We start from the raw sequence: 57,671 nt of genomic DNA, 5'->3' as shown, positions 1-57,671 counted from the left end.
CGTATCCTTATTACTATCAAAAACCTGAAGGATTAAGCGATGCAGCTTACGACGAATACATCATCGATCAGTTCAATCAATTCTTTGTCGCAACCGTTGCACCAGAAACAGTCGCTTGTGTGGTGATGGAGCCAGTCCAAGGGGAGGGCGGATTCATTGTACCATCGAAGCGTTTTGTCCAGCATGTCGCTTCATTCTGTCAGCAGCATGGGATCGTATTCGTGGCAGATGAGATCCAAACAGGATTCGCAAGAACAGGGAAATACTTTGCGATTGAACACTTCGATGTGGTGCCAGACTTAATCACTGTGTCAAAATCACTTGCAGCTGGCCTGCCGCTGAGCGGTGTCGTTGGCAGAAAAGAATTACTTGATGCAGCGGACCCAGGGGAGCTAGGGGGGACGTATGCTGGCAGTCCATTAGGCTGTGTGGCGGCTTTGGCTGTACTTGATATTATTGAAACAGAACAACTGAATGAACGATCTGAACACATTGGACAAGTCATTGAGGACAAAGCGAATGAGTGGAGAAGTAAGTATTCATTCATCGGGGAAGTCCGGCGATTAGGGGCAATGGCGGCCATTGAAATTGTGGAAGATCAAAAAACGCGTACACCAGATAAGAAGACAGCCGCAGCGATTGCAGCCTATGCAAACAAGCACGGACTACTCTTATTAACGGCAGGGATCAATGGGAATATTATTCGCTTTTTAACACCAATTGTCATCACAGATGAGCTGCTGCAAGAAGGACTAGGGATCATCGAAGACGCCTTCACAGCACGCTAAACAACAAAGGGGGATGGTTGTATGCAAAAACAACAAATGGCTAAAACCATGTCGCAGTCAGACGTACTGTTTTTATCCATTGGTGCAATGCTTGGCTGGGGCTGGGTTGTACTTTCGGGAGATTGGATTTTAACAGCTGGATTTTTAGGAAGTGTGATTGCCTTTGTCATAGGGGGCATTCTCGTCATCTTTATTGGACTAACGTATGCAGAGCTTTCCTCTGCGATTCCAGAAACAGGCGGAGGACTCGTCTTTGTCCAGCGGGCATTTGGGATCAAATCAGCGTTTGTCTCCGCATGGGGCGTATTGTTCGGTTATGTGTCCGTGATTACGTTTGAAGCGGTCGCACTTCCGACAGTCATTGACTATGTCATTCCAACACAGCATGTTGGTTTCCTATGGAATATAGGAGGATGGGATGTTTACTTTACATGGGTATTGATTGGATCTGGCGGTGCACTGTTTTTAACAGCTCTGAACTACATTGGCGCAAAGCCTGCTGCCATTTTTCAATCGGTGTTCACAGTGGCCATTATCCTGACAGGTTTTCTTCTATTAGGCGGAGCTACATTTAATGGAGATTTTGCAAACCTTGAGCCGATGTTTCAAGGCGGGGTTGGCGGTCTGATGGCTGTGTTAGTGATGATTCCCTTTTTATTCGTTGGGTTTGATGTCATCCCGCAGGTAGCGGCGGAGATTAACGCACCGAAGAAGATCATCGGGAGAATTTTGATTATTTCCATTGTGAGTGCGGTTGTATTTTATCTGCTCATAGTCTTTGGAGTAGCGGCAGGGTTGTCAAAAGGTCAACTTGAGGCTTCATCACTGGCAACAGCAGATGCCATGGTACAGCTTCTTGGTCATCAGGCGTTTGGGACTGTGCTTGTCATTGGTGGTGTAGCAGGCATTGTGACGAGCTGGAATGCTTTTATCATTGGTGCAAGCCGTATCCTCTACGCAATGGCGGAAAGAGGCATGATTTCCAAATGGTTTGCGTATATTCATCCGAAGTATAAAACACCGACAAATGCCATTTTGTTCTTAGGTGCATTGGCCTTTTTTGCACCATTACTTGGCCGTCCTGCCCTCGTGTGGATTGTTAATGCAGGCGGTGTGGGTATCATCGTTGGGTATTTGATTGTGTCCATTGCCTTTATGAAACTTCGCAAGACAGAACCTGAGCTTGAGCGTCCATACCGCATTAAATATTGGCGGACGACCGGCGTTTTTGCCATTGGACTCAGTCTCCTTTTTCTGTCATTTTATTTTCCAGGGATGCCGGCTTCCTTATCATGGCCAGCTGAATGGATTTTGCTTTTAGGTTGGGCACTCATTGGGTATATACTATATGTAATGAATCCAAGAACGAAGGAGAAGGTAGAGCATGACAAACGAACTCAAAGTGTATAATCCTGCAACCGGAGAAGAAATTGCCTCAGTTGCTCAGCATACAAAAGAACAGATTGAAGATGCGATCACTCGCTCACACAAAGCATTCAAAACATGGGCAAAAACGTCAGCCCATGAACGTGCAAATATCATTCGCAAATGGTTTGATCTCATGATCGAGCATAAAGAAAGGCTTGCAAAAATCATCACAGAAGAAAACGGGAAGCCGTATCAAGAAGCATTAGGGGAAATCGTCTATGCCGCTGGATATATTGAATGGTACGCAGAGGAAGCAAAGCGGATTTACGGCAGAACGATCCCGTCTCATACGACAAACAAACGCCTATTTGTCACAAAACAGCCAGTTGGTCCTGTTGCGGCGATTACACCGTGGAATTTCCCTGCGGCGATGATTACAAGGAAGGCGGCACCAGCGCTTGCAGCGGGCTGTACGTTTATCGTGAAACCTGCTGAAGACACGCCGCTTACGGCCATTGAGCTTGTCAAATTAGGCCATGAAGCCGGAATTCCAGAGGATGCCTTGCAATGGGTGATTGGAGATGGAAAAGAAGTGGGGGAAATCTTCACAGATAGTCCATTGATCCGCAAGATCACGTTTACTGGCTCAACACCAGTTGGAAAACATCTCATCAAAAACAGTGCGAGCACGGTTAAACACGTTTCTATGGAACTTGGCGGTCATGCCCCGCTGATCGTAGATAAGGACGCCAACCTTGAATTGGCTGTGAAACAAGCAGTGGCATCTAAATTCCGTAATGCAGGTCAGACGTGTGTTTGTGCCAATCGCTTAATCGTCCATGAAGAAATTCATGAAGCATTTGCGCAAAGCTTCAGCAAAGAAGTGGAAAAGCTGAAAGTAGGAAATGGGTTTGAGGAAGGCACGTCCATCGGACCGATTATCAATAAACGAGGCTTCGATAAAATTGTCGACCAAATTCAAGATGCCGTGGATAAAGGGGCGAAAGTTCTTGTCGGCGGCGATACACATTTTGACGATGAGAAGTCGTATTATTTTGTTCAGCCGACGGTGCTAACTCATGTCGACCCTTCAATGAACATTATGCATGAAGAGACGTTTGGTCCAGTTGCACCCATTACGACATTTAGCACATTAGATGAAGCCATTGAATTAGCGAACGATACACCTTTTGGACTTGCGGCTTATTTCTTTACAGAGAATTACCGCAATGGTCTCTATATATCTGAGAATCTAGATTACGGGATTATTGGCTGGAATGACGGGGGACCATCCGCTGTGCAGGCACCTTTCGGCGGTATGAAAGAGAGCGGTATTGGCCGTGAAGGCGGCATCGAAGGCATCGAGCCTTATTTAGAAACAAAATATGTGTCAATTGGTTTAGACGAATAACATGTGAAAAAGACTGTCCGAGAAACCTCGGCAGTCTCAGCGTGTAGGCAAACCCTCGCATTCTTTGTCAGTCCTGCGTGCTGGTGCTCACGAATGTCAAATTCGCTCCGCGCCAGTACTCGTCCTTCCTAGACTGCAAAGGTTTTCTATCACGCTGAAAAGGAAGACAAAGGGCTAAAATCAAGTTCATTTTAGCCCTTTGTCAACAATCTGTGACTGTCCGAGAAGACTCGGCAGTCTTTTTTATGTTAAACAGCCGGTGGGAAAAGTTGATCCACCGTTTCTTTTGTTTCTTTGAGAATCTCGTGGATGTCGTCTGCAGATGCTTGTTCCATGCTGCTGAATAAGAGCCGTTCGACTGGCTGAACGCCGATCAGATCGAAGGCGGCTGTATCTGTCGTCATGTGATGGCTGGGGGTGATGATCATATTTGAATCAAGAAAGGTCCTCGGTGCATCATGCGTATTAATAATGACCCCTTTTTTGTCTCGAAGCAGATTTTTCACCACTCCGTTTTCATTGATCTCATACGCAAACCCCTCTGAAAAAACGCGCTCCACATAACCCTTTAGCATCGCCGGCAAGCCTGTCCACCATATTGGAAAGATAAACGTGAGGACATCAGCTTGTTGAATCAGCTTCTGCTCTCTTTGAACCGGTACCGGCACATGTCCGTTTCTCATGGCAACCTTTTCTGCTGTTGTCAGCTCTGGCGGAAAGCCAATGCTATACACATCACGAACCGTCACATCATGACCATTGTTCAAAAGAGTGCTTACAACAAGATCTAATAGGGTTTGATTTAAGCTTTGCTGGGGATGAGCAAATATGATTAGATGGTTCATCTCATAGCCTCCTAGGTGGTCATGTGTCTCATTATGGCATGCACGAGTATCCTATTCAATCCTATATTGGAAATGATAGGTTGGGAAAATAAAAAGCGACCGCTTGAAAAAACGATCGCTCATGTAAGGTTTATTTCTTTCTAAAAGCAAGTCCAAGTGCAATCAATGCCACAACTAAGGCTGCAATGGACAGACCAAGAACAAGTGGTGAAGAAGAAGCAGAGGCTGTTTCAGATGCCTTTTCTTCTTTTGGTTTTTCTTGCCCATGTGAATCCGTTACGGTATTAGACGCAACAATATTTGTGATTGAATGAGGCTTATCAGCGTCCTTGTCGCCAGTCCATTCAACTACTGTTCCATCCTTATAATATTGATACGCATCCCATGCCGCTTCGCCGGCTTTTTCAGGGTTTTTTGCGACAAACACGAATTGCTGGAACTGCCCAGCAAGGACACCATCGCCAGTTGCTTCCCAAGTGACTCTTGTGACTTTTCCGTTTTTCTCTTCAGTTGTTGTTTTCCAGCCAGGCACGGGCTCGTATTGCTGGAATTCTACGCCTTTAGGCATCGTGATGACAACCTTTGTTGTCGGACTGTCGCTTTCAGAAGGTACTTTTAACGTATAGGTTTCCCAAGCATTCGTTGCAGATGTATCAGGTTTGACTGTCACGTGTGCACTTACAGGAATCGCCAGTAAAAATGAAGCGAGAAGCATTGGTAATAAAGCTTTAACGTATTTTTTCATATGATATGAACTCCTTTTAGTTTCTTCTAATGAATGTCGTATCGATGTTGTCAAAAGAACCAGTTAATGCATGAATCTCAATTTTCCAAGTGCCTTTTTCATTTAGTAAGAGGTTTTCAGCCGAGAAGTGTCCATTCTTTAATCGTTTCAGCTGAAATTCGTTTGGTGTTTCATCACCGAACAAGGAGACTTTGTGGATCTTAACTGTCACTGATTGAATGTCTGTGATCGTTTGTCCATCCTTCTTCGTAAATGCCACCTCGAACGTGTTTTTACCTGGAGCATTCGGGGTAATGCTCAAAGACACAAGGTCACGATGCTCCACCTGATTGGCTCCAAAGAATGGCTCTGGTGCAGGCGGCGGAGGGCTTGGGATATTGGTGAATACGGCTGTTAATAGTAAAATAGCGATCCCAATGATCCACTCTGCTCGTAAAGATACGTTTCGTTTCTGCTTCTTTTCCCATCTCAGCATCAAATAATGGACGAGCCCAAGAAGACCCATGATGATAAATAAACCAAGTTTGATTAAGAAGGTGCGTCCATAAGCTGATTGGAAAAGGGCATCAAATGATTGCAGAATAAAAATCGCATTCACAAACCCAGAAAACACAATCAGTCCAACTGAGAGCAGTGCCCACGGATGAAAAGCTGTCAGGGTGCTGCGTATGAGCGGCTGATCTTCATTTGGCAGTTTCTTCATCAAAAGAAGGACAATGGCTGTTAAACCGCCGACCCAAATAGATGCAGAAACGAGATGAATGAAGTCAAGTGACGTTGTCAGTATTTTATTATCTGTAGCGGCTGGATGACCGATTTGTGCTTTCAGCCAAAGGAGCACAGTGAAAATGAGCAGCGGGAACAGCCATACCCGGAAGGAAGTGAAGTTTCCTTTTTTCATCGCCACAATCGTCCAGATCGTCAGTAGAACAAATGACGCCATTAGCATCATCCACAGACTCCCGCCCGAAGTCGACGCAATGGTTTCTTGTAAAAGCGATGGTTGAAATGCTCCTAAAAAGGAAACGTCTGCCGCTGATTTAGTTTGAATCGGCAGCTGGAACAAGAGTGCTCCGCCCATCATGATCAGTGAAACAGTTAAGAGTCGCTTCATTCGCCGAGCTAAAACGTCGGTTATGACCGCTTTAAACCATAGAAGCCCAAATAAAATGGTTCCAAGAAATAAGCTAAATGACGTATACAGAAAGGCTTTGTCAATGGTTGGAGCCATGTCGATGGATTCACTTGATTGTCCTTGATCTAATTGATCAAATCCTCCATCCGCTTTTCCGATACTAAACGGAATCATGCCAGACACAGAGTGCCCATCGGCTGATACCGCATTCCACTGAATGGTGTAAATGCCTTTAGGTAAATTCTTTTTTAAAGCTGCTTCCATGATCTTTTGCTCTTTGATGACCGTATCTCCTCGATCTACACGATCCCCTTTTGCATTGAACACCTTAATGGCATGAAATCCACTTTCGATTCCTTCACTAAAGGTGATCGAGACTGCAGGAGGCTGCTGATCCAGCTCTTCATTTGCTACTGGATTTGAGCTCACCACATATGCATGAGCAAATGCTTCTTTTGGAATGAAAAATGAGAACATGAAGAGAAGCAGCAGAAGCCACTTACGATATTTCAACAATGTGAATAACCGCCTTTCTACCTATGAAAATGTCTCATGTATCAGAAAGAAAGCGGCAGTAAACTGTGAGTCACAGAAAAAACCGCTCTTTCTATTGTACCGCCCACTCTAAAAGGTAAACGAAACAAATAGCAAGATGGTTCACTTTTTCTGTGTCATGTCTTGTCTGCGCAGACGTTTCTTGAATGTTTGATCAATATAAGCCTATTCGATTTAAGTAGAGGAAACAAGAAGTGACCATTTGAAAGTTGTGAAATTCCAATGAATTTTGCGCCAAAACAACAGTAGATTCAACTTTTACCCCGCTATCATCTATGGTATGCCGAGAAGTGTCACATCATTTTTCAATTTTGTCACACACTAAGTGACAAAGTGACATTTAGTTTCAATTGAAGGGAAAGTGAAAGCGTTTTACGATAGGTATAAGGGCTTCACTGACTCTTGTTCTTATATCTTTTGACCTATAAAGCCCGAAATAAAGGGAGAGAAGAAAGGGGTTTTCACAGATGCAGGAAAAAAGCGGATTCCGCGTGAAAGTACAGCGCTTTGGAAGCTATTTAAGCGGCATGATTATGCCGAATATTGGTGCATTTATTGCATGGGGACTGATTACAGCTTTGTTCATTCCAAGTGGTTATCTTCCGAATGAGCAATTAGCTACACTCGTTGGACCGATGATTAACTACTTACTGCCGCTCTTAATTGGTTACACAGGCGGTAAACTCGTCTATGACCATCGAGGCGGAGTGCTCGGTGCTACAGCTACGATTGGGGTCATTGTTGGCTCAGACATTCCAATGTTTTTAGGTGCCATGATCATGGGGCCGCTGGGCGGTTATCTTATTAAGAAAATCGACCAGCTGTTCAAAGACCGAATCAGATCAGGTTTTGAAATGCTTGTGAATAACTTTACGGCAGGTATCCTCGGTGCCATTCTTGTTGCCATTGCATTCTATGCTATCGGCCCAGTGGTACTAGGTCTGAATAAAGCCCTTGCGGCAGGTGTAGATATCATTGTCAATGCTCATTTACTACCGCTGGCAAGTATCTTCATTGAACCTGCAAAAGTATTATTCTTAAACAACGCGATTAACCAAGGTATTTTAGGTCCGTTAGGGGTCGAGCAAGCAGCGAAGACAGGGCAATCTGTTCTGTTCTTGCTTGAAACAAACCCAGGTCCAGGCTTAGGTGTTCTTCTTGCGTACATGTTCTTTGGAAGAGGAAATGCGAAACAGTCTGCACCAGGTGCCATTGTCATTCAGTTCTTAGGAGGAATCCATGAAATTTACTTCCCGTACATCTTAATGAAACCAAAACTCATTTTGGCTGTCATTGCAGGGGGAGCAAGTGGTGTCCTGACGTTCACATTATTAAATGCAGGATTAAAAGCAGTGCCGTCACCAGGAAGTATTATTGCGCTTATGCTGATGTCTCCAAAAGGCGGTCACCTTGCCGTTTTAGCAGGGGTTGTCGTAGCAGCTATCGTATCGTTCCTTGTTGCATCGGTCATTTTGAAAGCGTCTAAAGAAGTTGACGAAGATTTAACAGCAGCAACAGAAAAGATGCAGGACATGAAAGGCAAGAAAAGTGCAGCAGCCGCTGCTCTTACGGCACAAAAAGAAGACGCTCAAGCAAACGAGCAAGCAGCATCTCCAAGTGACGTCAATCCAGATGACGTGAACAAAATCATCTTTGCCTGCGACGCAGGGATGGGTTCAAGTGCAATGGGTGCGTCCATTCTGAAAAACAAAGTGAAAAAGGCAGAGCTTGATATCGATGTGACAAACACATCTATCAGCAACATCCCAGACGATGCGGATGTGGTCTTTACTCATAAAGATTTAACAGACAGAGCCAAGGCAAAGCTGCCAGGCGCTGTGCATATCTCAGTGGATAATTTCTTAAACAGCCCGAAATATGACGAGCTGATTGAGAAATTGAAAAAATAACATGACGAAACGGGTTGAGTCCAATTTTTCCTAATTGAACTCCCCGTTTTGGTTGTTTTCCTGATTTTTATTCTAAAAAAGGTGTGTGATCATGTATGAAACAAGTACTTTCTAAAGACAATATCTTTCTAAACGAACAAGCAGGTTCTAAAGAAGAAGCCATCAAAAAAGCAGGCGAAGTCCTCGTAGCAAACGGCTATGTCACAAGTGATTATGTCGACAAAATGTTTGAAAGAGAAGAGATCTCTTCTACATTTATGGGGAACGGCATTGCAATCCCTCATGGAACAGAGGATGCGAAAGCGGCTGTCCTTCATTCAGGGATTTCGATTATCCAAATTCCAGATGGTGTTAAATATGGTGAAGGAAATGTGGCGAAAGTCGTCTTTGGGATCGCTGGGAAAAACAACGAGCATCTTGATATTCTGTCTCAAATTGCGATTGTCTGTTCAGAAGAAGAAAATGTAGAACGGATCATTCATGCAAAGGATCAGGATGAACTGATCGCCATCTTTAATGAGGTGAACTAACATGAAGGCACTTCATTTTGGAGCAGGGAATATTGGCAGAGGGTTTATCGGATCTTTGTTAAAGGCATCAGGCTTTGAGCTTGTCTTTACCGATGTGAATGAAGCGGTCATCAATGAGCTGAATGAAAGAGGAGAATACACGGTTGAACTCGCAGCACCAGGGCAGAAGCAAGAAATCGTCGGGCCCGTATCAGCGATCAATTCTTCGCAAAATCCAGCAGCATTAACAGAGGCGATTGCCACAGCCAATTTGATTACAACAGCTGTTGGGCCAGCCGTATTGAAGATCATTGCCTCATCGATTGCTGAAGGATTAAAACAAAAAAAGCCGGACCATATCATCAACATCGTGGCATGTGAAAATATGATTGGGGGAAGTGCTCATTTAAAAGAAGCGGTGTTCTCTCATTTAACAGCAGATGAGCAAGCAGCGATATCACAAACCGTGGGCTTTCCAAACGCTGCGGTTGATCGCATTGTTCCGATTCAGCACCATGAGGACATTCTCAAAGTGTCGGTTGAACCATTTTTCGAGTGGGTCATTGATGAGACGGGCTTTATTGGAGATGTTCCGCAAATTGACGGAGCGATCTTTGTCCAAGATTTGACGCCGTATATTGAACGGAAGCTCTTCACCGTCAATACAGGACATGCACTAGCGGCTTATGTCGGGTATCAGCAAGGCGTAAAAACCATTAAAGAAGCTGTTGATACACCAGACATTCGTCAAGTGGTCGAAGGTGCCCTTCATGAAACGGGCAGTTATTTAATTGACGCGTATGGCTTCCGAAAAGAAGAACATGATGCGTACATTCAAAAAATCATCAAACGATTTGAAAATGCGTTTATTTCCGATGAAGTGACTCGTGTCGCACGCTCTCCTCTTAGAAAGCTGGGAGCAGATGACCGTTTAATCGGTCCAGCGAAAAAGATCAAGCAGCCAGTGTACTTAATCAAAGGTATCGCTGCCGCTTTGGCTTACGACTTTGCAGAAGACGAAGAAGCGGTTCGCTTGCAGGCATTAAGGAAAGAAAAAGGCATTGAAGGTGTGCTTCAAGAGGTATGTGGACTCAAACCTGAAGACGATCTCTATCAAGACATCCTCAAAGAAACCGAGCGATAATCAAAAAATCCCTTTCTAACGTGAAAGGGATTTTCAGCGTATAGACAAACCCTCGCATTCGGTGTCAGTCCTGTGTGTCGGTGCTCACGAATCTCTCATTCGCTCCGCTCCGATACTCGTCCTTCCTAGACTGCAAAGGTTTTCTATCACGCTGAAAAGAAGACAAAGGGCTAAAATCAATTTTAGCCCTTTGTCAACAATCTGAGATCCCTTTCTCTAACGTGAAAGGGATTTTTCTATGACTTTTTTAATACTTTCCCCTGCATGACGATATATGTAGTAAGGGGGAATTAGAACATGAAAAAGAAAGCGTTTGCTTCAAGGAGTGTCTTTTTTCAATTGATGTCAGCCATTATCGTTATTACAATTTTAACAGGCGGACTTGTAGGAACAACGGGGTATTTTTTAGCGAAAAATGTCTTAATTGATGCAGGGAAAGCAGATTTAAAACACATCGTAAATGGAGCGATGGCCACTCTTGAACAATTGAACGACCGTGTGGAGAAAAAAGAACTGACGCTTGAACAGGCGCAGGAACAAGCCCGTATATACTTGAGCGGGCCGAAGAATGACAACGGGAAAGGGTATCAATTTCAAAAATCAGATTTCATCTATAAAAATAAAGGCTACCTTGTCGCATATGGAGCCGATTATTCATCACAGGTTCATCCAGTTAACGACATCGGCGTCATCCCAGATAACACGACAAATCGTCAAAAAATGGTCGCTGGCGCCACAGCAAAAGGCGAGGATGCACACTATATCACCTATTTGGATAAAGACGATGCCACGGGGGAAGAAAAGCAAAAACTCGCTTATATGAACCAGTTTACACCGTGGAATTGGAGTATAGGAATCGCCGTATTTCAGGATGAATTTTATAAAGAACTAGAGCAGATGAAGCTCTATATTATTCTCATTACAGCAGGTGTCGCTCTTTTAAGTATGGGTGTCTTTTATTTGGCAGCCCGAGGAAAAGTGAGACTGCTCAAGCAAGTTACGGCTGCTTCAAAAGAAATTGCGGCGGGCAATATTGAACGCACCAGCTTAAAAGAAACCTCGGATGAAATTGGACAGCTGGCAAAAGGCTTTAATCATATGTCAGGAGAGCTTAGAGCACTTGTGAGCGGTTTGCAGGAAACGAGCAGCCAGCTCGTCGAATCTGCGACAGATCTATCCGCCATCTCTGAAGAAACATCCGCTAGCAGTGAAGAAATTGGCCGAGCGATTGGAGATATCTCAACTGGGACCCTTCATCAAGCATCAGACCTTGAGGTAGCCAATCAACAAATGACTCAGTTCAATCAATCCATTGAAAATGTCAAAGAACAAAGCGACCAGATCAAACGAATTTCAGACCAGTCGAACCAATCTTCCCAGCAGGGTCAGCAAATTGTCCAGCAATTAAAACAATCAAATGAACAATCCATTCAGGCATCTCAAGGCATTCGATCAGGGATTGAGCAGTTAAGTACAAAAGTACAAGATATTTCTCAAATCACAGATACCATTGAAAGCATTTCAAATGAAACGAACTTATTGGCCCTGAATGCGAGCATTGAAGCAGCTCGTGCAGGAGAGCATGGCAAAGGATTCTCGGTTGTGGCAAGTGAAGTGCGGAATTTAGCTGAACAGACAAAGCAATCAGCCGTTCAAATACAGCAGATGATTCAAGGCATTAAAGAAGAAACGACGGCTACAGCTGGCATGATGTCCAAAACAATGGATCGTTTTGCCGAGCTTGATGAAGCGGTTCACGCAACAGAACAAGAATTCAATTCCATCTCTACATCGATTTCACAAACCATCGTTGAAACGAATGCGATGGCAAAAGAGCTGAATACCTTACTAGAACAAAACGACCTCATCACAAAAGCGATGCATGGTGCAGCGCATATTTCTCAAGAAAATGCCGCAGCGATTGAAGAAATCACTGCATCTACTGACGAACAAGTCACCGCCATCTCCAATGTGGCGAAGGCAGCAGAAAGGCTCAATGAGCTAAGCATGCGATTGAATCAAGATATTGCACGTTATCGTTTATAAGGTATGGCCAAACGGACGTCGAAAAGTCGATGCCCGTTTTTTTATTTAGACGACTTTCGTCCTTTTTGCCCGTCGCTTTTGATTTGTTTGGTACGTTCGATAGGCTTTCCAAGCATTGGCACATAAAAGCCCTGTGAGTAAGTAAGATAAGCTATTAAATAAATAGAAGTCCACACACGAAACGACAGCACAGAGGATACCAAAGATGATTTGATCACGATTCTTTGCTGGTGAAGTAGGTGGATCAGTCAACATAAAGAATGCAAGGAACAAGACGGCATTTAAGTAGGGCGTCATAAAAGCAGATGAAGCATCCGTTAGGCCGATGAATCCCAATATGAGGTGGATCAGGCCGTATGCTGCTAGAAAGGCGAAAACTTGCGGGAACTTTTGTACGCGGCTTGTCACCAAATAACCGCCGACCACCACTAGGAATAGGGTCCACCAAGGTAGAAGAGACATACCGCCCCACCAGCTTTGATTGGAAGAAAATAAAATGACTGAGAGCCACAAACCAAATGCGGCTGGATTCAAAATTGGTTTCTTTTGATAAGTGATGACATGCTTAGATAAAATGGCTACTGCGGCTGTGAAAGCAGATACAGCAAAAGAAGTGGCTGGACTGAGAACAATGCCAATAATCAGCCCTGTGAGCAGAGCTCCATCAGGGAATGTGTGTTTATTGTTTTTCCAAATCACTCTTGAGATGAAAGAGTCAATAATTAGTGCTGTCCCGATGCTGGTAGCAACTGTAGCGAGACCACTAAGAAAACCAGCGTGCAGACTCCCGGCGGCTAAAAGGACCAAAAGAATGGCGATGACATACCGTTTTGGTGTCCGAATGTAGGTTTTTAGTGAGGGTGATGGTTTCAAAAATGTTTGGTTTGTGATAGGTGCTGGTTGTGATTCCATGAGTGAACCTCCTTCATCTCCGGTGTTACGATCATATCAGCGGTTTGATCTACCATCACGGCAGGTATTTCATGTTCGGCTAAAAAAGAATAACCTCCTTCTCTACCTAATAAAAAAGCAGCTGTAGAGAGACTATCTGCGAGCATACCGAGTGGTGCAATGACGGTACAGCTTAACAAACTTTGTTCAGACTGTTTCGTTTGAGGGTGTATCAAATGGTGCGTATGAGGATCATAACGACTGATCCGTTCATAGCTTCCAGATGTACAAATCGCAAAATTAGTCGTTTGAATGACCGAGATGTTGGTCTGTTTGTGAATGGGATGCCGAATCCCAATTGTCCACTCTTCTTGTTGTTCGTTAAATCCAGATACCAACACATCCCCACCAGCATTTATCATAAAGCCTTCCCATGCTTCAAGCTCTTTTGCGGCAAGATCGCACGCAAATCCCTTTGCAATAGAACCGAAATCCAAAATAAGCGGTTTGTTCAAATAAATCGTCCGATTCGTCTCGTTTAACTGGACGTCACGGTAATGAACGGCTGTGTGTGGAACGTCATCTGATGAAAAAGTCTGTCCTGTCGTGTATAACCGATTGAATCCTTTTTGTTCCATGATTTTTCCGATGGTTGGATCATACTTGCCATTTGTTAACTCGGCTAACTCTAGCGCATAGGCTGTTAAATCGAAAAGCATTTCACTGACTAATACCTCTTGCTTTGAACGATTGGCTAACTTCATGACTTCAGAATCAGAACGGAAACGGCTAAAACGATGCTCGATATCGTAAAAAATGGAAAAGGCACGGTCGATGTCTTCTAAAACAGCCCGTCGATCTTCTTCATAGGCAACCACTTGAATATTGATAACAGTTCCCATAGCCAGCATGGATTTTTGAAAAGTAATGAGTTTTTGTTGTCCTAACCATTTCATCATAGTGTCTCCTCTCTATGCCATTGCCTGCTCTAAAGCCTGAGCAACGGCTGTTTCAAAATCCTGAGTACTTAATGTTGCACCGCTCACCGTATCTACATCAGCACTTTGTCTGATAACCACTTCATTAGGTAATGATGAAATGGAGCTTTGCCCGTATCTCGTGTTATCACTCGTAATCTCGACAGAAGTGATATTTCCTTGTTTGATGGTAACAGATACACTGATAGAGCCAATCTCATTTGATCCAGTACCAGAAAAAGTACCATCCTTGAGTTCAGTTTCTGAAGTGGTATCTTCTGTTTGAGTGGCGGTAGTATCTGATGTGAGAGATGTATTGTTTGAAGAAGCGTCTACTTGTGTATTTGATTGTGCTGTTTGAACGGCTTGAGCGTGATGGGTAGTTGCATAACCAGTGATGTATAAGCTGCTGATGGCTGCGGTGCAAAGACTAATCATTTTCTTATTTATTTTTGCCATGATGTATCCTACCTCCTATTACGATCTACTATATAGAAGAAATTTGAACAAACCATGAACAAGAAAAGAACGATTTTAGATAATGGGCAATAAGAATCAAGATGTTACACGTTATCATTTATTTTTGACTGTGGTTCATTTATCAGGTAGGATGAAATAAATCTAAACCTTGCTCACGCAATCAAAAAGGAGTGTTTCGTCCATGAAAAAGAAAATATTGATGTTCTTACCTTGTGGCTACGGATACTCCACTGCTGTTTTCTTTTAGGATAGACAAAAATTGGTGAAGTCTGTCTACAGGAGGAAAAACACGCAGAAAAATCATAGTGAGTGAGGGATGGAAAAAATCACGAGAAAAAACCCAGAAAGTATGCCGAAACCCGTTGGCAACTACAGTCATATCACAAGGGTGCCAAAGGGTGCGGGGTTATTTGTGACATCAGGTCAAGTAGGGACAGGAGCGGATGGACAGATCCCATCAAGCTTAAACGACCAAGTCACCAATACGTTTGAAAATATAAAGAGAATCCTTGCATCAGAAGGATTGAATGAAGAACACGTCATCAAAGTCAATATTTGGGCAACAGAAGAAATTGATTGGGATCATCTATATCCACAGTGGGATGCAATCTTCAAAACGGCATATCCATCAATGACCGTTGCCTATGTGACTGCATTAGGGTGGCCAGAGCTGAAAATCGAAATAGAGCTATGGTGTGCGGATATTTAATCAAAAAAAGAACAGTGCAAACTGTTCTTTCAGCGTGTAGCCAAACCCTCGCATTCTTTGTCAGTCCTGCGTGCTGGTGCTCACGAATGTCAAATTCGCTCCAGTACTCGTCCTTCCTAGGGCTGCAAAGGTTTTCTATCACGCTGAAAAGAAGACAAAGGGCTAAAATAAAGAATCATTTTAGCCCTTTGTCAACAATCTGAAAGAACAGTGCAAACTGTTCTTTTTTTGATGAGTATTTATGAAACAGCTTTGAATCGCTTTGTAATGAATGCACCGAGAAATGCACAGACTGTGTAGACGATGACCCAAATGAGAAAGGTTTTATTTCCACCAATAGAGGTGAACATCAGAATCACACTCGCTACCAGCACAATCAAGATGGGAAACCAAATGTTCTTTAAAAACAATGTGCCGAAAATACCAATCAGCACAGAGATCACGGGTAAACCAACTACAACGAATAAGACAAAAACAGCCATATTAATTACTCCTTTGAACCAAATCAACTATTTACATAAAAACATATAACAGTGCTGCACCCATATGCGGAAGAGCAAAGATGATGAAAAGAAACGCCGTATCAAGACGAAACATCCGGTGTTCTTTTGTTTCAGAGTGATAGGCCGCTCGTGCCTCTTCCCCGTTGGTCCATGCACCCATAAGAAATCCAGATGCAACGAACGCAATAATAGAGATTCCACCACTGACGAATCCAATCCATTCATGGTGCTGTAATATGAGCGCCGCACTGCAAATCACCAGCATGGAGCAAACACCAGCAAAAACAGCATGTTTCTTTCTCATTACGCTTCACTCCTTCGGACAGCTATTAGGAGACCACATCACATATTTCAATGAAATGTCCATCAGGATCAGACACGTAACTAACCGTTTGTCCCCACGGCTTCTTGGCAGGTTCCTTGATGACAGGTACTCCTTTTTCCTTCAAGGCCGCAATGGTTTCATTCACATCATCCACAACAAAGCCAATCTCAAACGTTTGTGACGAGCTAACTGCCTCTGGAACAGGCAGACCAAGTGCCTCTTTCACATCTTGGCGTGAATTAATCGATAAGGTCACTTCTCCTGTATCAAACTCAACATAGGATTCAACTCTCAATTTAATCGGGAAACCGAGGATATGATGGTAGAACTGAATACTTGCTTCAACATCGTTTACATATAGAATGGTATATTTCATTTTCATATGGAAAGCTCCTCTCTTCATATACGTGTCAAAACCGGAAAGGTTTCCCACTCATTTTAACATATAGGTCATAAGAATTATTAAATTCCAAAAAAACCAATATTTTCACCTCAATCGTCTTGAAAAACAAAATGTGGTGACATATGATAAAAATGTAAAATGAGAAATAATAGGGGGGACTTACATTTTAAAAAAAATCATGGTCGCTGTCTTGTCTTTCGGTCTTTTACTTAGCTTTACACAAGTTGACACTCACACAGCGGATGCAAAAACAGTCAAGTACAAAAACTGCAAAGCACTCAACAAAGTGTATAAAGGCGGCGTAGCAAAAAGCAAAAATACGAAAAACAAAGGTGGAAAAACGAAGTACAAGCCTTATGTATCAAAAGCACTTTACTTAAAAAATAAACACCTTGACCGTGATAAAGACGGCATCGCATGTGAACGTTAAGAAGAAGAAAAAGACCTGTCACAAGGTCTTTTTTCTTTGGGATCAAACTCGTCCCTTTGTGCCATCTTCATCTTTATATTAAAATAAAGATAGATTCAAAAAATGATACAAAGTGGGGTACTCAATTTGTCAACACAAGCTGATAAGAAAGACATCCAATTGATTGCCATTGATATGGATGGCACGCTGTTAAATAGTGAGCACGTCATTCCTGAGGAAAATAAACAAGCCATTAAAGAAGCAGAAGCCAAAGGGGTCCATGTGGTGATTAGTACAGGACGTACGCTGATGACATGCCGAGAGCTGGTCGAGCCGCTGAAACTCTCTTCCTATCTTGTCACAGCGAACGGAAGTGAAATTTGGGATTCAAACTTCCAGTTGATTGAACGGGAACTGCTGCATCCCGATCACGTTCAGATGATGTGGGATCTAAAAAACAGATACGAGACCGATTACTGGGCATCTACTGTGGATAAGGTGTGGAGAGGGGAATTCCCTGAACGCATTCATGACCACGAATGGTTGAAATTTGGTTTTGATATTCATGACGATGCTGTTCGTGAGGAAGTCCTCCATACATTGAAAACAAATGGACAGCTAGAAATCACGAATTCCAGTCCAACCAATATCGAAGTCAATGCAGCAGGCATTAACAAAGCGGCAGCTCTTGCAAAAGTCGCAGAACGCATTGGCTGTACAATGGACAACGTCATGTCACTTGGCGACAGTCTGAATGATATGGCGATGATTCAAGAAGCCGGATTAGGCATTGCAATGGGCAATGCACAAGAAGTTGTGAAAGAAGCGGCTGATTGGATTACGGCTCCTAATACAGAACACGGGGTAGCAAAAGCCATCCAGCATTGGGTGCTGTCTAAATAAACGAGTAGAAAAACAGATTGTTGACAAAGGGCTAAAATGAACTTGATTTTAGTCCTTTGTCTTCTTTTGCGTGATAGAAAACCTTTGAAGTCTAGGAAGAACAGCTACTTTTGAGGAGCGAATTTGACATTTGTGAGTACCAGCGCGCAGGATTGACAAAGAAAGCGAGGGTTTGTCTACACGCTGAAAGTGAGAGGACATGACCTCTCACTTTTTTGTTTTCTCCTAGTTCTAATGTTGTTATATGAGCTTGAAATACACTGGTATAAAGGGGTTTTTAGGGTATTTATTTTAAACCTCTCCAAAAACCTCCCCTAGTTTATAAATTGAGTGCATCTTCAAAGGCGTCTGCATGAAAATTAAACCATCCTGAAAAGATGGTTTAACCTCTAACTTTTAAATTTTTCAATAGTAGCTGACACAAAGCTCTTTACAGATGATATCTTCATTTGTTTCTCTTTTTGATGAATTTTTTCATCGAGTATTAATTCGATTGCAAGTTGTACTTTTGGAAATAGATCAAGACATTCTTGTTCTGTTAACTCATGTATACCTTTGCTTAAAATTGCATATAGCTTTCTATTTTCAACAAGTATGCTTGGTAAATAATCTTTAAGTAGCTTAATTTTTTGATCTATTTTTGATCCTTCAAAAACGCTATTGTCCCAGTCAGTATTTTGTTCTAATGCGATTTGTCTGGTTTCTTCAATTAAGTTTTCAAAGATTCTACGAAGATATACAAAAGAACCTGCACCAATTTCTTGAGAATTCAGTCGAATTGCCTTAGAAAAATCTCTATAGTCGTTCTTTAAAATGGATTGATACTTTTTAATCTTGTGTAATTGAAGATCAGCAATAGATGGATAGGCCCAGGTAAACACATTAACAGAAACTTTATACCTTGCCTTCTCAATGGTCTTTACGTTAGTAACAACCCTTGTCGCATGGTTCAAAAACAACTATGTGACAAGTCGAGGGAAAGCCCAAAAAGAAGCGCTGCAACAAAAAGGATTAACAAAATAAAGGGCTGCCCAAGGCAGTTCTTTTTTAATACCTAAAACAATTTTAAGGGAGTAGATGAACAATGGTAAAAATCAATCAAGACTATATTTCAAAGAGTAACCGCAACAGACCAGGCAACTATATGAAGCCTTTATATATTACGGTTCACAATACAGCCAATACAGCCAATACAGCCAAAGGAGCAGACGCAGCGAGTCACGCAGCATTCGTTAAACGATCTAGTACAGCGGTAAGCTGGCACTACACTGTAGACGAAAATGTGATCTATCAGCATTTACCGTTAAACGAAAACGGATGGCACGCAGGGGATGGCAGAGGCACGGGAAATATGAAGTCGATCGGCATTGAAATTTGTGAAAATAGTGATGGTAATTTTGAGAAAGCAGTCGAGAACGCTCAATGGTTAATTCGCCAGTTAATGCAGGATCAAGGGATTCCGTTGGCAAACGTTGTGCCGCATAAGCATTGGAGCGGGAAAGAATGTCCCCGCAAGCTGCTTAATCGTTGGGACAGCTTCAAAGGCGGTATCGCCGTTGCTCACACAAATAAAAAGCCGACTGTTAAACCAACAACAGCAGCACCATCCAAAACAGCAGCTTCAAAGCCCGCTAAAAAGTCATATAGCTTGCCAACAGGTATTTTAAAAGTTACAAAGCCTCTTACAAAGGGATCAGCAGTAAAAGCCGTACAAGAAGCCCTGGCGGCGGTTTACTATTACCCGGACAAAGGGGCGAAAAATAACGGCGTCGATGGATATTACGGACCAAAAACAGCGGATGCAGTCAAACGATTCCAATTGATGCATGGTCTTGCTGCTGATGGGATCTATGGACCGAAGACTAAAGCAGCGCTAGAAAAAGCATTGAAATGAGTAAAACCCCTGTCCTTTTTAGGATGGGGGTTTTTTTGTATGTTGATTAGTAACATCTAATAAGTAAACTTTCTGAAGTATAGTTAAATATCTAAAGTATTTGCACCTATATAAAACATACATATTCCCATATCCCTTTTGATTAATTCGATCTAAGTAATATATTGTATTCAATACCATAATATTCTATAATTAACACTTGAAAAGATCGTTAAAGTGTTGATTATCAAATTACGAGTCTAGTCGTAATTTTTTAATAATACAATTCAAAGGGGAAACAAAATGAAGAGATTTATAACAAGTTTGAAAATCTTTGTTGCTGTCCTATTATTGTTTGCGATCACACCCATTGTAGCAACCGCAGAAGAAACTAACGATCAGTATTTAACGTTTGAAAAAGCAACGGATATTGTAACAAATGAAGACATAGAAAACTACAAGGCTCTAAGTGAAGAAGATATTATTGATCAAAAGACAGCAATTAGTGAGGGTTATGATGAAGGTGATGTTTTATCAAAAGAAGATACCTTATTTTTATTAACTCAAGCAGTTGTTGAACGTCAGGAACAAAACGAAGAAATTTCCACTAAAGGGATTAAATCATCAAAAAGTTTCACTGTTTCTAAAAAGAAATATGGAACAAAAGTGACTGTAAAAGGTACAATGTATCAAAATATTGCATTCCTTGCAGGTACATCATCGTATCGCGGGAATATAATAGCGACTCGAAACAGTGGAAAACTAAAACAAGTCTCCCTTAAAACGTATCATGATTCATTCGGTATTATAGGGTGGGGTGGAGGCTTTCCATCTATCGGTAAAGTATATGGTGGAAAAGTGAGTCATAAAAAGGTTGCTAATGCCAAAAAATATGCAATGGATAAAACACACCGTTACAATTCTATTATTCCAGCATATACAACTATGTGGACAAAAGCATCTGTGGTGACGAAGTCAAACAATGCGTATGATGTAGCTTCTAAAACATGGTCTAAATGGCATTAAATCTTTATGAAAGGAGATAGTAAATATGCCTTGGAATACGATTATTGGGGTTAGTCTATTTGTGGTTATACCTGTAGTCATAATCGCAGCAGTAATTTATTTTATTAAAAGAAAGAACACGAAAACATCTAATAGCTGATGACTTAAAAAAGAGCCGTTTATTTTAATTAGGCTCTTTTTTTATATTAGTTAGTCAAAATTGCTCTGAATAAGACTTTACCCTATCAAACACCCTAACTTTTGCGGTTTCTTTTCGGTGTGGAATTATTCGGAAAATGATAATATATGTCATTATAGGGAATAGCAAGGGAGGGGTAGGGTCTTATGGAGATAGTTCTATCTTCTCATGTCGGTATGAAAATCAATGAATGGTATTATCATATTCAAAGATTTAACGTACCGGACGCCGAAGCATATAAAGAAGAAATAAAATCTTTGCTCGATGATATGGAAGAAAATCAAGATTTATTATTGTATTTCTCACTCATGGAGTTCCGACATAAATTAATGTTGGATTATTTGAACCCATTGGAAAATGGGAAAGAGCGCGCCAACTTTAGAGAGTTAGCAATGAAAATAAAAAAGGATCAAGAGAAATTAACAGGCTTGCTAGATTATTATTTTAACTTTTTCTACGGCATGTACGAATTTGAAAACTATGAATACCTCAACGCTATTACCTTCTACAAACGAGCAGAAAAAAAGCTATCTCTTGTAAGTGATGATATTGAACGTGCCGAGTTTAATTTCAAGATAGCGGAAATCTATTACCACATGAAACAAAACCACATGTCTATGCACCATATAGCCCAAGCAATAGATTGTTACAAAGAAAAAAACACTTATACTGTTAGGCAGATACAGTGTTCTTTTGTTATTGGATTAAATTATATTGATATGGGTTGCCCTGAAAAAGCAATGCCTCATTTTGAATACGCACTAAAAAAAGCTTCTGACAACTCAACAAAAAGACTAAAAGGATCTTCGCTTTATAATATAGGATTAAGTTATTTCCACAATGATGAACTATTAATGGCTATCAAATACTTTAACGAATCAATCCATTCATTTAAAGAACAAGGATACGAACATTTAAATAAAATTCTTGATCCGATGGTTATGTTGACAAAGTCATACTTTAAAACTGATCAAAATGATTTAGGGTTATACGCTTTAAACGAGGGAATAGAATTGGCTGGAAAATTGAAAGACGACATATTTTTAAATACATTCATTCTATTGAGATCATTGTATTTAGAAAACAATGTTAGTCGTTTAAAAGAAGCAATGTCTTATTTGGAGTCAAAATTTCTTTATGCGAATCTTGAAGATTTATCGAAAGATGCGGCGAAGCATTATAATAAGGCAGGAGATAAAGAGCGTGCAAACGAATTTTATGAGAAGATTCTTTATTTCCAACTCCAAATTAAGAGAGGGGATTGTCTTTATGAAATTTAAGTCAGTAGCAGCCGTATTAATTATTGTCAGTGTGTTAGGTGCTTTTAGTTATGTTTCATCTAACGATATCCATAATGAAGCCCAACGGGGACATACAACAAGTATCGGTTATTTTGCTTAATTAAAAAAGCCCTTTTCGGGGCTTCTTTTTTATTTGAATCTCCATTCCTGCTTCTCCTTATCCCACGCCAGTTCATTTCTAGACATAAGGTTTCTAACGGTTTTTCTAATGGACTGTTCGTCTTTTCCTGATCATATTATATATGATCCTGTATAGCTTCCTCTCAAGATCATTCATAAAATCACCACCCTGGACGGACTATCTTATTTGAATATCTTTTTCATTAGCTTGCCGGTTGTTTTACCCGCAGCACGTCGCATGATACGTTTTCCGATAGTACCTTTTTGAACGGCATTGACGTCACCCAGGTATTTTGATGTCTTATAAAAGAGTGATCTTATTTTGTTTATGTTCATTTTACGCTCCTTTTACGTCTGTCAATTATTAAAAAACTCCCCCAATACTCCCCCAAATGAATGCTTTTGTCTGCATTTGTTTTCAAACGTTTGTTCTTATTTAATGTTCAAAAAGGTTGATAGAATAACCTTTTTGAGAATGAGACCAAAAGTTTGCAAGAGACACAATTTCCTAGTTCTATTGTTATATTTTCTGACAATTTCATGTGCAGTCTATCCAAAGTTGGTATAATCAATATAAATTCGAATATTCGGACTTTCTATTCCGTAATTCGGAACGACAAGGAGGGGTTCTATGTATCAAGTGGATATTAACTGTGATTTGGGAGAAAGTTTTGGTCAATACACCATCGGTTCAGATGAACAAATTCTTGAATATGTCACCTCAGCCAATATTGCATGCGGTTTTCATGCGGGAGATCCAACTGTGATGAGAAAGACGGTTAAAATGGCACTGGATAAAGGGGTCCAAATTGGTGCACATCCAGGTCTGCAAGATTTAGTCGGTTTTGGCAGACGTCCAATCGCTATCTCAGCAGAGGAGGCCTATGATCTTGTGATCTATCAAATTGGTGCACTATCAGCCTTTCTGAAAGCAGAAGGCGGTACGATGCAGCACGTCAAACCACACGGCGCCCTTTACAACATGGCGGCTAAAAATACTGAATTATCTGAATCAATTGCGAAGGCTGTGTATGATATTGATCCTAACCTTGTGTTATTTGCGCTGTCAGGCAGTGAACTTGCGTCAGCAGGGGAAAGAATCGGTCTTCAAGTGGCACATGAAGTTTTTTCTGATCGGACGTATCAACCAGACGGGACATTGACATCCCGCCGTGAACCTCATGCATTCATTGAAGAGGATGAAAGGGCAGTTCAGCAGGTCATCCGTATGGTAAGAGAGGGGAAAGTGCGGACAGTGCAAGGGGAAGATGTTCAGCTCAAAGCAGATACGGTGTGCATCCACGGGGATGGCAGTCACGCGCTTCAATTTGCAAAAACCATTACAGCGAAGCTAAAAGAAGCCACTATTCAACTCAAGGCATTTCGATAAATCGTCATCAAAGGGGGAAACAGCATGAAAAGAGAGAAAGCCAAACAGATGAAAGCTCCAAAAGGGAACCGTTCTATGCTGATGGGCGCAGCCTTTTTAATGGCAACGTCCGCCATTGGACCGGGATTTTTAACACAAACAACGGTGTTCACACAGCAGCTCGCAGCTAGCTTTGGGTTTGTCATTTTGATTTCCATTTTGCTAGACATTTTTGCGCAAACAAATGTATGGCGTATCATTGCCGTCTCGGAAAAAAGAGGACAGGACATTGCCAATATGGTTCTGCCGGGTCTTGGATATGTGTTAGCCTGTTTGATTGTTATTGGGGGTCTTGCCTTTAATATTGGAAATATCGCCGGTGCGGGTCTCGGTTTTCAGGTCATATTCGGCGTCGATCCCCGCATAGGGGCTGGGGTCAGTGCAGTCATTGCCATTCTCATTTTTGTCATCAAAGAGGCAGGAAAAGCGATGGACCGATTCACACAAATCGCTGGTTTTGTCATGATTGGTCTGATGCTGTATGTGGCTATTTCCACAGCACCGCCAGTTGGAGAAGCGGTCATGAGAACTTTCGTGCCAGAGAAAATTGACATGTTATCAATTGTCACACTGGTCGGCGGGACAGTTGGTGGCTATATCGTTTTTGCTGGTGGTCATCGTCTGCTGGATGCTGGCATTAAGGGGAAGGATGCATTGCCACAAGTGACGAAAAGTTCCATTTTCGGTATTTTGATCACATCCGTGATGCGTGTGGCTTTATTTTTAGCCGTTCTAGGAGTTGTCTCAAAAGGCTTACAGATTGATCCATCGAACCCGCCTGCGTCTGTTTTTCAATTAGCATCTGGAAATGTTGGATATAAAATGTTCGGGATTATTATGTGGGCTGCCGCCATTACCTCAGTCATTGGAGCAGCATACACCTCCGTTTCCTTCTTTAAAACCTTCTCACCAAAAATCGAGAAAAATCAACGAGGCATTATCGTTGGATTCATTGCGCTCTCGACCATTTGTTTTATCACGATTGGAAGACCTGTGAACATATTGATTTTGGTTGGGGCCATCAATGCATTGATCTTGCCGCTTGCACTCGGAACATTGCTGATTGCTGCCTATAAAAAAGAAATTGTCGGTGATTATCGCCATCCATTCTTTTTGACAGCAACAGGTGCGTTTGTTGTTGTCATCATGGCAATCATGGGCGGATATACCATCATGAATGAAATTCCAAAACTATGGAGCTGATCACATGAAAGCATATCAAACCTATGAGCCGTCACAAATCAGAGAATTGATTCGTAAGCAGAAGATCACAGGACCAACGGCTGGCTTTGCTGAGGGATTTGCGCAAGCCAACTTAATGATCGTCAAAAAAGAGCTGGCCTTCGATTTTCTTTTATTTTGTCAGCGGAATCCGGCTTCGTGTCCTTTGCTTGATGTGCTCGACCCAGGTGATCCAGTGCCAAGGCGTTCAGCACCTGATGCGGATATTCGAACGGATTTCCCTAAATACCGTGTTTACAAAAAAGGGGTTCTTCAAGAAGAGGTAACAGATATTTCTTCCTATTGGGAGGATGATATGGTGGGCTTTCTCATCGGATGCAGTTTTACATTTGAGCATGCACTCATGCTGAATGACATTCCTGTCCGCCATATTGAAGACGGTCATAATGTACCAATGTATCAAACGAACATTCCATGTGAAAGGGCAGGTGTATTCCATGGTCCGATGGTTGTCAGCATGAGGCCGATCCCAGCACATCAAGTCACAAGAAGTGTTCAGGTGACGTCTAGATTCCCATCTGTACATGGCGGTCCTATCCATATAGGTGATCCAGCTGTGATTGGCATTGAACATGTAGATCAACCAGACTTTGGAGAACCATCTGTGATCAAAGAAGGGGAAGTCCTGGTGTTTTGGGCATGTGGTGTGACGCCGCAAGCCATCGTCATGCACACTAAGCCAGATATTGCGATCACCCATGCACCCGGTCATATGTTTATCACAGATGTAAGAGATCAAAAGCTCGGTGTCCTGTAGAAAGAGAGGTGTCATAAAAGTGGCATTTTCAACGATAAAAGATACGATCACGTTCCACCCGCTAGGAGACGCAGCCATTGTCATCCAAGCCGGGACTGACATAAGTGAAGACATTCATGAGCGTGTGAAGCAGCTGTTTTCATGTATTGAACAGCATCCATTTGAAGGATATGTGGAAGCTGTTCAAGCTTTTACAAACGTGACCGTCTTTTATGAGCCCTATACGGTCTATCAATCTGCTCAGCTTAAGCAACGTGCGATCTCTCCGTATGAATGGGTCAAAGACTATATTGAAAACCTCCTTGAAGACAACTGGCAGGAGGGGAATCAGGCAAAGCGCCGGATCGTCGACATTCCTGTATGTTATGGAGGAGAGCTCGGTCCTGACTTAGAAGAAGTCGCCCGTATCAATGGTTTGACGCCTGAAGAAGTTGTACGTATTCACACATCCGGGACGTATCTTGTCTATATGATTGGGTTTGCTCCTGGGTTCCCGTTTTTAGGCGGACTTTCTGAAAAAATTGCAGCTCCGCGTAGAGAAACACCAAGAATGTCGATTCCGAAAGGGTCTGTGGGTATTGCGGGGAAGCAGACAGGGGTTTATCCGATATCTACACCCGGAGGCTGGCAGCTCATTGGACAAACCCCTTTGTCCTTATTTCGGCCGAATGCTGAGAGACCTAGTCTACTAAAGGCAGGGGACGAGGTTCGATTTGTTCAACTGTCTGAAAAGGAATTTTTCAGCATGAAGGAGGAAGATCGTTGAGTATGCATGTCATCAAGCCAGGAATGTTCACCACCATTCAAGATAAAGGGAGAATAGGCTATCAGAAGTACGGTGTTTTAACGAGCGGCGGCATGGACCCGCTCTCGCTCCGAATCGCCAACATCCTCACTGGGAATCAAGAAAACGAAGCGGTGCTGGAAATCACATTAATGGGGCCCGGTCCAGTGTTGACATGTCAGAAGGATCAGCTGATCGCCGTGACCGGTGCTGATGTGGAGGTTGAGATTGACGGGGAACAAGTGCCTCTATGGAAACCGCTCTTCATTCGAGCAGGAAGCACGATCACCTTTGGCCCTTGTAAGAGGGGATGCCGCTCCTACCTCGCTGTAGCCGGTGGATTTGATGTTGAGCCGGTGATGAAAAGTAAAAGTACGTACGTCAGAGCGAAGATAGGCGGGGTAGAAGGGCGTCCGCTAGAAAAAGGAGACGTCCTGCCGATTGGAGAACCGTCACCACTGGCGGTGAGCCTCGTTCACATGTTAAAAAGCAAAGGGGAACGTGCGCCAGACTGGACAGTCAATCATGCTCATTTTTTGCCTCTCGGGAAATCACCAGTCATTCGGGTGCTGGCAGGGAGACATCTGTCTCATTTTCAGGAAGAATCGCAGCAAGCTTTTTTCGAACGGTCTTATCAGGTCACTCCCCAATCTGATCGTATGGGATGCAGATTGAAAGGAGAACCGATACGTTTAAAGCAAAAGCTTGAATTGATTTCAGAAGCGGTTGCTTTTGGCTCTATTCAAATTCCTCCTGACGGCCAGCCGATTATTCTGCTCGCAGATCGCCAGACGACAGGTGGATATCCCCGTATTGGTGAGGTGGCAACAGTCGATTTGCCGCTCATTGCGCAGGCGATGCCTGGAGCGAATCTCACGTTTCAACAAATTGACCGCCAAGAAGCAGAGCAAGCCTTATTCACACAAGAAGCAGAAATGAAGGACCTGACGGCAAGATTAAAACTCGAAGCATTTTCGTTTTAGAAAAGGTGAGAAACATGCAGAACACAAATAAAACCGTTGTGAAATCAATGGAGATATTACGGCTTTTTATCACACACGAACAATTAACGTTAAATGACATGATTGAGCTCTCGAGCATGCCCAAAACATCTGTACACCGAATGGCCAACTCGTTAGCCGATATGGGATTATTAGAAAAGCATCCTTCAGGTGTTTACCGATTAGGATTGATGTTCCTTGAATACGGTCAGCTTGTCGCCGATCGCCTCGATATCCGTAGAATTGCAAGGCCCTTTATGGAAAACTTGCGTGATGAGGTAGGTGAGGCTGTTCAGCTCATTATTCGTGAAGGAGATGAAGCCATTTATGTGGAGAAAATGGAAGGAACGCAGCCTGTCCGGCTCTATACCGCTGTCGGAAGAAGATCCCCATTATATGCGGGAGCTTGTGCGAGAAGTATTCTTTCCTTTTTGCCAGAGGAAGAGAGACTTGCCTATATTGATTCGGTAGAGCTCGGGAAAATCGGGATCGGAACCATTACCGATAAAGATGTCCTGCGAAATATGATTGAAGAATCAAACAGGCGCGGATATACGTTAAGCTATTCAGAGCTTGAAAACTATACTGCGGCTATTGGAGCGCCCATTTTCAATCATCACGGAGAAGTGGCAGCAGGCATTAGTATTGCGGGGTTTGAGGCAGGCTATCAAAAGGAACGGCTTCCTTATTTAATTGAGCAGGTCAAAAAAGCGGCCAGCGGCATTTCAAAAGAATTAGGTTTTGCATCTGAACAAATAAAAAGCCAATGACCGTTAAGATCATTGGCTTTTTGCGTGTTAATAATTAGAAAGTTTTACCTAAAGCTTTTGCACGTTCGATCGCATCTGCTTTAATTTGTTCTGCTTTTGCAGGCTCAGCATTGTGACCTTCAACAATAAGACCTTCGAAAGAAGGAATACCGAAGAAGTTTGCAATTGTTCCAAGGTAACGGTGACCTGCTTCTAGTTCAGCAGCAGGACCTTCAGTGTAGTATCCGCCACGTGCTTGGATGTGTAGCGCTTTTTTGTCTGTTAGTAATCCAACAGGACCTTGCTCAGTGTATTTGAATGTTTTACCAGCTACAGCAACAGAGTCGATGTATGCTTTAAGAACTGGTGGGAATGAGAAGTTCCAAAGTGGTGAAACAAATACGTATTTGTCAGCAGAAACGAATTGATCGCTTAATTCGTTTAGGCGAGCAACTTTCGCTTGCTCTTCAGCTGAAAGTGTATCGAAGCCAGCACCAGATTGAAGCTTGCCCCATCCAGCGAATACATCTGCATCAATGTGAGGAATGTTTTCTTTGTACAAATCGATATGTACAACCTCGTCACTTGGATTTGCTTCCTTATAAGATTCGATAAATGCTTTAGCAGTAGCCATACTGTAAGAAACTGTTTCATCATGCGGATGTGCAGTGATGTATAAAACTTTTGCCATGTTTATTCAATCCTTCCTGTTTCAATGATTTTTTTAGCGTACCCCAAAGATACACTGAATATGTGGCATCTTTAATCATATTGGAATGCTATGAAAAAGATGTAACAAGCACAGTTACATAAAAACTGATATTTTCATTGTAATCACTATATAGTTTGAAGTCAAGGTATAAAGTCTTGAAATCAAGATAAAAAGTTTGTAAATTTTTCTGAAACGCTTCAAAGCTGCGATTTAAGCAAAAAAACCCTACTCCCATTGAACAAAAAATGGATCGATATCGCAAGTAAAGTGTTTGTAAATGCGCCCATCCTGCGTTTTTGAAAAAAAGGTGGATGCCTTTAAGCCATCTGCTACAAGCATTTGTTCTTCTTTTTCGTATATATAAGAGAAGGCAGGAGAGAGTGAGGGATAAGAGTGGGACGATCCTATGTTGCGATTGGAGATTCCTTAACGGTTGGGGTGGGGGCACGTTTATTTGGCGGCGGTTTTACGGAGCGATATGCGGCGAAGCTTGAAAAGAAGCTGCATATACCGGTGAAACTGTCCGTATTTGCGAAATCAGGGTTAACAACGGAAGAGATCTTGCAGCTTTTTCAGCGGTCTGATGTAAGTTTGGCGATTGCTCATGCTGACATCATCACCATCACAGGCTGCGGGAATGATCTTGTTCAAGCTGTTCTGCAGTATGAAAAAGGTGAAGATGAAAAGACACTGCTGCAAGCGTCTATGCATTGTCAGGCGAATTTTAGCAAAATGGTTCAAGAAATCGCTCTGATAAAAAGAGGGCAGCATCATCCATACTGCGTATATTTATTGAATTTATATAATCCTTTTCCTGAGATTCCGATCGCAGAGAGATGGCTGAAGCAATACAACCATCACCTTCGCCAGCTTGCTGCGAATCCACATGTAGAAGTGGTGGATATTTACGGTGTATTTGAAGGACATCAAAGCGCATACTTATCGATTGATCAATTTCATCCAAACCACAAAGGATATGAAGCAATGGCAGAAGCGCTGTTTCAACAATCCGCTAAGCAACTGTGATCCCTCGGGATTGCAGTTTTTTCATTCTTTTAAATGAAGGGCTGTTTCGATATGATAAAAGAAACAAAGACAAAAGAGGTGGATGCATGCAGGAGATGAGCGCGTATTTTCATGAATTGAAAGGAACAGCTTATGAGGTAGGAAAGCAGCAGGCTGTCTGGCTGAAGGAGCACCCTTTGCTTAAAAAACAATACATTCAATCAGAACCGTTATCAAAAGAGGCTGTGAAGGAAACAAAGCAGCTGATTCGACCGTTTCTTCCTCAGTTAGAAGAAGAGCTCTCGGGATTTTGTGATGAAATGCAAATAGATGAAAGCGATTTGACCTTTTTCTATTCTTCGCATCTTCAGCCGGGCTGTTCCCATTGTGTGATGCAGGGGAATGAGGCTGCCAATCAACAGACGGTGATGCTGCGCAACTATGATTTTTCTCCGCTGTTTGATGATATGCGTCTTGTATCTACACATGTAAAGGGCTCATCAGTCCATACAGGCTCATCATTAATCTTATTTGGCAGATCGGATGGGATGAATGAGCATGGTCTATCGGTGACATTTTCTGCATGCGGTCCGCCTATTGGCAACGAACCAGGCTTAAAGCCGCCGGCTGTTGCTGGCTTGCAAGTATATCATGTCATTCGTGCTGTGCTAGAGTCCTGTAAAACGGTGGAGGATGCCGTCCGTTTTGTACAGGAAATGCCCGTCGCGTCAAATGTTCACCTAATGCTTGCTGACCGGAAGGGAGAGGCGGCTGTGATTGAAATGATTGATGGGCAAAAAAAGGTGAGAAGGCCGGAGCGTGGATTTATTGCGGCTACGAACCATCCGCTTGCTGATCACACGGCAAAAGGGTTGACGAAACATCATTCTGTTGTCAGGTACGACATGTTAATTCAAGCTTTAGAAGAACAGCCGTCAAGCGAGTCTCTTACGGAACTATTTCAGGCAGAATACCCTGCTGGTCTGACTGTGCACAATTATGAAGAGCTGTTTGGGACGATGCGAACCGTCATGTTTCGGCCGGAGGAAGGGACGATGGAGTATTGCTTTGGCTCTCCCGTCTATAATCCTACCTATTCATTAAAGGTCGGGGGCGCACTGCCATTTCATGAACAAACGATTCAATTTCATCAAAAGGATTATGGACCTTCATTTTGGAGAAACGTTTGAGTCTTTCATTTTGTCACAGCCTGTGTGCCAAATTTAGATCAACTTCAGGTTGCATCGATCAGTGAAAGCGTTTTATATTAAAGTGTGACAATAGACCTATTTAAGCAGAAGGAGGCATTTCATGTACATAACGGCACGAGAACAGAAAGTGATCAAATATATGATTCAGCAAAATCGTTATGTCACCATTCGTGAGATCGCCGATTCTGTTCAAGTAAGTACAAGAACCATTCATAGAGAACTTAAATCCATTAAACCTATTTTAAAGAATTACAACCTATCACTTGATAAACAGCCGGGGAAGGGCTTGAAGGCGGTCGGTGAACAGGAAGACAAACAGCGGCTTCTGTCTCATATTTCAAATGAAGACCAAATTGAATATAGTTCTGATGAACGGAAGCTCTTAATCCTGTGTGCCCTACTTGAAGCAAAAGAACCGGTGAAATTATATACACTTGCAGCCGACTTGCAGGTTACAAATGCGACCATCAGCTACGACTTAGATGAACTGACGGACTGGATCGCTCCTTACGGTTTACTGCTTATCCGCAAGCGTGGGTACGGCATTGAATTAAAAGGGCCTGAGGAAGCCAAACGAAAAATTGTCGGCAACCTGATCGTTGACCGTCTCGACATTCAATTATTTCTCGAAACGATTGAGATGAATATTAAACATCGAACGAAAGCGACTGAAAAGGTGTTTGGGGTAGTCAGTCGAGGACAGCTGCTCAAGGTAGAAAGGCTGCTCTTTCATTTGAAAAACAGACTCTCTCTCTCGTTGTCAGATAGTGCCTATATTGCACTTGTCGTTCACTTAACCTATGCCATTGAACGCATTCAAATCGGTGAAACCATTCGGATGGAAGAGGAAGAATTGCTTGAATTAAAGCGGACGAAGGAATTTGAATCTTCACTCAGAATCGCGCGAGCATTAGAACGCATGTTTAATGTAGAGATTCCTGAAGCGGAGGTCGGCTACATGACCATCCATTTGCGCAGTGCAAATCGAAGCTTTACGGCAGAATACCGCATTGATGAGATTGAGTTAGATATCGCGCTGAGAACGAAGAAACTCATTGACTTTATTTCTCATAAAACAGGCTATCATTTAAATGAAAACGATTCATTGTATGAGGGACTCGTGTCTCATCTTGAACCAGCTATGAACCGATTAAAAGAAAAGATGCGGATTTACAATCCGCTCACACAACAAATAAAAAAAGACTACTTCTTGCTGTTCATGGCGATTGAAGAAGGTGTGGAGCGCTTCTTTCCTGAGATCGAATTTCCAGAGGATGAAATTGCCTTTATCGTGCTTCATTTTGGTTCGGTGCTTGAAATTAAAAAAGAAGAAACCAAGATTCATGCATTGGTCGTTTGCTCAAGCGGCATCGGTTCGTCCAAAATGCTCGCATCACGATTGAAAAAAGAATTGCCTGAGATCGCCAAATTCGATCTATCTTCCTTAATGGAGTTAAAGGAAATCGACGCTGCGAGCTATGACATGATCGTATCAACCGTTCCGATCCCATATGAGCATATTGATTACATTATGGTCAGCCCGCTCTTAAACGAGGATGACGCAGTGCGGGTCAAGTCACATATTAAACGAAAAATTCCTTATCTGATTGAGAAAAAAAGAGCACAGGAATCTGCAAAAGAATCGGTGGAGGAAACGGTTGATATGATAGGGATGGCAGAGCAAATCACGAATTATATGTCAGTGATTCGCAGCATCTTGTCCCATTTTACAATCGAAAAAAAGAAGACGACGGAGCAGCATGAGTCAACAATGAGAGCGCTGATGCGTCAGGTTGAAAGTCAAGGCTATTTAGAACGTGTAGACGAAGTGACAGCCGGTTTACTTGAGCGTGAGCAGCAAGGTGGTTTAGGCATTCCAGGAACCGAGTTTGCTCTTTTTCACTTAAAGCATGATCTCATTAAGAAACCGGTCTTTCATATCTATGATCTTGATGAGGCATACGAGATCAAAAGCATGGATGGCGGGCAGCAGCTCATGTCCAGAATGCTCCTCATGCTGGCGCCGCTAGAGCTTGGCAAAGAAGGGTCTGAAATGTTTAGCCTGATCAGTTCATCCATCATTGAAAGTGAAGAAAGCATGGCGCTTTATGGACAAGGAACAAAGGAAGAGATTGAACAGAAATTACATCAACTTTTTTATCAATTTGTCAAAGAGGCAAAATGGTAAGAAAAAGCCGAGAGCTTATTCGCTTCTCGGCTTTTTTGCTGTGACACAGACAGCGAGGGTGGGACGAATCTCCTCATATTCAACAGAAAACTGATCAAATCCAGCAAATTCTAAGTCATTGAGGATGCTTTCGCCCATTTCTTTTGTTCGATTGGCGTCCGCTCCTTTTTCTCTTGGTTGCATCACAATGACGAGTGTTCCGCCCGGTTTCAAGGTGTGATAAAGGTTGAGTGCGCCAGCCTTTGGGTCATCCCAAATCGTATAATTGTTAACAGAAAGTACTTTGTCATACTGATCTGCCGGGAGGCGCGTTTTTTCAATTTTCCCGACATACAGCCGGACCTGCTTCTCTTTGGATCGTTTCTTTATACGCGAATGCGCCTGTTCCTTCATAGTTGAAGAAGCATCTAGTCCATCAATGTGAAGATCGTCATAATGCTTGAGCATATGTTTGATGCTATAGCCGGGGCCGTAGCCTATTTCCAAAATGTTTTCACCATCTGATAAATCTAAATGCTGGATCGCCCATTGATTCAGTGCCTTATTTTCATTTGCCATAATAAAACCTGCGATGCTTCCGAGCCAGCCTTTTGGTCTGCTAAAGGTTTTAGAAATGGTTGATAGCATGTGAGAACGCTCCTTTTTTATGTTTATGTAACCGATTTTTCCCATCCTGAAACCTGTCAGTTTTCAAAACGCATTGATGACGCATAGGGATGTTTGAGTAAAAAAATGAAGTGGTAATGAAAGGATACATCAACAAATCAAGGAGGAGCTTACACATGGATTTACGTGAATACTTAACAAATGGCATTCCGCGCCAAACGCAGGATCAGCAGCCGGGCAGTGAAAGAGAAATGAATCCTGCGCCGATCTATGAGGATGAATCGTATAAAGGGTCTGGTAAGCTAAAAGGAAAAGTAGCGCTGATTACAGGTGGAGACAGCGGAATTGGACGTGCCGTTTCTGTTGCGTATGCCAAAGAAGGAGCTCATGTCGCGATCGTATACTTAAATGAACATGAGGATGCAGAAGATACGCAAAAACGTGTAGAACAGGAAGGCGTCAAATGTTTAACGATTGCAGGGGATGTCGGGGACGAAGCCTTTTGTGAGAAAGCGGTAGAAAAGACAGTTGAAGCCTTTGGGAAGCTGGACATCTTAGTCAATAATGCGGCCGAACAGCATCCGAAAGAACGTATTCAAGATATTTCTAGTGAACAGCTTCACCAAACCTTTAGAACCAATTTCTATTCTTATTTTTATTTTACGAAGAAGGCACTCGATTACTTAAAACCGGGAAGTTCCATTATTAATACAACATCTATTAACCCGTATCGAGGCAACAAAGTGCTCATTGATTATACGGCGACAAAAGGGGCCATCAACGGCTTTACTCGTTCTATGGCACAGTCGCTTGTGAAAGATGGAATTCGGGTCAACGGTGTAGCACCCGGTCCAATTTGGACGCCGCTCATTCCATCTACATTTGATGAAGACAGTGTCGAAAACTTCGGGGCCGAGACCCCAATGGGAAGACCAGGACAGCCTGTGGAGCATGTAGGCTGCTATGTACTGCTTGCTTCGGACGAATCGTCTTATATGACGGGACAGACACTTCACGTCAACGGTGGTTCCTTTATGAATACATGATCAATAGCACGCCGCCCAGCTTTGATTGGGCGGTGTATTTAGTATTTCTTCCGATTCTTCTGTACAGATGAGACAGACCATATGATAATGCCCACAACAACCGCTGCAATTACAACTGAACTCAAATGGAACATCGTTTCATGATGCATGTTCAACTTCCCCTTTCAATGTGTCCGTTTTTTATAGCATCAGCTAGAAGATGTCTTTTTATGAAAAACACATTTCTTTGTTTAATGAATGGATTGTCGTGGAAACCTAAGAGTACGGATGACATTTTGAAGGAGTGAAGATACATGTCACAAGAAGAGTTAAAGCAAAAGGTAATGAACTTATTAGACGAACAAAAAGTTGGAACATTGGCGACTGTTGAACAAGATAAGCCGCATACCCGCTATATGACTTTTTTTCATGAAGGGCTGACATTATATACACCAACAAGCAAAGAAACACATAAAGCTGATGAGATTGAAAAAAATCCGAATGTTCATATTCTCATTGGTTATTCAGGTGAAGGATTTGGGGACACATATGCAGAAATTGCAGGTAAAGCCACATTAACTGATGATCCAGAACTGATCGACCGCCTTTGGTCTGATGAGATGGAGAAATGGTTTAAAGGAAAAGATGATCCAAACCTAGTGATCCTTAAGATTGACCCAACCTCCATTCGTTATATGAACGAAGGAAACCGGACACCAGCAGAATTATCACTTTAACACTTGCGTAAGTTGGGGGAACGTGTTATAGTTTTATATTAAGTGTTGAAATAGCAAATAAATAAAGAAAGTAAACTTTCTTTTTTCTATGACATAATGAGAAGCAATAGAGCTTCTACTTGATAAGAACGAGACGCTGTCAAAGCGAACAAACTTATTCTTTTCCTTCTGCAACCGCCCCCTATAAAAGCGGAAGAATGGAAAAAAGACGTTTTGATTTACAATTCACACTGGCACGGCTTCGGAGCCGTAAGGACGAATGAGAGGTAGGGCTTTCGTTGTCTTGTTATCCAGAACTTCCATGGCGTTTACTTTCAAACGTAGGTTCACTCGGAACACATATGACACACTGATATGATCGAATCTTAATTCATACACTCCGTGACGGAGATTAAACATTGATTATTTATTTGCATGAAAAGAGTAAGAAACGGGCTGCCATCTATTTGGCAGCCTTTTTACGTTTTAAACAATAAAATAGGAAAAAGGAAGAAAAAAAGCGGACACCGTCCGCATGACATCCCCTTCAAAAAGATTCGCCGCCAACATTAGAACAACGAACACTCATCGACAGAAAGAGGAAATGCTTCATCATCACTCACTTCGCCCTTTCTTCTGATACCTCCAAATCCGGCCAATAAAAAAGAACATCACCGTAAACAAAATAGAGAAGATCAACATGTCCAGCAGTGTCACGCCTCTATCTGGATGCACAACCCCAAACCAAACCCATTGAAGAACAAAAGAGATAGCAAAATAAAAGATGGATTCTTTCATGAAATTCTCCTTTTTACTTGTTTTTTTGACTGTTTAGCCACACCATCCAGATGAGAAAGGAACAAATGGCGCATGCGAGCAAAGTGACAGGCGGCAAGGTGTACCAGCTAGTCAGCCCCTTTACAAAGCACATATAAAAAAAGAAAATGGTAATAGATACGAGCACCCCTTGCTTGAACCAACGGGGAACACGCAGCCAAGCCGCTAGAATGATCGATGATAGCTTATCCATTGAGATAACATCCTTTTTTTGAATCTGATTGGATTTTATCGTAAATAATCAAATATGTAAAATATGGATTTAGAAAGTTGGAATGGTATTCTGCTAGCATGAAACATTCTCGCTGCACTGACGTATAAGAAAAAGGAACTCCATGAAAGGAAGCGATCAAGTGAAAAGAATACCAGTGATTTTCCTCAGGTATATTGTCTTCTTTATTCCAGCAATCATTCTTAGTGTCTTGGTGTGGAACCATTACCAAGATGATTTATCCACAGGGAAAGTAACAGAGTATGACATCAAACGAATGTTTACATTCGATGAAGGAAAACGAGTGGTGAGTGCTGTATCAAAAAACCAGCAGCTCCATTTTGCAATGTATGATCCTCAATCAGGAAAAAGAATCAGTGAATGGACCACAGCAAGCGATTCGTTTAATGAAATGCTGCCATCCATTCAAGGGAACCATCTCTTAGTTGCTTTAAAAAATAAAGACGAGCAGCTGTTGATCGAAAAACTGTCTCCAAGCGGAGCAAAGAAAGAACTCGTCAAGCAAAACTTACAGATTCCCTCATTTTTAAAAACGAATACATATCAATGGAATGGACGTCTCGTGTTTACAGGAGAAATGGAAGGCGCTGCTGCGGTCCTCGGTGAGCTAAAGAATGGTCAGTTTCATGTCCACAATCTCAGCGAGCTGAAGCTGCCAGCAAGACCTGTTTCCATCGATGTCGTCATGAATTCTTTTAGAGGGCAGACCCCATTCCCTATGTTTGAATTGACTTTGAAAAATGACCAGAAGGCGTATGTCAGCGGAATCTCAAACGAGAAGCATCAGCTTGGGGTCTATGTCTCCAAAAGTGCAGAACCGTTTAGCCTCATTGAAGATAAAGTCGTGCAGCAACTGAAAAAAACGATCGGATCATCACAAAACGTTGCTGTCGCTGTCGAATCCAACTATCCAAAAAGACCAAGGAAAGTGGATGCAGAGGGAAGGCTTGGGGAAGTCGTCCCAACACCAAAACCGATGTACCAAACCTTTATCTACCAGCTGAATGAAGAAGAAGTTCTTCTTTTAGGCTCTACAGCAAAGGACGAAGCAAAAGGCAAGCTGACTGGTTATATTTATAATCATCGCACGAATAAGGCGACGTCTGCCAGCAAGCTGTCTCAGTCGTTGTCATATGAATCTTTACAAAAAGAAGATCTCTCTTTTCATAAAAATGTGAAGAGCGATTGGCTCTATTATTCACTTGGCAACCAATTAACGGGGGCATTTGAGGCGAAAAGCAAACAGCTAAAGGAATTTCCTTTGCAAAAGGTTATCTCAATCGAAAATGCCAGTCCAGCCCACCAAACGTCTGTTGACACCTTTATGCAATATGTCATGAAGGGCGGACCACTTATTCTCAACTGGGCGATATGGCTCTTTATCCCACTGTTGTTATTTGTGCTAGCGATCTTCCTGCCACCGATTTTGAGGCTTGTGAGAAAGAACAAGATAAAAGACAGTGTCACATTAGAAGCCAATATTGTATCAGTCAAAGAAACGGGTACCTACATCAACGAACAGCCGCTGGTCAACATGCAGCTTCAATTTCAATATGATGGGAGAAATATTGAGAAGGCGGTTAAAACGGTTGTATCCTATACTCAGATACCGCAGCCGGGTCAGCGTATCGCTATTCTTTACAATCCGAAAAAGAAAAAGGCGATGCTCTTAAAAGAGGATGACTTCTCGCAGCCAAGCGAGCCAAAGTTCATCAAAGGCGCTATTTTAAGAAACATAGAATCATATGGAACCGTAGGACGAGGCACCGTCTTATCACTTACATTTGAAGCAGATCAGAAAAGGTATACCATTCCGATGATTCAAGCCGCTGGTTTTGAGTTTAGAACAGGAGAAAAAGCCGATCTCGTTGACATAAGCGGTCAGTTGAAAATGGCAGCCTATGGGCATGAAGTGCGGAATCGTTCGGGGAAAGACGTGACATTAACAGGAACGATCCAACGGGTGAAGCAATATCCAGTCACAATTCATGATCAGAAGCCTATTATGCTGGATGTGACGGTTTCTAGCGGAGATCAATCCATCACAAAAACGGTCAGTCAATTCATCCCTGACCATATGGAGGTCGCGCCAGGAACTCAAATCACGATGCAGACAAAACAAGAAGAGCTGGATAAAGAAATCAGTCTTATGCAAGAGAAACAAGGAAGTGCAAAAGTGACCCATGTCACATTTTCCGGTGTCATCGGCAACCAGCCGTTAGCGATCATTCAGATTGAGAGAGATGGCGTGATGTATGAAGTGAAACAGCCAATCGATCCGATCACTAGCGTACTGCCAGGTGATGAATTATGGGTGGCATATCACGAAATGACACGTCAAGCAGCCATTGTGAAATATGCATCGATTTAAAAAATACGTCAGCGTGTAGAAAAAGGGCTAAAACGAATGTCGTTTTAGCCCTTTTGATTAAGCTTTTGTATCATACTGGCGAAGCACCTTATCATAGGCGAAGTTGCCGAAAGGAATGAATGCCGCAAAGAATCCGGCGATGGACCATTTCAAGTGCCAGCGAACTTTAAATGTCACATATGCCAAAATGAGCATATAGATCACAAACAATGCGCCATGAAGAGAGCCCACAATGGTGACCGCCATCGGAATATCCGCAAAATATTTTAGAGGCATGGCAATTAAAAGAAGGGTTAAAAGAGACATACCCTCAATAAAACCCGCCTGTCTCAGACGGCTGATACTTGTATGCATATACAAATCCTCCTGTATAAAAGCTAGTTTCTCATCTTCTAATATAAACGAAAGATCGCCTGGACATGCGGAAATCTACGAAAAATTCAAAATATGTTCAACGAATGCTTAAAAAATGGGAAATGACACGCGTTACTTTTCGGTTGTTTCAGAGAGTACTTGCTTTAAATGCGCCACATCATGTAATAAATGCTCCGTCATTGCTTGAACGGCTTCTGTGGAGTGGCGCTTTTTTATTTTAGAATAGATGGCTGCATGCTCTCTTTGAATGGTTTCAGCACGAGCCCCGCCGCTAAAATGAAAGATGCGGCAATAATGAATGAGCGCATTCACGTGATTTAATTGTTTAGATAAACGGTGATTGTGACTGGCTTGTATGATTGTTTGATGAAACGCTTCGTGTAACTGAACGATATCCTGAGATGGCAGCTGCTGTTTGATCGCTTCGTCTGCCTTCGTGAGCACCTGTTCAATGTCATCTATTTCTCTATCTGTGGCTTCTTTGCAGGCAAGCTTAACGGCAAGCGTTTCTAAAGCCATTCGGACTTGATAGAGTTCCTCGACATCTCGCTCTGTTAACGTATAGACGGAATAGCCTGATCGATGATCCGCGATTAAAAGTTCGTCTTTTTCTAACAGCCTCATCGCCTCTCTGACCGGTGATCGGCTTACGCCAAATTGTTTGGCAAGCTGTGTTTCATTGATGCGCTCTCCTGGCTGAAACTGGCCATCAAAAATCATTTGCTTCAACTGTTCATAAAATTGCATGTGATACGGTGCTGGTCTTTCCATCTCGAATGAATTCATCCCATCATTCCCTCTTTTGTACATCATCTTTTGTCTCATGTTATCCAAGTTCTTCCCTCTAGGCAAGCCTGCATCGAAAAGTCAATATCGTACAATCCAAGAGAAAAAGGGTGTGCTACACTAATGATCAGCTCAGTGAAAAGAGGGGATCGACATGAGAATACTAGAGGAACGAACAGTCCATTTTGATAAGGACTTGCAAATAGAGGCGTATCGCTTTCATGCCATCATCAAAAAGTTCCCAAAACATTTTCATCCATACTATGTGATTGGATTTATTGAAGGCGGTCAAAGACGTATGTTCTGCCAAAATCAAGAATACATCATTGAAAAAGGAGATATCCTTCTTTTCAATCCGTACGATAACCACGCATGTGAACAATTTGATCACATGCCGCTAGATTATCGCAGCTTAAATATTGAACCAGAGGTGCTGGAGAAGGTCTTTCAGCACAAGCCGCATTTTAAAGCCCCTGTGGTTTCACAAAGTGAACTAGCAAAGCAATTATATGATCTTCATCAAATGATCACAGAAGAAGCTCCTGCTTTGAATAAACAGGAAGCCTTTTACTTTTTGATGAAGCAGTTGATCGAAACCTATTCTGATACACCAGAGGAAAAAGTATCAGCAGCCAATGCCAATGAACAAAAAGTCCAAGACGTACAGCAATATATTGAAACACATCTCACGGAAAATATATCGTTAGATGACTTAGGTGAGCTTGTGTCCATGAACAAATATTCATTGCTGCGTGCTTTTACAAAGTTCAGAGGAATTACGCCGTATCGTTATTTACAGACAATCAGGGTGAACTATGCGAAGGAACTTCTCGCCCAAGGAATGAAGCCAATAGATGTAGCTGCTGCCGCTGGATTTTCTGATCAAAGTCATTTGACTCATTTCTTTTCGGAATTTATTGGGCTTACGCCAGGGCAGTATCAGCAAATTTTTGCAAAGCAGGTAACAGCAAAATGAAAAATAAACAGCTTCTTGGTCATCTAGCAGCCATGCTCACCATTTTTTTATGGGGATCTACCTTTATATCAACCAAAATATTATTAACGGCTTTTTCTCCAACAGAGATTTTATTTTTTCGTTTTTTCCTTGGGTACCTTGCCCTGATGATCATTTATCCAGTCACCATGAAGGTGCAACATAGAAAGCATGAAGGGATGTTTGCGCTCGCAGGGTTATGCGGTGTGGTCTTATACTATTTTTTAGAAAATGTTGCACTTACCTATACGTTCGCTTCGAATGCAGGTGTTATCAGCTCCGTTGTCCCATTTTTCTCTTTTCTATTGTCTTATTTTTTATTAAAAGATGAGCCGCTACATAGCCGGTTTTTTATCGGTTTTTTCATTGCGATGACGGGAATTGTGCTGATTAGCTTGAACGGGATGACGACATTCCAATTGAATCCACTCGGCGATGCTTTAGCATTTATGGCTACCATTGTCTGGGCATTTTATTCCATTTTATCGAAAATGATCAATCAATATGGCTACCATATTATTCAGGTGACAAGACGTGTTTTCTTTTACGGGCTTTTATGGATGATTCCACTGATCTGGCATTTTAAGATTCGTTTAGACTGGGAGCGGTTGACGAATCCATCGTTTGCCTTCCACTTGCTGTTTTTAGGCGTCTTTGCATCTGCTATTTGTTTTCTGACATGGAGCTTTTCCGTGAAGACGATCGGTGTGGTGAAATCGAGTATCTACATTTATGGCGTTCCAATCATCACGATGGTCATTTCAATGATCGTTCTCCATGAGAGATTGACCTTCATGTCACTGCTCGGAACAGCTCTGACTTTGGGAGGATTGCTTCTTTCAGATAAAAAAGGAGCAGGTAGAAAAAAACAGTCAGTCCCATTACAGTTGCAGAACAAAAAGGCGCTTTGATCAAAAAGCGTCTTTTTGTTTATTGAAAGAACATGAACTCTTTAGTAAACTCAACTTAATCGGTCGACGGTCGACCATTCATAAGGGGGAGAATACAATGAAACACTTTTCGATTGCGACGATACCTGGTGATGGGGTAGGAAAAGAAGTTGTACCAGAAGCAGTACGTGTTTTGAAAGCGATATCAGAGGTGCATGGCGGTCTGACTTTTTCTTTTCAGGATTTTCCGTGGAGCTGCGAATACTATTTAGAGCATGGCGAAATGATGCCAAAGGATGGATTGGAACAACTGAAAGCCTTTGACAGTATTTTCTTAGGGGCTGTCGGTGATGCCAACTTAGTGCCTGATCATATCTCGCTTTGGGGACTGCTCATTAAAATTAGACGGGAATTTGAACAGGTGATTAACGTAAGACCGGCAAAACAGCTAAAGGGCATCCGTTCTCCGCTTGCTCAGCCAAAAGATTTTGATCTACTAGTTGTAAGAGAAAATGGAGAAGGCGAATATAGTGAAATTGGGGGTCGGATTTATCAAGGGGAGGATCAGCTTGCGATTCAAAATGCCGTCTTCTCTAGAAAAGGGACAGAACGTGCGATGCGTTTTGCTTTTCAATTAGCAGAAAAGAGACGAAAGCATGTAACAAGTGCAACAAAGTCAAACGGCATCGTGCATACCATGCCATTTTGGGATGAAGTGTTTCAAGACGTCAAAAAGGACTACCCTAAGGTGGCGGCAGATTCTCAGCACATTGATGCGCTCTCAGCCTTCTTTGTCACAAGACCAGAGAAATTCGATGTCATCGTAGCCAGCAATTTATTTGGTGACATTTTGACGGATCTTGGTGCCGCCATAATGGGTAGTATTGGCGTCGCACCAGCAGCCAATATCAATGTAAATGGTAAATATCCATCCATGTTTGAGCCAGTACATGGATCAGCACCAGATATCGCTGGAAAAGGGATCGCAAACCCTATCGGACAAATCTGGACCGCTAAACTCATGCTTGATCATTTCGGAGAGGAAGAATTAGGCACACACCTTCTCGATACGATTGAATCTGTCACAGCAGACGGCTTTTTAACGGCAGATATCGGCGGAGCTTATCAAACACAAGAGGTCACAAACGAAATCATTAAACGATTGAAGAAATAATCCGTCATTAGAACCGCATCTCCACGTCTGCTATAATAAAAGGATGGATAGAAGAAAGAGATGTGAAATCTAGTGTCAAAAACAGTTGTATTAGCAGAGAAACCTTCGGTAGGACGTGACCTTGCACGTGTGCTGAAGTGTCATAAAAAAGGAAATGGTTTCTTAGAAGGAGATCAATACATCGTCACGTGGGCGCTTGGCCACTTGGTGACACTGGCTGATCCAGAAGGCTACGGGAAAGAATTTCAATCATGGCGTCTAGAGGATTTACCAATTATTCCAGAACCACTCAAGCTTGTCGTGATGAAAAAGACAGGGAAACAGTTTCAAGCGGTTAAAGCGCAGCTTGCGAGAAAAGATGTAAAAGACATTGTCATCGCAACAGATGCAGGACGCGAAGGGGAGCTTGTGGCAAGGTGGATTCTTGAAAAAGCCCATGTGAAAAAGCCTCTAAAACGTCTATGGATTTCGTCTGTTACAGACAAAGCCATTCAAGAAGGGTTCAAACGATTAAAAGACGGCAGAGAGTATGATAACCTGTATCGCTCGGCGGTTGCGCGTGCAGAGGCCGACTGGATTGTAGGGATCAACGCAACAAGAGCGCTGACAACGAAGTTCAATGCGCAGTTATCCTGTGGACGTGTGCAAACGCCAACGATTGCTATGATCGCCAAGCGAGAGGAAGACATTCAGCAATTCCAGCCGAAGCCGTTCTTTGGGCTGACTGCACAAGTAGACGGACTGACGCTGACTTGGCAGGATGCAAAGACAAAACAAAACCGTACATTCCAAGAGGATGTAGTGAAGGAGCGCTTGGCAGCCTGTAAAGGAAAACCTGCAGTGATTGATGCACTGAAAAAAACAGCGAAAAAATCCTTTGCTCCAGGATTATATGACCTGACAGAATTGCAGCGTGATGCCCATAAACGCTACGGTTTTTCAGCAAAAGAAACACTGTCTACACTTCAGCGTCTGTATGAACAGCATAAGCTTGTGACGTACCCGCGTACAGATTCACGTTTTATTTCGGCAGATATCGTTCCCACATTAAAAGATCGACTCAAAGGAATGAACGTTAGACCTTACGCGCAGCATGTGAATCGCATTCTACAATCAGGCATTAAAGCACATAAAGGCTTCGTCAACGATGCCAAAGTGTCAGATCACCATGCGATCATTCCAACCGAGGAAGAGCTGTATCCGGGTGCATTAAGTGATAAAGAGCGTAAATTATATGACCTCATTGCCAAACGATTCCTCGCTGTACTGATGACCCCTTTTGAATATGAGGAAACAACAGTGATCGCCAAGATCGGCAGTGAGACATTCACAGCGAAAGGAAAAATTGTGCAATCAGCCGGTTGGAAAACCGTGTACGATGATTCCTATGAAGACGAGGAATCAGCCGAAGCAGATCAGCACTTGCCGGCATTAACAGAGGGGCAGTCACTTGACGTACGCCAATTAAAAGAGACAAAAGGCGAAACGAAACCTCCTGCTCGTTTTAACGAAGCGACCCTTTTATCTGCCATGGAGAACCCGTCTGCATTTATGCAGAACAAGGAAAAGGACTTAGTGAAAACCCTTGGCGAAACGGGTGGATTGGGGACAGTGGCAACTCGAGCTGATATCATTGAGAAACTGTTTAACAGCTTCTTAATTGAGAAAAAAGGCAAAGACATCTTCATCACATCGAAAGGGAAGCAGCTGCTTTCTTTAGTACCTGAAGATTTAAAGTCACCTGCGTTAACAGCGGAATGGGAACAAAAGCTTTCTAAAATTGCGAAAGGCCAATTGAAAGCTTCTCAATTCATGAGTGAAATGAAGTCATATGCAAAACAAGCCGTATCTGAAATCAAACAAACGAACCAAACCTTTAAGCATGACAACATGACAGGCACACATTGTCCTGACTGCGGAAAACTCATGTTAAAAGTGAACGGGAAAAACGGCACCATGCTTGTTTGTCAGGATAGAGAATGCGGACATCGAAAAAATGTGGCAAAGAAAACAAATGCACGCTGCCCGAACTGTCATAAAAAGCTTGAGCTGCGCGGGGAAGGCGATGGCAAAATATTTGCCTGTGTTTGTGGTCATAGAGAGAAACTGTCTGTCTTCGAAAAACGTAAATCACAATCCAATCAAAAACGAGCCAGTAAGCACGATGTGTCTAAATATATGAAGAAACAAAAGAAAGTGGAAGAACCAATCAATAACGCACTTGCAGAACAATTGAAGAAACTAAAATTAGATCAATAGTTGTGTAAAAACCCATGTAAATTCGCATGGGTTTTTTGTTTGTTCGAGTATTTTGACATGTTGTTTTTCTGTAAATGGGAATATGTAAGCGAAAAGACTCGTAATTTGGTATAAAATATTTATTTTCATTTAAACAGAAACGCTCTATAATAAATCGTTAGATGCTTAGAGAGAACAGGGATTGAAAGGGGACACGAATGGATAAACCCATACATCGTACAGCTATCGCTATACTCATTGTCATTCTACTAGGCGGATGTACCTGGAAACAGCAGCAACATTCAGCTCAACCAGAACCTGCAAAGCCAGTATTGTCAGGAGAGTACTTTATGACTCACCACTTAATGACAAACCAAGGCATGATTCAGACCTCGCTTGCGGAACAGCCTATTTACTTATCAGAATCGCTCGGACTTTGGATGGATTATCTTGTTAGAAAAAAAGATCAAACATCTTTTGATCAACAGGTAGACGTCCTGCGCACTCAATTCTTACTGGAACATGATCTTCTTAGCTGGCAAATCGAATCTCATCAAAAAAGCAAAGTCAATGCTTTAGTTGATGACTTACGTGTAGTAACAGCGCTTCAAAAAGCAGATCAATTGTGGCAGAAGTCAGTGTATCAAACCACAGCCAAAAAAATCGCAAAAGCGTTAAAAGACAAAAACATGTTCAAGGGTATGTTGACCGACTATTATGATGCATCGACAAAGCAAACTTCACATACAATCACACTTTCATATCTTGACCCAAAAGCAATCAAAGAACTAGTATCCCTCCACCTATTCACAGAACAAATGATGAACAACCAATTGGCCATTCTAAAAAATGCACCGAGACAAAAAGGGTTTTTTCCAAAATCCTATGACATAGCGAAGAAAGTCTACTCATTTGATCAGGAAATCAACTTGATCGACCAGCTTTATACGGCTCTTTATGCTGAACGTGCACAGGTTGATACATCAGTCATCATGAAATGGCTGAAAACCAACTTCCAAAAGGAAGGAAAACTGTACGGACGATATAAGCTGAGCACATTGCAGCCAGCAGTGACGTATGAATCGCCTTCAGTCTATGCACTGGTGATCTTATATGCACTCAAACAAGGAGAAGATGATTTTGCAAAAGACGTCTATCACCGAATGAAAGAGCTGCAAATCCAAGATCCTCTCAAGCCTTATTACGGAGGCTATATGAACGAAAAAGATACACACTCATTTGATAATTTATTGCCTCTAATTGCAGAAAGGGAGCTTCTAAATGAAAAGGTTATTCAGTAACACCTATCGCACGTATTATACGCTGCTCCTCACGTTTGCGGGACTCATTTTATTTATGGGCTACTTGAATGGACGTGATGCGGAGAGTGTCATGATCATCACACTCACATTTGTCGTGATAGGATGCGGCATTTTATTTGGTATTTTGCCAGCATTGGTTTTTACTTTGTTGATTTTGTTCTTTATAGGAAGCGGGATGTTCTTTACAGAGCTTGGTCACACAAATTCACTCTTTTCTAATCAAACGTTGCAAGATGTCGTGATATGGGGCGTGGCGCTTCTCTTTTTTGCTATTTCTGCTGGAAACGTGCATGAGCGAATAAAAACGATGCGTTACACCATTGAACAACAAAAGAGGGCCATCAAACAATTTGTAGCGATTGACTCAACCACAGGCTTTGACAATGCAGAGCGGATGAGGCTCGAATTGTCTGAGGAAATGAAACGAGCAGAACGATACAAACAGCCATTCGTCTTTATCCTTCTTCATATGCACTACTCAGCGGAATTCAAAACATTATATGGAGAAAAAGAAATGCAGCATCTTTTCCAGCAACTCAGTATGAAGATTCGCGAAAGTGTGAGAGAAACCGATAAGAAATTTCGATTATCCGAAGAACGAATCGGGCTGCTGCTCACTCACACACCTGCAGAAAACGTCTCGATCGTTCTTGAAAAGCTAAAGGATAAACTGCAAACGCATGTCCTGCTAAATGGTCGTGAAGTGACCTTAACTTTTCATGTCTGTCATTTAACAAGCAGCTCGGATTATCGGACACCAGAGCAATTTTTAGAAGAACTAGAAAACGAGATGATGATGAATGAACTTTAATGTTTTGACGAAATGTTGTTTGTTATTCGTTCTTTTCTCTATGCTTTCGATCAAAGACAGTACATCAGCTGGTGCACTTGAGAAAGAGTTCAGGACCCTCATCGTCTATTCCACACAATCAGGTGAGGCAACTCCAACTGTTCATATGCTTGATGTACTTGTGGGGCATTTTTCCACACGAACGACCATTTTATCTGATGAACAAATAACTGAAAAGAACCTCAATGACTTTCAGCAAGTTATCTATATAGGTGAAGAAAAGAGAACGTTGAAAGCACAAACCGTACGTCTCATAAACGAATCAAAACGTTTAATCGCAATAGGATACAATGCGGAACAGCTTCGTCCATTCTCGAAGCTTACTTTTCACAAACAAGATCACATCAGTCAAATCAAAGATACTGATGATCAAGAATACCGTCAGCTAGAGAGAGGAATCACAGCTCAGACGGTTCAAGGGACAGATCTGCAACGTAAATTCTTATTGAAGAAAAATCAAGCTGAACAGCCATTTGTGATTCAAACAAAAGAAGGTGCGGCATATGTCGGAATGCTAAATATCCTTCAGCACGACAAGCTACTTGCAGAGGTGCTTGAAAGTCTCCTGCCGGCTTCTAGTCAGACGAAGACAAAGTACTTACAGCTTGGGAAGATTAACCCCGTCACGGATGAGAAGAAGTTACTTGAACTTGGACGATACGTAACAGCTCGCCATATCCCTTTTCTGCTGGCGGTGACCCCTATATGGATTGATCCAGCAACAGGGGATGAAGTGACGCTGAGTGACCGACCTAAACTTGTCCACGTGTTAAAACAATTGCAAAGCAATGGAGCTAGTGTCGTTCTTCATGGGTTTAGCCGTACGTATCGAATGCAGGAGTCGGGTAAAGGCTTTGAATTTTGGGATGTAAAGTACGATCAGCCCGTTACGTCAAATGAACCAGAGAAAGCTGATCAGCAGCTGAACAAAAGCTTTTTTCCGAATGAAAAAGATTTTAATGTGTATATCAAATCCAATCAACATCAAGAAGCCATCTATACAGAAGAAAAGCTGACAAAAGGCATTGAACTGCTCACGCAGCAGGGGTTATATCCACTTGCATTTGAAGTGCCGAATGACGCCATATCCCTGCAAGGCTATGAAGTGATTTCCCGCCATGTGTCCAGTCTATTTGGACAGGTGCAGCTCTCAGACCGTACATGGAAAACAAGTAGTGCATCACCATTTTTGTCGACACCCGCCATGCTTCATGGCATGACTTTATATCCTGAACAGTCTATAGATACAGCGTCTGGCCAAGAAGGTGCAAACATACTGACTGAGCAGACAATTCAATCCATGCAACATATCCAATCCGCCGCCATTGGGCTGTCCTATGATGTGGAAGCGGGGATAGATGGGCTGCAAGATGTAATCACACAAATGGATGCGATCCCTTCTAGTGAATGGCTAGATTTAAAGAAAACAAAACAGACTGTTCAAACTCAGAATGTCCAGATCAAAACAGCAGGAAATGGTCATATTCAAATAGAGCAATCCAATATAGCTGAACCAAAAACACACAAACGAAGCGGGATGGAAAATATGCTTCGAATACTCACAATGGTGGTGCTGCTCTTTATTGTGGCATTTGCTTTTTACACATTGTATTTAAGGCTGACCATGAAAAAACGGATCTTTAAGGAGAGAAAATCAGGTGGCTGATATCTTATTTTACCTATCATTAATACTGATTTGGATCATGCTCCTATATCATATGTTTCTGATGCAGGGAGGCTTTCAGCACTATTTAACTTACGAAAAAGTGCTGCCTAAATGGACGAAACAAGGGAAAGATCTGCCGACCGTCAGCATTCTCATTCCAGCACATAATGAAGAAGTGGTCATTCGGCAGACGCTAAAAGCCATGGTCCAGTTATCCTATCCCAAACACCTTCTTGAAATCATTGTGATTAATGACAATTCCTCTGATTGTACAGGGGAGATTGTGCAATCATTTAGTGAGCAATACGATCATGTCCATATGATTGAAACAAAGCCGCCATTTGCAGGGAAGGGGAAATCTACTGCACTGAATGAAGGCTTGAAGGCTTCGACAGGAGACGTTATTTGTGTATACGATGCAGATAATATGCCTGAAAAGAAAGCCGTCTACCATTTGGTTCTTGGATTATTGAATGATTCTAAAGCAGGTGCTGTTGTCGGGAAATTCAGGGTCATCAATGCAGCCAAAAACCTCCTGACAAAATTCATTAACATAGAAACGATCTGCTTCCAGTGGATGGCGCAAGGCGGGAGATGGAAATGGTTTGGCATTGCGACAATACCAGGCACCAACTTTGCGATCCGTCGGCACATTTTAGAAGAGCTTGGCGGCTGGGATGTCCATGCACTAGCTGAAGACACTGAATTAACGATTCGTGTGTATAACCTGGGCTATGTGATTCGGTTCTTTCCTGCTGCGATTACATGGGAACAAGAGCCTGAAACATGGAAAGTCTGGTGGCGGCAACGAACACGCTGGGCTAGAGGCAACCAATATGTTGTGCTCAAATTTTTAAGACAGTTTATGAAATTAAAACGAAAACGAATGATTTTCGATTTATTTTATTTTTTCTTTACGTATTTCTTATTTTTCTTTGGTGTACTGCTCTCCAATGGCATTTTTATCTTAAACTTATTCGTTGATCTTCACTTATCTGTGGGAGCTGTGGCACTCATCCTATGGGGGTTAGCCTTCTTCCTCTTTTTAACAGAAGTGATGATTTCGTTAAGCATAGAGAAAACAGAGCTGACCAAACAAAACATTCTCATTGTGATTCTCATGTACTTTACCTATTCCCAAGTATGGATTGCGCTTGTTGTGTACTCCTTATTTGTAGAGGCGAAAAGCCGATTATTGAAACAAGAAGTGAAATGGTACAAAACCGAGCGTTACAATCAACAACAAAAGAAAAGCGGGTGACATATTGAAATCGTTAAAATGGTTGATTTATATATTAGGATTATCCTTAGCGATCCAGCCTTTTTTCATGGCAGGTCAAGCAATGGCGCAATCCAACCGAGTTCAAGTCAAAGATGATTGGGTTCAACCTTCAAAAGAAAGCAAAACAAAAACGCAGCATCTATCAGAAGACGTAGTGACCTTATATGGACAAGAAGACCGCACTGAATTTACCTATCAAGTGGATCAGGAAAAAACAGAGTCAAGCACATTGACGTTCAATATAGAGGCTTCACCATTATTGATTTCACCTTCTTCATTCACTGTTATGATTGATGGAGAGATCGAAAAGACCATCCCTGTATCAGGGAAAAACCAGAAGAAGTCGATTCAAATCAAGTTGAACAAATCACAATTGAAAAAAGGTACTCACCGCATTCAGGTCACATTTTATGGTGTTTTAAAAGAAGGCGTGTGTATCAACCAAGAGACACCTGCTAATTGGCTAAAAGTGTATCCTGAAAGTGAACTTACATTCAAAGGAATCCAGACAAAAGATTTCACATTAGATAGCTTTCCATCACCTTTTATTCAAACAGGTGATCAGAAAGAACAGACAGACATTGTAATTCCTAATTCACCGGATGCAGCTGAATTAGAAGCAGCCATCAAAGTATACCGTACGTTGAAAAACAAAGATCGCCAAAAAGAGATCAAACTTATCCAAGAAAAGGACATCAAGCAAGTGGCTCACCCAACGATTGCTGTGGGAGCTATAGGAAGCTGGGATGGACGGATGAAAACGATTGAACAAGCTGCAGGAATTAAAACGAAAAGCAGTCATCTTACGTTAGCGATGAGAACTTTGACAGCAAAGAAAACAAAACAGCCCATTCTATTTGTGACAGCGGAAAAGCCTGTGACAATCGCTGAAAAAATCAATGTTCTGACTCAGTCAGAATTAACGGGTCAACTGACTGGAACGGACTTACTGATTCAAAAGACTGCAGCTCAAACGTCTAAACCATCTCACAAGATTCCTTTGAAAGATTTTGGCGGAGATGATGTCACGGTTGGGACCAACAAGACGGCATCCGACCACTACTATTATCCGAAAGCGCTACTGGCTAACCAAAAATCAGGTGCAAAGCTCAATCTTTCATTCAAAAAATCTGATACAGCGGCAAGCAAAACAGAACGGTTAACTGTTATGATCAATGACGAACCGCACGACGTACCATTAACAAAACTAGGCAGCAAAGATGCGAATGGATTCTATCATGTCTCGATTCCAGTAGATTCAAAGGTACTTCAAAAAAATGAATATATTGATTTGCAATTTGTCACAAGTGGTTTTAAAAACATGGAATCCTGCAGACATACGGATGAAGAAGGCTGGATATTCATTGACAAAAATAGCACTTTACAAATACCAGAAGGAACAACGAGTGAAAAGCCAGATTTAGCCGCATGGCCGCTCCCGTTCACGTCGAAAAATACATTGATCATCATACCAGATCAAATCAAACGTGAAACAATCAATCAAATGGCCATGTTGACGGAATCTTTTAGTCAGCCAGAAGTAGCTCAATATCATTTAATGAAAGCATCTCAAGTGACAAATGAACAATTGAAAAATCACCCTCTCATTTTCATCGGAGGCATTCAGACATTCTCTCTTCTGAAAGAAAAAGCAGCCGATCTCGTTGTTCCGGTGAAAAAGGATCAGTATGATGTATCTTCTTTCGGCATGATCAACGAAACAACGGCTCGAATTGTATGGACACAGCCATCTGTTTGGAATAAAGAACAGACAATGACAGTCTTTTCAGGAATGACTGCAGCTGAAGCTAACGTGTCAAATGAAGTCATGCAATTTCTTCAAACTAATACAGAAAAAGCAACAGTTGCAATAGAGAGTAAAAACAAAGGCGTGTTTACTAATCATCAATCCGTCAGCAGCACATCGAACAGTCTGAAAACAAGTGAAAAACAAAGCAGCAGCGAGTCTTGGATTTACTTTGTGTGTATCGCTGCACTCATCCTTTTTGTGCTTGTGATGATTGTCTATTTCGTACGAAAAAACCGTAAAAAGACTAAGTTCTAAACGATCAAAAGACCTTGAAAAAATCTCTTTACTTTGGTGTCAAACGGGAGTATGATCTCTTTTATAAAAGACCAATCGCTGAATCATTTCGATGAGCGGGGGAACCAATTGTGGTGGTATAAAACACCACGTGGGGTGAATCCTTTTAAGGTAGGGCAAAATCTCATGCGCCCGAATCCGTCAGCTAACCTCGTAAGCGTTAAAGAGAGCAAAGACCAACCTGTGATCTAAACAATAGGCACAGGGGCATTCTATTGCCTCTGTGTCTTTTTGGTGATCCAAATTTTGTAACTCAAATCGTTTGACACTAAAGGAGCGGGCATCACATGTACAGTTTGATGAAGCGTATTTTAATTGGTAAACCATTAAAATCACAGGCAGCAGGAGAACAAAAACTATCAAAAATCAAAGCTTTGGCATTATTGTCATCAGACGCATTGTCGTCAGTCGCATACGGTACAGAACAAATCTTGATTGTTCTATCAGTTGTTAGTGCGGCAGCGTTTTGGTACTCACTCCCGATTGCAGGTTGTGTATTAATCCTTTTAATGGCGTTAATTCTATCTTATCGCCAGATTATTTATGCTTATCCAGAAGGCGGCGGGGCGTATGTCGTCTCCAGCAGAAACTTAGGTGAAAAACCAGGGCTGGTTGCTGGTGGATCATTACTCGTCGATTACATTTTAACCGTAGCAGTGAGCATTTCTGCTGGGACCGATGCGATCACATCGGCTTTTCCAGCTCTATATCCATATCATGTCATGATCTCAATCGTATTGGTCCTAGTGATTATGGTGTTAAACCTTCGTGGACTGACAGAGTCGGCATCTATTTTGGCTTATCCTGTGTACCTATTTGTCTTTTCATTGCTCATTTTAATTGGGGTGGGCGGGTTTAAACTATTAACTGGGCAAGTGCCGCCAGCACCTGAACATACAGCATTTGGCACACATGTATCAGGCATCACGTTATTTCTTTTACTAAAGGCATTTTCGTCTGGCTGTTCTGCTTTAACTGGTGTTGAAGCGATTTCTAATACAATTCCATCCTTTAAAAAACCAGCTGCACAAAATGCAGCGAGAACTTTATTGATGATGGGGGGATTACTGGCCGTTCTATTTGTAGGAGTGACATTGCTTGCGTTTGGTTTTGGTATCTCCCCAAAGCCAGAAGAAACGGTTGTGTCACAGATTGCATCAGACACATTTGGACGGACATTTTTCTACTATGTCATTCAAGCTGTCACAGCATTAATTTTAATATTAGCGGCAAACACAGGCTTTTCAGCTTTTCCATTATTGGCTGTCAACTTAGCAAAAGATAAATATATGCCGCGCATGTTTACAGTGAGAGGAGATCGGCTCGGTTATTCCAATGGTATTATCTTTTTAGGTGTAGCTTCTATGCTGCTCATTTGGCTATTTGATGGGAAAACGGAACACCTCATTCCACTTTATGCTGTCGGTGTGTTTATTCCATTTACCTTGTCTCAGACAGGTATGTGTGTAAAGTGGATTCGTGAAAAACCACAGGGGTGGAAAGTGAAAATGCCTATCAATATCGTAGGAGCACTTATTTCATTTACGGTTTTCATGATTCTCATTTTGACCAAGTTCCATCTTGTATGGCCAGTATTTGTTTTCATGCCAATTGTTCTATTTATTTTTTATTCTATTAAGAAACATTATCTGTCTGTTGGAGAACAATTACGTTTATTGAATGAAACCGAGCCTGTCGAAATCAAAGGAAATGTGGTCATCGTCCCAATAGCAGGTGTCACACGTGTCGTCGAACAATCTGTGCAATATGCAAAATCCTTATCAGACCAGGTCATAGCGGTTCATGTATCGTTTGATAAAGAGAAAGACAAGAAAATTGAAGCTGATTGGGAAAAGCTGAATAGTGATGTGCGTCTGGTGATTTTACATTCGTCTTATCGAAGTCTCATTCACCCGCTTGATAAATTTCTTGAAACGATTGAAGCGAAAGCAAATGCACATCAATATAGAGTGATGGTGCTCGTTCCTCAATTTATTCCGAAAAAAAGATGGCACACCATTTTGCATAATCAATCTGCTTTCTTATTAAGATTCCGTTTATTATGGAAACGGGATATTGTTGTCGCCACTCTTCCATATCACTTTAAAAAGTAGCAAGAGCAAGTTGAAACGTTTGATCAAAAGGGTGCGGTGGTATGGAGTAAGAAAAAAGGAGTTTTCTCACATGCCGCAAAGAACCGCAGGAAAAGAAGTAACAGCGCTACTGGAAGAGTGGGGCGTGAAACATATTTATGGAATGCCCGGCGACAGTATTAACGAATTAATCGAAGAACTAAGGCATGAATCAAGCAAAATTCAATTTATACAAACAAGACATGAAGAAGTGGCAGCACTTTCAGCAGCAGCTGATGCGAAACTAACAGGCAAACTTGGTGTTTGTTTATCAATTGCTGGGCCAGGTGCTGTCCACTTATTAAATGGACTATACGATGCAAAAGCGGACGGTGCACCTGTATTAGCGATAGCAGGGCAGGTTGCCTCAACTGAAGTAGGCAGAGATGCATTTCAAGAAATCAAATTAGAGCGGATGTTTGACGATGTTGCTGTCTTTAATCAGCAAGTACAAACAGCAGAAGCTCTGCCTGACTTATTGAATCAAGCCATCAAAGCTGCTTATACCCATAAAGGGGTGGCGGTTCTCACTGTCTCAGATGATTTATTTTCTCAGAAAATTAAGCGGAGTCCCATTTATACATCACCTCTTTATGTAGAGGGAGATGTGCGGCCGAAGAAAGATCAACTGCTAAAGGCTGCTCAACTCATTAACAATGCGAAGAAGCCAGTCATCTTAGCAGGAAAAGGATTAAGAAATGCTAAAGAAGAACTTCTTTCGTTTGCAGAAAAGGCAGCTGCACCAATCGTCATTACACTTCCTGCAAAAGGTGTTGTTCCAGACAGGCATCCATACTTTTTAGGGAACCTAGGTCAGATCGGGACGAAGCCTGCATATGAAGCGATGGAAGAGTGCGATTTATTAATCATGCTTGGAACCTCCTTCCCATATAGGGATTACTTACCGGAAGACACACCTGCCATTCAATTGGATATCAAACCGGATCAGATCGGTAAAAGATATCCGGTAGAAGTGGGGATTGTAAGTGACAGTAAGACTGGTCTTCATGAACTAACCTCTTATATTGAATATAAAGAGCAGCGCGGTTTCCTTGAAGCTTGCACAGAGCATATGATGAAGTGGCGAGAAGAAATGGATAAGGAAAAATCTATTGCCACATCACCGCTTAAACCGCAGCAAGTCATCGCTAGATTAGAAGAAGCGGTAGATGATGATGCCATTCTTTCAGTTGATGTCGGTAATGTGACGGTATGGATGGCACGTCATTTCGAAATGAAACAGCAGGATTTCATTATTTCCAGCTGGCTTGCCACAATGGGCTGTGGTTTACCTGGCGCAATATCAGCTAAATTAAACGAACCAAACCGCCAAGCCATTGCTGTCTGTGGTGACGGAGGCTTCACAATGGTGATGCAAGATTTTGTGACGGCGGTAAAATATAAACTGCCAATTGTCGTTGTGATCTTAAACAACAACAACCTTGGTATGATTGAATATGAACAACAGGTAAAAGGCAACATCAACTATGGTATAGAGCTGGAAGATATTGATTTTGCAAAATTTGCAGAAGCATGCGGTGGTAAAGGAATCTCGGTGTCATCACATGAAGAACTAGCACCAGCCTTTGATCAAGCACTTCAAGCTGAGAAACCTGTGATCATTGATGTTGCGGTGACCAATGAACCACCGTTACCTGGGAAAATCACATACACACAAGCAGCAGGCTTTAGTAAATATTTATTGAAAAAATTCTTTGAAAAAGGTGAGCTGGATATCCCTCCACTCAAGAAAAGCCTCAAACGCTTTTTCTAAACAGCAGGTAGTCGGTCCTCCAATTAGGGGGACTGACTTTTTTGTTGAACAAGGAAAAATATTTCAATTGTCACTTGTTTTCTTTTGTATAAAAATATACAGACTGGATTTTTGTAACTTAAAGCCTATTTTTCCAATTCGATGAGAAAGGTAAAATAGACTTTATGATCAATAATGGAGGGAGTGGATTTTTCTGGGTAAGATACTTGATGCAAAAGCACTAACCAGTGCCATGGATACAAGGGCGAAACACTATCAGGCACTCCGTGAAGAAATGGTTGATTTAAAAAAAGCGCTACAGGGCGTGGCGAATCTAGGTGATGACTTTACTGGAAAAGGTGCCGATAACATTAAAAGTTTCTACAAAGAACTCGCCGGAAATGTGGACATGTTCATCAGCTTTATTGATAAGCAAAAAGCCTTTCATGAAGGTGTTTCTGGAACGCTTGATGATACAAACTTTGGCGGCGATACCTTTGTAGAAGAACACTTTTTAGACAACACTGTACATATGGGAATCAAAAATGCCAAAAGTATTGTAAAGGATCAAAAAAAGGCACTCAAAACGATTTTTCAAGATATTGATGACCTCATTTCTCTGGAGGTATTTGATAGTAAAACCTTTGACGAAAAGATTGCAGATGCGGAAGATGAACGGAAGAAAA

The 57,671-nt window shown here is 42.1% G+C and carries 54 protein-coding genes, 1 pseudogene and 1 riboswitch (1 of these 56 running past the window's edge); of the genes and pseudogenes, 39 read left to right on the top strand and 16 right to left on the bottom strand.

Features of this window, described 5'->3' with window-relative positions; translation table 11 throughout:
- The 3 genes in view from gabT to ACTJKA_RS17120 are tightly spaced (at most 21 nt apart) and all read left to right on the top strand, a layout consistent with a single transcriptional unit that may run on beyond the window.
- Positions 1 to 788, top strand: the 3' portion of a protein-coding gene (gene gabT, locus ACTJKA_RS17130) for a 4-aminobutyrate--2-oxoglutarate transaminase (protein WP_073414904.1). It extends 529 nt beyond the left edge of the window; 788 of the gene's 1,317 nt are visible here — the last part of the coding sequence; its start codon lies beyond the left edge, outside the window; it ends in the stop codon at positions 786 to 788.
- Between the two features lie 21 nt (positions 789 to 809).
- Complete coding sequence (locus tag ACTJKA_RS17125) at positions 810 to 2,198, top strand: APC family permease (protein ID WP_007498135.1); 1,389 nt, start codon at positions 810 to 812, stop codon at positions 2,196 to 2,198.
- The gene (locus ACTJKA_RS17120; RefSeq protein ID WP_007498133.1) at positions 2,173 to 3,567 is read left to right on the top strand and encodes an NAD-dependent succinate-semialdehyde dehydrogenase; all 1,395 of its coding nucleotides are present in this window, start codon (positions 2,173 to 2,175) and stop codon (positions 3,565 to 3,567) included. Before ACTJKA_RS17125 ends, ACTJKA_RS17120 begins: the two co-directional genes overlap by 26 nt.
- Before the next feature lie 248 nt (positions 3,568 to 3,815).
- Here ACTJKA_RS17120 and ACTJKA_RS17115 read toward each other — a convergent pair whose 3' ends face one another.
- The 3 genes from ACTJKA_RS17115 to ACTJKA_RS17105 form a co-directional block, all read right to left on the bottom strand.
- The gene (locus ACTJKA_RS17115; RefSeq protein ID WP_007498130.1) at positions 3,816 to 4,412 is read right to left on the bottom strand and encodes an NAD(P)H-dependent oxidoreductase; all 597 of its coding nucleotides are present in this window, start codon (positions 4,410 to 4,412) and stop codon (positions 3,816 to 3,818) included.
- Positions 4,413 to 4,542: 130 nt separating this feature from the next.
- A complete protein-coding gene (locus ACTJKA_RS17110; RefSeq protein ID WP_039166206.1) occupies positions 4,543 to 5,157 on the bottom strand; it encodes a YcnI family copper-binding membrane protein in 615 nt (204 codons plus the stop codon).
- A 16-nt stretch (positions 5,158 to 5,173) separates the two neighbouring features.
- Positions 5,174 to 6,808, bottom strand: a complete 1,635-nt coding sequence (locus tag ACTJKA_RS17105) for a copper resistance CopC/CopD family protein (protein ID WP_440607862.1) — start codon at positions 6,806 to 6,808, stop codon at positions 5,174 to 5,176.
- Between the two features lie 506 nt (positions 6,809 to 7,314).
- Here ACTJKA_RS17105 and ACTJKA_RS17100 point away from each other — a divergent pair.
- The 4 genes from ACTJKA_RS17100 to ACTJKA_RS17085 all read left to right on the top strand — a co-directional run bounded on the left by ACTJKA_RS17100 (position 7,315) and on the right by ACTJKA_RS17085 (position 12,456).
- Positions 7,315 to 8,757, top strand: coding sequence for a PTS mannitol transporter subunit IICB (locus ACTJKA_RS17100; RefSeq protein WP_041091126.1), 1,443 nt, complete (start codon positions 7,315 to 7,317; stop codon positions 8,755 to 8,757).
- Between the two features lie 95 nt (positions 8,758 to 8,852).
- Positions 8,853 to 9,287, top strand: a complete 435-nt coding sequence (locus ACTJKA_RS17095) for a PTS sugar transporter subunit IIA (RefSeq protein WP_440607861.1) — start codon at positions 8,853 to 8,855, stop codon at positions 9,285 to 9,287.
- 1 nt (position 9,288) lies between these two features.
- Positions 9,289 to 10,410, top strand: coding sequence for a mannitol-1-phosphate 5-dehydrogenase (locus ACTJKA_RS17090; protein ID WP_440607860.1), 1,122 nt, complete (start codon positions 9,289 to 9,291; stop codon positions 10,408 to 10,410).
- Positions 10,411 to 10,707: 297 nt separating this feature from the next.
- Complete coding sequence (locus ACTJKA_RS17085) at positions 10,708 to 12,456, top strand: methyl-accepting chemotaxis protein (RefSeq protein ID WP_440607859.1); 1,749 nt, start codon at positions 10,708 to 10,710, stop codon at positions 12,454 to 12,456.
- Positions 12,457 to 12,501: 45 nt separating this feature from the next.
- Here ACTJKA_RS17085 and ACTJKA_RS17080 read toward each other — a convergent pair whose 3' ends face one another.
- From ACTJKA_RS17080 to ACTJKA_RS17070, 3 genes are read right to left on the bottom strand one after another with little or no spacing between them, the layout of a single operon-like run.
- On the bottom strand, positions 12,502 to 13,368 hold the full coding sequence (locus ACTJKA_RS17080; protein WP_171464985.1) for an RnfABCDGE type electron transport complex subunit D: 867 nt from the start codon (positions 13,366 to 13,368) through the stop codon (positions 12,502 to 12,504).
- Positions 13,326 to 14,303, bottom strand: a complete 978-nt coding sequence (locus ACTJKA_RS17075) for an FAD:protein FMN transferase (RefSeq protein WP_268390786.1) — start codon at positions 14,301 to 14,303, stop codon at positions 13,326 to 13,328. The genes ACTJKA_RS17080 and ACTJKA_RS17075 overlap by 43 nt, the downstream gene beginning before the upstream one ends.
- Positions 14,304 to 14,318: 15 nt before the next feature.
- Complete coding sequence (locus ACTJKA_RS17070; RefSeq protein ID WP_206115968.1) at positions 14,319 to 14,783, bottom strand: FMN-binding protein; 465 nt, start codon at positions 14,781 to 14,783, stop codon at positions 14,319 to 14,321.
- 337 nt (positions 14,784 to 15,120) lie between these two features.
- Here ACTJKA_RS17070 and ACTJKA_RS17065 point away from each other — a divergent pair, with 337 nt between their 5' ends.
- Positions 15,121 to 15,513, top strand: coding sequence for a RidA family protein (locus ACTJKA_RS17065; protein WP_007498112.1), 393 nt, complete (start codon positions 15,121 to 15,123; stop codon positions 15,511 to 15,513).
- Positions 15,514 to 15,752: 239 nt separating this feature from the next.
- On the opposite strand, the gene ACTJKA_RS17060 is transcribed toward ACTJKA_RS17065, so the two are convergent.
- The 3 genes from ACTJKA_RS17060 to ACTJKA_RS17050 are packed head-to-tail and all read right to left on the bottom strand — an operon-like array spanning position 15,753 to position 16,723.
- Positions 15,753 to 15,995, bottom strand: a complete 243-nt coding sequence (locus ACTJKA_RS17060; protein ID WP_206115969.1) for a DUF2651 family protein — start codon at positions 15,993 to 15,995, stop codon at positions 15,753 to 15,755.
- A 31-nt stretch (positions 15,996 to 16,026) separates the two neighbouring features.
- On the bottom strand, positions 16,027 to 16,320 hold the full coding sequence (locus ACTJKA_RS17055; RefSeq protein WP_241511740.1) for a DUF5316 family protein: 294 nt from the start codon (positions 16,318 to 16,320) through the stop codon (positions 16,027 to 16,029).
- A 25-nt stretch (positions 16,321 to 16,345) separates the two neighbouring features.
- Positions 16,346 to 16,723, bottom strand: a complete 378-nt coding sequence (locus ACTJKA_RS17050) for a VOC family protein (RefSeq protein WP_046342676.1) — start codon at positions 16,721 to 16,723, stop codon at positions 16,346 to 16,348.
- A gap of 199 nt (positions 16,724 to 16,922) precedes the next feature.
- On the opposite strand from ACTJKA_RS17050, the gene ACTJKA_RS17045 reads away from it, so the two are divergent.
- Complete coding sequence (locus tag ACTJKA_RS17045; protein ID WP_440607858.1) at positions 16,923 to 17,174, top strand: excalibur calcium-binding domain-containing protein; 252 nt, start codon at positions 16,923 to 16,925, stop codon at positions 17,172 to 17,174.
- A 102-nt stretch (positions 17,175 to 17,276) separates the two neighbouring features.
- Complete coding sequence (locus tag ACTJKA_RS17040) at positions 17,277 to 18,056, top strand: Cof-type HAD-IIB family hydrolase (RefSeq protein WP_409222519.1); 780 nt, start codon at positions 17,277 to 17,279, stop codon at positions 18,054 to 18,056.
- 389 nt (positions 18,057 to 18,445) lie between these two features.
- Here the strand turns inward: ACTJKA_RS17040 and ACTJKA_RS17035 are convergent, their stop codons facing one another.
- Entirely contained in the window at positions 18,446 to 18,937 is a 492-nt protein-coding gene (locus ACTJKA_RS17035; RefSeq protein ID WP_171464987.1) for a hypothetical protein, read from the bottom strand.
- Between ACTJKA_RS17035 and ACTJKA_RS17030 the strand changes: the two are divergent.
- The 11 genes and pseudogenes from ACTJKA_RS17030 to ACTJKA_RS16980 all read left to right on the top strand — a co-directional run.
- Positions 18,927 to 19,079, top strand: a pseudogene (locus ACTJKA_RS17030) (phage holin); the annotation flags it as partial. The gene ACTJKA_RS17035 and the pseudogene ACTJKA_RS17030 sit on opposite strands and share 11 nt — an antisense overlap.
- A 61-nt stretch (positions 19,080 to 19,140) precedes the next feature.
- Positions 19,141 to 19,950, top strand: coding sequence for a peptidoglycan recognition protein family protein (locus ACTJKA_RS17025; protein WP_171464989.1), 810 nt, complete (start codon positions 19,141 to 19,143; stop codon positions 19,948 to 19,950).
- A gap of 282 nt (positions 19,951 to 20,232) precedes the next feature.
- Positions 20,233 to 20,955, top strand: coding sequence for a hypothetical protein (locus tag ACTJKA_RS17020; protein WP_035703828.1), 723 nt, complete (start codon positions 20,233 to 20,235; stop codon positions 20,953 to 20,955).
- A gap of 324 nt (positions 20,956 to 21,279) precedes the next feature.
- Complete coding sequence (locus ACTJKA_RS17015; RefSeq protein WP_268358767.1) at positions 21,280 to 22,413, top strand: aspartate phosphatase; 1,134 nt, start codon at positions 21,280 to 21,282, stop codon at positions 22,411 to 22,413.
- Entirely contained in the window at positions 22,403 to 22,534 is a 132-nt protein-coding gene (locus tag ACTJKA_RS17010; RefSeq protein ID WP_255816864.1) for a hypothetical protein, read from the top strand. Before ACTJKA_RS17015 ends, ACTJKA_RS17010 begins: the two co-directional genes overlap by 11 nt.
- A 651-nt stretch (positions 22,535 to 23,185) precedes the next feature.
- Positions 23,186 to 23,944 (top strand): LamB/YcsF family protein, encoded by a 759-nt coding sequence (locus ACTJKA_RS17005; RefSeq protein ID WP_336750125.1) that lies wholly within the window; start codon positions 23,186 to 23,188, stop codon positions 23,942 to 23,944.
- Between the two features lie 24 nt (positions 23,945 to 23,968).
- Positions 23,969 to 25,186, top strand: coding sequence for an NRAMP family divalent metal transporter (locus ACTJKA_RS17000; RefSeq protein ID WP_008347191.1), 1,218 nt, complete (start codon positions 23,969 to 23,971; stop codon positions 25,184 to 25,186).
- A 4-nt stretch (positions 25,187 to 25,190) separates the two neighbouring features.
- Positions 25,191 to 25,982, top strand: coding sequence for a putative hydro-lyase (locus ACTJKA_RS16995; RefSeq protein WP_046342677.1), 792 nt, complete (start codon positions 25,191 to 25,193; stop codon positions 25,980 to 25,982).
- A gap of 19 nt (positions 25,983 to 26,001) precedes the next feature.
- Positions 26,002 to 26,748: a 5-oxoprolinase subunit PxpB gene (gene pxpB / locus ACTJKA_RS16990; RefSeq protein WP_046342679.1), complete on the top strand. Its 747-nt coding sequence runs from the start codon at positions 26,002 to 26,004 to the stop codon at positions 26,746 to 26,748.
- On the top strand, positions 26,745 to 27,749 hold the full coding sequence (locus tag ACTJKA_RS16985; protein ID WP_144740434.1) for a biotin-dependent carboxyltransferase family protein: 1,005 nt from the start codon (positions 26,745 to 26,747) through the stop codon (positions 27,747 to 27,749). The genes pxpB and ACTJKA_RS16985 overlap by 4 nt, the downstream gene beginning before the upstream one ends.
- Positions 27,750 to 27,763: 14 nt before the next feature.
- A complete protein-coding gene (locus ACTJKA_RS16980) occupies positions 27,764 to 28,537 on the top strand; it encodes an IclR family transcriptional regulator (protein ID WP_007498093.1) in 774 nt (257 codons plus the stop codon).
- 34 nt (positions 28,538 to 28,571) lie between these two features.
- Here the strand turns inward: ACTJKA_RS16980 and ACTJKA_RS16975 are convergent, their stop codons facing one another.
- On the bottom strand, positions 28,572 to 29,207 hold the full coding sequence (locus tag ACTJKA_RS16975) for an FMN-dependent NADH-azoreductase (protein WP_024720223.1): 636 nt from the start codon (positions 29,205 to 29,207) through the stop codon (positions 28,572 to 28,574).
- A 414-nt stretch (positions 29,208 to 29,621) separates the two neighbouring features.
- Between ACTJKA_RS16975 and ACTJKA_RS16970 the strand changes: the two genes are divergently transcribed.
- From ACTJKA_RS16970 to ACTJKA_RS16960, 3 genes are all read left to right on the top strand, one after another.
- Positions 29,622 to 30,254: a GDSL-type esterase/lipase family protein gene (locus ACTJKA_RS16970; protein ID WP_440607857.1), complete on the top strand. Its 633-nt coding sequence runs from the start codon at positions 29,622 to 29,624 to the stop codon at positions 30,252 to 30,254.
- An 86-nt stretch (positions 30,255 to 30,340) separates the two neighbouring features.
- Complete coding sequence (locus ACTJKA_RS16965; protein ID WP_046342685.1) at positions 30,341 to 31,423, top strand: C45 family autoproteolytic acyltransferase/hydolase; 1,083 nt, start codon at positions 30,341 to 30,343, stop codon at positions 31,421 to 31,423.
- A 121-nt stretch (positions 31,424 to 31,544) separates the two neighbouring features.
- Positions 31,545 to 33,632, top strand: coding sequence for a BglG family transcription antiterminator (locus tag ACTJKA_RS16960; RefSeq protein ID WP_440607856.1), 2,088 nt, complete (start codon positions 31,545 to 31,547; stop codon positions 33,630 to 33,632).
- A 15-nt stretch (positions 33,633 to 33,647) separates the two neighbouring features.
- On the opposite strand, the gene ACTJKA_RS16955 is transcribed toward ACTJKA_RS16960, so the two are convergent.
- Positions 33,648 to 34,259, bottom strand: coding sequence for a class I SAM-dependent methyltransferase (locus ACTJKA_RS16955; protein WP_041091156.1), 612 nt, complete (start codon positions 34,257 to 34,259; stop codon positions 33,648 to 33,650).
- Positions 34,260 to 34,414: 155 nt separating this feature from the next.
- On the opposite strand from ACTJKA_RS16955, the gene ACTJKA_RS16950 reads away from it, so the two are divergent.
- Both ACTJKA_RS16950 and ACTJKA_RS16945 read left to right on the top strand, forming a co-directional pair.
- The gene (locus tag ACTJKA_RS16950; RefSeq protein ID WP_008347170.1) at positions 34,415 to 35,284 is read left to right on the top strand and encodes an SDR family oxidoreductase; all 870 of its coding nucleotides are present in this window, start codon (positions 34,415 to 34,417) and stop codon (positions 35,282 to 35,284) included.
- A gap of 293 nt (positions 35,285 to 35,577) precedes the next feature.
- Positions 35,578 to 36,000: a pyridoxamine 5'-phosphate oxidase family protein gene (locus ACTJKA_RS16945; protein WP_008347166.1), complete on the top strand. Its 423-nt coding sequence runs from the start codon at positions 35,578 to 35,580 to the stop codon at positions 35,998 to 36,000.
- Between the two features lie 594 nt (positions 36,001 to 36,594).
- On the opposite strand, the gene ACTJKA_RS16940 is transcribed toward ACTJKA_RS16945, so the two are convergent.
- Both ACTJKA_RS16940 and ACTJKA_RS16935 read right to left on the bottom strand, forming a co-directional pair.
- Complete coding sequence (locus tag ACTJKA_RS16940; RefSeq protein ID WP_008347162.1) at positions 36,595 to 36,777, bottom strand: hypothetical protein; 183 nt, start codon at positions 36,775 to 36,777, stop codon at positions 36,595 to 36,597.
- 13 nt (positions 36,778 to 36,790) lie between these two features.
- Positions 36,791 to 37,009: a hypothetical protein gene (locus ACTJKA_RS16935; RefSeq protein ID WP_046342688.1), complete on the bottom strand. Its 219-nt coding sequence runs from the start codon at positions 37,007 to 37,009 to the stop codon at positions 36,791 to 36,793.
- Positions 37,010 to 37,169: 160 nt separating this feature from the next.
- On the opposite strand from ACTJKA_RS16935, the gene ACTJKA_RS16930 reads away from it, so the two are divergent.
- The gene (locus ACTJKA_RS16930; RefSeq protein WP_440607855.1) at positions 37,170 to 39,419 is read left to right on the top strand and encodes a hypothetical protein; all 2,250 of its coding nucleotides are present in this window, start codon (positions 37,170 to 37,172) and stop codon (positions 39,417 to 39,419) included.
- A gap of 57 nt (positions 39,420 to 39,476) precedes the next feature.
- Here the strand turns inward: ACTJKA_RS16930 and ACTJKA_RS16925 are convergent, their stop codons facing one another.
- Both ACTJKA_RS16925 and ACTJKA_RS16920 read right to left on the bottom strand, forming a co-directional pair.
- Complete coding sequence (locus ACTJKA_RS16925; protein ID WP_008347156.1) at positions 39,477 to 39,773, bottom strand: DUF3817 domain-containing protein; 297 nt, start codon at positions 39,771 to 39,773, stop codon at positions 39,477 to 39,479.
- A 132-nt stretch (positions 39,774 to 39,905) separates the two neighbouring features.
- Positions 39,906 to 40,580, bottom strand: coding sequence for a GntR family transcriptional regulator (locus ACTJKA_RS16920; protein WP_046344934.1), 675 nt, complete (start codon positions 40,578 to 40,580; stop codon positions 39,906 to 39,908).
- Between the two features lie 154 nt (positions 40,581 to 40,734).
- Here ACTJKA_RS16920 and ACTJKA_RS16915 point away from each other — a divergent pair, with 154 nt between their 5' ends.
- The 12 genes from ACTJKA_RS16915 to ACTJKA_RS16860 all read left to right on the top strand — a co-directional run.
- The gene (locus tag ACTJKA_RS16915; protein ID WP_017358421.1) at positions 40,735 to 41,556 is read left to right on the top strand and encodes an AraC family ligand binding domain-containing protein; all 822 of its coding nucleotides are present in this window, start codon (positions 40,735 to 40,737) and stop codon (positions 41,554 to 41,556) included.
- On the top strand, positions 41,553 to 42,485 hold the full coding sequence (locus tag ACTJKA_RS16910; RefSeq protein WP_008347149.1) for a DMT family transporter: 933 nt from the start codon (positions 41,553 to 41,555) through the stop codon (positions 42,483 to 42,485). The genes ACTJKA_RS16915 and ACTJKA_RS16910 overlap by 4 nt, the downstream gene beginning before the upstream one ends.
- Positions 42,486 to 42,582: 97 nt before the next feature.
- A complete protein-coding gene (locus ACTJKA_RS16905; protein WP_017366640.1) occupies positions 42,583 to 43,638 on the top strand; it encodes a tartrate dehydrogenase in 1,056 nt (351 codons plus the stop codon).
- Positions 43,639 to 43,710: 72 nt separating this feature from the next.
- Positions 43,711 to 45,897: a DNA topoisomerase III gene (gene topB / locus ACTJKA_RS16900; RefSeq protein WP_017366641.1), complete on the top strand. Its 2,187-nt coding sequence runs from the start codon at positions 43,711 to 43,713 to the stop codon at positions 45,895 to 45,897.
- A gap of 197 nt (positions 45,898 to 46,094) precedes the next feature.
- Positions 46,095 to 47,177, top strand: coding sequence for a glycosyl hydrolase family 8 (locus ACTJKA_RS16895; protein WP_017366642.1), 1,083 nt, complete (start codon positions 46,095 to 46,097; stop codon positions 47,175 to 47,177).
- Positions 47,158 to 48,009, top strand: a complete 852-nt coding sequence (locus ACTJKA_RS16890) for a GGDEF domain-containing protein (protein WP_017366643.1) — start codon at positions 47,158 to 47,160, stop codon at positions 48,007 to 48,009. The genes ACTJKA_RS16895 and ACTJKA_RS16890 overlap by 20 nt, the downstream gene beginning before the upstream one ends.
- On the top strand, positions 47,999 to 49,714 hold the full coding sequence (locus tag ACTJKA_RS16885; protein WP_341019354.1) for a DUF2334 domain-containing protein: 1,716 nt from the start codon (positions 47,999 to 48,001) through the stop codon (positions 49,712 to 49,714). The genes ACTJKA_RS16890 and ACTJKA_RS16885 overlap by 11 nt, the downstream gene beginning before the upstream one ends.
- Before the next feature lie 37 nt (positions 49,715 to 49,751).
- Positions 49,752 to 50,975 (top strand): glycosyltransferase family 2 protein, encoded by a 1,224-nt coding sequence (locus tag ACTJKA_RS16880; RefSeq protein WP_283255605.1) that lies wholly within the window; start codon positions 49,752 to 49,754, stop codon positions 50,973 to 50,975.
- 4 nt (positions 50,976 to 50,979) lie between these two features.
- The gene (locus ACTJKA_RS16875) at positions 50,980 to 53,061 is read left to right on the top strand and encodes a cellulose biosynthesis cyclic di-GMP-binding regulatory protein BcsB (RefSeq protein WP_440607854.1); all 2,082 of its coding nucleotides are present in this window, start codon (positions 50,980 to 50,982) and stop codon (positions 53,059 to 53,061) included.
- Positions 53,062 to 53,127: 66 nt separating this feature from the next.
- A riboswitch (cyclic di-AMP (ydaO/yuaA leader) is annotated at positions 53,128 to 53,275 on the top strand.
- Between the two features lie 112 nt (positions 53,276 to 53,387).
- A complete protein-coding gene (locus tag ACTJKA_RS16870) occupies positions 53,388 to 55,214 on the top strand; it encodes an APC family permease (protein WP_035703793.1) in 1,827 nt (608 codons plus the stop codon).
- A 70-nt stretch (positions 55,215 to 55,284) separates the two neighbouring features.
- Entirely contained in the window at positions 55,285 to 57,006 is a 1,722-nt protein-coding gene (locus ACTJKA_RS16865; RefSeq protein WP_058336782.1) for a pyruvate oxidase, read from the top strand.
- A gap of 232 nt (positions 57,007 to 57,238) precedes the next feature.
- The coding region (locus tag ACTJKA_RS16860) for a T7SS effector LXG polymorphic toxin (protein ID WP_440607853.1) at positions 57,239 to 57,671 on the top strand (433 nt) is incomplete at its 3' end.

Source organism: Bacillus sp. 22190 (genome assembly GCF_052045575.1).
GTDB classification, from domain to species: Bacteria; Bacillota; Bacilli; order Bacillales; family Bacillaceae; genus Bacillus; species Bacillus altitudinis.
This window is presented reverse-complemented; position numbering and strand designations above follow the sequence as displayed.

Coding starts and splice junctions, on each gene's coding strand:
- ACTJKA_RS17090 (WP_440607860.1), top strand. CDS start 9,289: ATGAAGGCACTTCATTTTGGAGCAGGGAATATTGGCAGAGGGTTTATC.
- ACTJKA_RS17010 (WP_255816864.1), top strand. CDS start 22,403: ATGAAATTTAAGTCAGTAGCAGCCGTATTAATTATTGTCAGTGTGTTA.
- ACTJKA_RS16865 (WP_058336782.1), top strand. CDS start 55,285: ATGCCGCAAAGAACCGCAGGAAAAGAAGTAACAGCGCTACTGGAAGAG.
- ACTJKA_RS16885 (WP_341019354.1), top strand. CDS start 47,999: ATGAACTTTAATGTTTTGACGAAATGTTGTTTGTTATTCGTTCTTTTC.
- ACTJKA_RS17080 (WP_171464985.1), bottom strand. CDS start 13,368: ATGGAATCACAACCAGCACCTATCACAAACCAAACATTTTTGAAACCA.
- ACTJKA_RS16880 (WP_283255605.1), top strand. CDS start 49,752: ATGCTCCTATATCATATGTTTCTGATGCAGGGAGGCTTTCAGCACTAT.
- ACTJKA_RS17085 (WP_440607859.1), top strand. CDS start 10,708: ATGAAAAAGAAAGCGTTTGCTTCAAGGAGTGTCTTTTTTCAATTGATG.
- ACTJKA_RS17005 (WP_336750125.1), top strand. CDS start 23,186: ATGTATCAAGTGGATATTAACTGTGATTTGGGAGAAAGTTTTGGTCAA.
- ACTJKA_RS17110 (WP_039166206.1), bottom strand. CDS start 5,157: ATGAAAAAATACGTTAAAGCTTTATTACCAATGCTTCTCGCTTCATTT.
- ACTJKA_RS16995 (WP_046342677.1), top strand. CDS start 25,191: ATGAAAGCATATCAAACCTATGAGCCGTCACAAATCAGAGAATTGATT.
- ACTJKA_RS17065 (WP_007498112.1), top strand. CDS start 15,121: ATGGAAAAAATCACGAGAAAAAACCCAGAAAGTATGCCGAAACCCGTT.
- ACTJKA_RS16960 (WP_440607856.1), top strand. CDS start 31,545: ATGTACATAACGGCACGAGAACAGAAAGTGATCAAATATATGATTCAG.
- ACTJKA_RS17020 (WP_035703828.1), top strand. CDS start 20,233: ATGAAGAGATTTATAACAAGTTTGAAAATCTTTGTTGCTGTCCTATTA.
- ACTJKA_RS17000 (WP_008347191.1), top strand. CDS start 23,969: ATGAAAAGAGAGAAAGCCAAACAGATGAAAGCTCCAAAAGGGAACCGT.
- ACTJKA_RS17050 (WP_046342676.1), bottom strand. CDS start 16,723: ATGAAAATGAAATATACCATTCTATATGTAAACGATGTTGAAGCAAGT.
- ACTJKA_RS17120 (WP_007498133.1), top strand. CDS start 2,173: ATGACAAACGAACTCAAAGTGTATAATCCTGCAACCGGAGAAGAAATT.
- ACTJKA_RS16935 (WP_046342688.1), bottom strand. CDS start 37,009: ATGGATAAGCTATCATCGATCATTCTAGCGGCTTGGCTGCGTGTTCCC.
- ACTJKA_RS17115 (WP_007498130.1), bottom strand. CDS start 4,412: ATGAACCATCTAATCATATTTGCTCATCCCCAGCAAAGCTTAAATCAA.
- ACTJKA_RS16925 (WP_008347156.1), bottom strand. CDS start 39,773: ATGCATACAAGTATCAGCCGTCTGAGACAGGCGGGTTTTATTGAGGGT.
- ACTJKA_RS17015 (WP_268358767.1), top strand. CDS start 21,280: ATGGAGATAGTTCTATCTTCTCATGTCGGTATGAAAATCAATGAATGG.
- ACTJKA_RS17070 (WP_206115968.1), bottom strand. CDS start 14,783: ATGGCAAAAATAAATAAGAAAATGATTAGTCTTTGCACCGCAGCCATC.
- ACTJKA_RS16980 (WP_007498093.1), top strand. CDS start 27,764: ATGCAGAACACAAATAAAACCGTTGTGAAATCAATGGAGATATTACGG.
- ACTJKA_RS16940 (WP_008347162.1), bottom strand. CDS start 36,777: ATGAAAGAATCCATCTTTTATTTTGCTATCTCTTTTGTTCTTCAATGG.
- ACTJKA_RS16965 (WP_046342685.1), top strand. CDS start 30,341: ATGCAGGAGATGAGCGCGTATTTTCATGAATTGAAAGGAACAGCTTAT.
- ACTJKA_RS16910 (WP_008347149.1), top strand. CDS start 41,553: ATGAAAAATAAACAGCTTCTTGGTCATCTAGCAGCCATGCTCACCATT.
- ACTJKA_RS17040 (WP_409222519.1), top strand. CDS start 17,277: ATGATACAAAGTGGGGTACTCAATTTGTCAACACAAGCTGATAAGAAA.
- ACTJKA_RS17060 (WP_206115969.1), bottom strand. CDS start 15,995: ATGGCTGTTTTTGTCTTATTCGTTGTAGTTGGTTTACCCGTGATCTCT.
- ACTJKA_RS17075 (WP_268390786.1), bottom strand. CDS start 14,303: ATGAAATGGTTAGGACAACAAAAACTCATTACTTTTCAAAAATCCATG.
- ACTJKA_RS16975 (WP_024720223.1), bottom strand. CDS start 29,207: ATGGCAAAAGTTTTATACATCACTGCACATCCGCATGATGAAACAGTT.
- ACTJKA_RS17095 (WP_440607861.1), top strand. CDS start 8,853: ATGAAACAAGTACTTTCTAAAGACAATATCTTTCTAAACGAACAAGCA.
- ACTJKA_RS16895 (WP_017366642.1), top strand. CDS start 46,095: ATGGATAAACCCATACATCGTACAGCTATCGCTATACTCATTGTCATT.
- ACTJKA_RS16950 (WP_008347170.1), top strand. CDS start 34,415: ATGGATTTACGTGAATACTTAACAAATGGCATTCCGCGCCAAACGCAG.
- ACTJKA_RS16920 (WP_046344934.1), bottom strand. CDS start 40,580: ATGAATTCATTCGAGATGGAAAGACCAGCACCGTATCACATGCAATTT.
- ACTJKA_RS16890 (WP_017366643.1), top strand. CDS start 47,158: ATGAAAAGGTTATTCAGTAACACCTATCGCACGTATTATACGCTGCTC.
- ACTJKA_RS16870 (WP_035703793.1), top strand. CDS start 53,388: ATGTACAGTTTGATGAAGCGTATTTTAATTGGTAAACCATTAAAATCA.
- ACTJKA_RS17100 (WP_041091126.1), top strand. CDS start 7,315: ATGCAGGAAAAAAGCGGATTCCGCGTGAAAGTACAGCGCTTTGGAAGC.
- ACTJKA_RS17125 (WP_007498135.1), top strand. CDS start 810: ATGCAAAAACAACAAATGGCTAAAACCATGTCGCAGTCAGACGTACTG.
- ACTJKA_RS16915 (WP_017358421.1), top strand. CDS start 40,735: ATGAGAATACTAGAGGAACGAACAGTCCATTTTGATAAGGACTTGCAA.
- ACTJKA_RS17055 (WP_241511740.1), bottom strand. CDS start 16,320: ATGAGAAAGAAACATGCTGTTTTTGCTGGTGTTTGCTCCATGCTGGTG.
- ACTJKA_RS16905 (WP_017366640.1), top strand. CDS start 42,583: ATGAAACACTTTTCGATTGCGACGATACCTGGTGATGGGGTAGGAAAA.
- ACTJKA_RS16945 (WP_008347166.1), top strand. CDS start 35,578: ATGTCACAAGAAGAGTTAAAGCAAAAGGTAATGAACTTATTAGACGAA.
- ACTJKA_RS16955 (WP_041091156.1), bottom strand. CDS start 34,259: ATGCTATCAACCATTTCTAAAACCTTTAGCAGACCAAAAGGCTGGCTC.
- ACTJKA_RS17045 (WP_440607858.1), top strand. CDS start 16,923: ATGGTCGCTGTCTTGTCTTTCGGTCTTTTACTTAGCTTTACACAAGTT.
- ACTJKA_RS17025 (WP_171464989.1), top strand. CDS start 19,141: ATGGTAAAAATCAATCAAGACTATATTTCAAAGAGTAACCGCAACAGA.